Genomic DNA, 56,926 nt, shown 5'->3' with positions numbered 1-56,926 from the left:
ACTTTCCGGAACGTCTGTCTGCTCGCCAAAGGTCTGAGGTGATGAGGGTGGCAAGTCGCAGTACCAGTCGTAAAAGGACAGGCACGTGCCTCCGATCAGGCTGAGGTAGCGTGTGCCGGCCGCATAGCTGATCATCGACATGGCGGGAATCGGTGAAAACCCGACCACCCGATCAGGCCCCCAGGCCTTGATTGTGTGAATGTTGGCAGCGGCGATAAGTTCGTTGATCTCATCCCAATCCACTCGTACGAAGCCACCCAAGCCCCGCACTTCCTGGTAACTCCGCCGTTTGGCAGCATCGCTCTGGATGGATTCCCAGGCCTGAACAGGGGAAAGCGTCTTGCGTGCTTCGCGCCAAAGCGCAAGAAGGCGACCGCGTACCATCGGATATTTGATGCGGTTGCTGCTGTAGAGATACCAGGAATAACTGGCGCCACGGGGACAGCCACGCGGCTCATGGTTGGGAAGATCAGGACGGGTCCGCGGGTAGTCGGTCTGCTGAGTTTCCCAGGTCACCAATCCATTTTTGACATAGATCTTCCAGCTACAGCTGCCTGTGCAATTGACGCCATGGGTAGATCGTACGATCTTCTCGCTTTGCCAGCGGGACCGATAATTATCCTCCCAGGCGCGATTTTCGTCAGTGGTTACTCCATGACCTTCCGAGAAAGATCCCTTGTACTTTTTGAAGAACAGTAGTCGATCAACGAACTGGCTCAAAACGTCGGCTCCCTTGTCTCGGTCCTTTCGAGCCTAGCAACGACTATTTTGCTTCGCGAATAGGAGTGTTTAATTCCGATAAGCGGTATTGGTCGAGCGAAGCAAGTTGGCACGTTTTGTGGCGAGCATGTACTTGAGGACGTTGGAAGATAGATACGTCTAGGCTCTTGTAATTACACGCTTTTTTTGTGTGGTTATTTGCGCTTAGGGGTGTCTATTTACCGTTTAAAGAACTCATAGGGAGCCAAAGAACATTGAGTCGTACGAAAGGTACATGCGCTACTGTCAAGCCCGGACCAAGATCAAACATTGCCGTTTTAGGTTCAGCCTTTCGGTAAAGGGTAAGCATTCCGGCTGACGTCATCGCTTGTCAAAACGCCTCAATACGGCCGTCAAATGTTCCGAGAACAACTCTTCAGGTTGCTAATACAGAGGCCAGGGTAGTTTGATGTCCTGGAACGTATTATCATGTGCACAGGCGCATTTGGAGTGCGCGTTTCACCTGCTCATTAAAAGGACTTAGCCATGACCGATATCAATCAAACCGTCCAGCCTGCTCCATTGCAGCAGCCGATTGTCAGCAATTCGAATATGGCTGGCATCGTCTATGTTCTGTACATTGTAGGTTTCTTCAACGGCGTTACCGCGCTGATTGGACTTATCCTAGCCTATGTCAACAGAGATACGGCAGATCCGATTTCTCGTTCGCACCTGGATTATCAGATCCGTACATTCTGGTGGGGACTTCTGTGGCTTGTACTGGGGTTTGCTTCAACCCTGCTTATCATCGGATGGTTCGTGCTGCTTGGCTGGGCAATCTGGACGATTTATCGAATCGTGAAAGGGCTGACGGCAATCAATAATCGTCGTGGAATTTAAGTAAGCGTAATCTCGGCTTATATCTAACTGGCCGCCTGGGGTTTGAATGTTTACCGCCGATACCCCGGGCTGGCGTCCAATCCATAGAAACACACCACCAACAAGCCTGCCTATCAAGACGCACCCATCAGTGTAAGCGCTATCGTTTTCAACACTGCTGCTACTCGTGAATTAAATAACCTTGGAAGATAAGACTGTTCTTATCTGCACATGAGGGCCTGTTATTTAGCAGGGGATATTTTTGACGAGCAATCAAGAAAAGTAGATGGAGCATAATCGGACATGATCAATTCATGTCCGATCTGGTACGCAATGAGCGGTTTTCAAAACTTCAATTGCATAACCCTATATTAGGCTTAGACGTTTTTAGGGTTCTGCCCGAAGCGGTTATCGACAAGATCTCCTTCCAGGCACATAAGCACCAGGAAAATGATTCCGCCTACTGCTGGAACGCCACTGATAAGAGCCCACCAACCGCTTCGGTTGGTATCATGAAGGCGTCGGATAGTGACGGCCACATTTGGAAGAATCATAGCCAGGGTATAGACACCACATAACCAAGGGCCCCAGCCAATTACTCCATCTACAACGGCAAGTACAACAGTAATGATCGCGCTGAACAGGGCGAACATCCAATATTCTTTCCGTCGAGCACGGCCATCAAACTTGACGTAGTTACTGACTACCGAGAGATACCATTCCATTTATTACATCTTCCTTATACAAGCCAGGCATAAAACGCCAGCATCCTAAAAAACAATGAAGTTTAGGATAGGGAATCAGTAAAAGAACAGATGATTGCACAGAGCTGCTATTTGCCATGAGAGCAAGCAATGCAAGAGAAATCTTTCCCAGATCATCCATAATCTTTCACAGAAGCCAGTCCATAGCTTCAAGGTGGGCGGTAAGTTTACAGATGAAGTCAACTTGACGCTACAGTAAAAGCGCTATCATTCATTCCAGATAAGTGACCAGTGTGTAATAGTTGGAAAATTCAGCTTTTCAATCACTTAGATACGTCAAAGGTATTGAATCAGTGAAGTACCATGGTTGGCGTATCTTTTAAGGTTTGGCAACCTGAGCATTGAAATAGCCGCTATTGCTTGGTTAGGTATACCGGCAGGCATCGTGGATCTATCGTACATGCGGCTGACTCAACCAGACTAAAAAGTCAGACAGTTGTGTAATAGTTCTGACAAACCGTTCAGGATTATAACGTGTAAATGTTACCTTTAAAGGTTTACTAGCGTGTGGCTTCATAACCAGATCCTGGCTCTCAAAACTATCACTACATAGTTTGTGGTTGCATTTGATAAGTCAGCGTTTGCCTATGAAGTGGGCACGTATGCATTCCCTCGTGCAAACCCATTGTCTTAACGTTTAAATCCATTGATACATCGTCAGCATCGACTTCTATCGAACAAAATGTATGGCTGTTCGCTGGGGTGCGATGAGTCCTTAGACAGTCGTAGCATGCCAAGCTGCTACAAGTCACACAGTAGGGTTATATCATTGGGTGGGTATCAACACCGCTATAATCGTCGTAAAACTTGAGCGAGATCAAAAACGTTTATCCAGATTTCGATACGTTAGGGGTTCACCTCATACGTTCAGGAGTCTCGGATGGCCAAGAAATTTCCTTTGCAGCCTAAGCATCCGGAGCGCATCTGTTGGGGGTGCGATATGTATTGTCCTGCAAACTCGTTAGCTTGCGGTAATGGCGCCAGCCGTACCATGCATCCGGTTGAGCTGTTTGGTGAAGACTGGGATACGTTCAATGCAACCGGGGGTGAGCCGGCAGAAAGCGAGAGCCCCGAACACCAGCTGAAACAGTAGGTCCGAACGTCCAATTAACCTATCGTACGTTCGTTTGGCTTAAGCTGTAGTCTCTTCAAATCGGATGAGAGGCTATAAGACGTGCTTACCCTGCGGCATGCCTGGTCAGGTCCCGTTGAGCTGGTGGATGCCAGCGGTACGGGTCACCGATTCGCCAAGCACAGCCATGATGAGTGTGTAATTGGCGTTAATTTGGAAGGCGAGGAGCACATCTGGCTGGATGGCAGGATATTCAATGCCGGCAAGGGATCCATCACTCTGTATAACCCCGGCCAAATACAAGGCGGCGGGGCCCATGAGGGAGCCTTCTGGCGCTACGTAGGGCTTTATGTATCGGCGGACTGGCTGGCCCAAAGCCTTGGGGTCAATCAAGTTGAGTTCGAGCGTCCTTTGCTTTATCAGCCAGACATTGCAAACCGCTTTGCCTGCGTGGTGCAAATGGCGTTACGAGGCAGCTCCATGAGCAACCCACACGTTCATCAGGCGTTGGTCCTGTTACTCGCAGAGATCACGGAGCTGAGTGGTGTTGCACTGACCACGCATTCAGCCGAGCCAGAGGTGGTTCTTCGTATTCAGGAGTGTCTTGCCGACTCCTTGGCGCAAATGCCTACTTTGGACGAACTAGCCCTTTTGACCCAGCGATCCAAGTATCAATTGCTGAGGACATTTCAAAAGGAAACGGGGTTGAGCCCACATCAATGGGCCATGCAGCTGAGAACGCGGCGAGCACGGGGACTGCTGCGGCAGGGTATGCCCGCCACGGATGTTGCTTATACGCTTGGCTTTGCTGATCAGAGCCACTTGAGTCGCCACTTTCGTTCGGCTTATGGAATACCGCCTGGCCAATATCAACGCCTCTACAGGTCCTGCAATCCTGTTCAAGATTATTGAGCAGGGGCAACCCATACTGATCGCCCTTTCTTTCCGAGACGCCTGATATGCTGACAATCTTCTTATCGGCCTTTTTGTTTGGCGCTGCGTTCTGCCTTTCGCCTGGACCTGTCCTGGCTGAAACGTTGCGTCGTGGCTTGTCCAATGGTTTCAGGCCGGCCCTAATGGTTCAGGTAGGATCTTTGCTGGGCGACGCCGTGTGGGCTGTATTAGGGTTGGTAGGGCTGTCAGTCCTGCTGGGCCATGAGCCGATTCGCATACCCCTAACGCTACTCTGTGCGGTTTATCTGGCCTGGCTAGGCGTTCAGAGTCTCAAGGATGCGTGGCGCCTGCCGGTCGGTACAGGTGAATCAGGTCAACCGCAGCAGGGCGCCTTGATGGCGGGTGCTGCCATCTCGTTGACTAATCCAAAAAACATTGTGTATTGGGGCGCGTTGGGAAGCGCCTTGTCGGGTATAACAGGCGACACTCCCAGTATTGCAAACACAGCGATGTTCTTTAGCGGAGTCATGAGTGCCTCCATTTTGTGCTGCTTTCTGACGGCAGCGCTTGTTGAGGGGTTCCGGCGTGCCAGCTCGCCAAACTGGCATAGAGCCAGCCATGCCCTGTGCGGAATCCTGTTGCTCATCATGGCTGGGCTCGCTCTGCATGGTCTCTGAGTGCGATCTTATACATGCGCTATAAAAGACAGGTAACCGTTTTGATAAAGGTAACGGCCAATCATTACAAAGCAGATGGCTACGATGAGAGGCCTGATCAGTCGGGCACCGCCACCGATAACGGCCAGTGAGCCCAGATAGGCACCCGCAAGCTGTCCGACTGCCATGATGCCACCTACCAGCCAAAGTACCTTGCCGCCCACGATGAAGATTGCAAGGGATGCAAGGTTGCTCGCCAGGTTAAGGGACTTGGCAGTTGCCGTAGCGGTAATAAGGTCGCGGCCCCGTAAGGCTACCTCGCTGAGTGAAAAGAACGAGCCCGTGCCAGGGCCGAAAAAACCGTCGTAAAACCCGATAAGGGGGACAACCAGGAGACGGTGCAGCCGCTCCCCCATGCGCGGCTTGCGCTCAACAGTACCTGCGCTTGGCGCAAGCAGAAAGTACAACGCAATACCACCCAATATGAAAGGCACCAGGACTTCAAGAGCGGAGGCATCCACACGCTGAATAACCACGGCGCCCACGGCTGCACCAATAAAGGAGGTCAAGAAGGGCTTTTTGACATCTGCCCAGGCGATCTTGCGTTTACGAAGCAGGGTCAATGTGGCGATTAGCGCCCCAAAGGTGCTCTGGAGTTTATTGGTTGCAATGGCTTGTACCGGTGGGATCTGAGCCAGCATCAGGGTAGGCACGGTAATCAGCCCGCCGCCACCTGCCAGCGTATCGATAAAGCCTGCCGCAAAGGCAACCAGCCCGAGTAACAGCAGAAAGGTGGGATCTAATACTATATCCATTTCAACATCCTTTGATGACGCGAGACGGATACGATAGAGCAATGCCGGGTTTTGTGTTGCAATGTGGTATTGCAGAAATCGCAACAAGGAAGGCGGTATGTCACTGGCTCAGTTATGGGAGCTACAAGCCTTTTGCGCAGTAGTGGATCGCCATAGTTTCGTGAGTGCGGCGCGCCTGCTGGGACGCTCTCCCAGTACAGTGACGCGCGCCATACAGAGCCTTGAGGCGCAGCTGGGGCATGAGCTTTTGCAGCGCTCACAAAAGCAGGTCCGATTGACCGAGGCGGGGGAGGCGTATTATGGCTACGCCAGGCAGATGCTGTCGCTGCAGGCCGAGGCAGAGGAATCACTCTCGGTACAGGGTACGTTGGCGCAAGGGTGGATTCGCTGCTCCGCCCCTGAAAGCCTGATGATGGATTTCTTGCCCAGCGTCATGGCGGAGTTTGGGCGGCGGAACCCCCAGATCAGCATTGATATACAGGTAAGCGATGCGGCACATGATCCCATTGCAGACAAACTGGATTTTGCTATTCGTGGTGGCTTTGCCTATCCCAGCGAGCTGATCGGCGCGCCATTGTGGAGCTATCGGCGTCACCTTTATGCAAGTCCGACATATCTCGCCATACGTGGCGTGCCTGAAGCGCCCGAGGCGCTTGTCGAGCATGACCTGCTGATGCATACCTCCCCAAGAATTCTCAAGGATTGGTATTTCAGGCAGGGCGATGCTCAGGTCCGTTACAAGGCCCAGCCCCGTTACCGTCTCAGTTCAGGCGTAGCGTTATATAACGCTGCTGTCCAAGGTCTTGGTATCTGCCGGCTGGCAGACTGGCTTGCAGAACCGGCGGTGCAGGCGGGACGTTTAGTCCGGGTATGCAGCCATTATCGACTGACTTCCTCAACCGGGCATGACCCACAGATACATGCCGTTTATGCCAGTACCCAGCTGCCTCAGCGGGTACGCGCATTTCTGGAGGCGATCAAAAGCGCCGCGCGTAAACGTTACGCCTGAAGCGGTTGAGTCGTTGGTGCGACAGGCCCAATCACCCTGCAGAGGTACAGATGCTTGTAACCGTTTATGGTGTCGTCTTGTTCGCGGCGGCCTTGCATGCCACTTGGAATGCAATCGTCAAAAGTGGAAGCGACAAGATCCTTATCACTGCAGTGATTACCGCTGCAGCGGCATTGATAGCAGCCTTGATCCTGCTATTTGTCCCTCCGCCGGCAGCGCCCAGCTGGGGTTTCATTGGAGCATCTGCTGTACTGCAGGTAGTGTATTACAACCTGGTGGCACAGACTTATCGCGTCGCTGAAATGAACCTGGCATACCCGTTGATGCGGGGAACGGCGCCGCTGCTGGTAGCGGTCATCAGCACGGTGGGATTAGGCGAGCATCTGAGCACGACGGCCTGGGTGGGTATCGGCACGATTTGTCTGGGTATTTTGTTGATGGCGCGCAGACGTGTCTCCAGTCATAGGGCAGGGGTGGGTTTGGCGCTACTTAACGCTTTGGTTATTGCTACTTACACATTGGTAGACGGGGCGGGCGTCAGAATGTCGGGTGCACCGCTGGCGTATACCCTATGGATTTTTCTTCTGACAGGCGCGGTTATGACGGCCTGGATGCTTTGGCGCAATGCCCATGCCTTCGTATCATTTTTCCGCGTTCAATGGCTGGTGGGACTGGTAGGGGGAGCTGGAACATTGGCGTCTTATGGCCTGGCGCTTTGGGCGATGACCCTGGCGCCTGTGGCCGTTATCGCTGCCTTGCGAGAGACCTCGATTATATTTGCGGCGCTCATCTCCGTGCTTGTTCTGAAAGAGCGCATGAGTCGGGGTCGAATTGCGGCGGTATGTGTCATGGCTATAGGGGCAATGATTCTGCGTCTGGCTTGACTAGTCAGGTGGCAAGCCAGATGCCAGCAAGTCTCGCCGATATTTGACGAAGCCGCGCTTGCTGTCACCCTTGAAGCCTGCCCGCTCGAAGAAGGCGTGGGCCTGAATCCGGTGGGCTGAACTCAATAACATGATCTTGGAGCAGTCCTTGTCGATACAGCGTTGCTCGATGGTTCTGATCAGCTGCCTGCCGACGCCCGTTCCGCGTTGCGCCTCGTCAACGATTACATTCTCTACCACCGCAAACGGTTGAAAACCAAACATTGCATCCTTGCAGAAGATCAGCAACGCGCTGGCGATAACGGTGCCGCCATATTCGGCCACTAAAAGCTCATGGACAGGATCATGCTGAAGCTCCTCCAGACGAGCCGGAAGCACAGTAATGAACGCACTGTCCACAAGTTGGCTGTATAGCCGTTGGAGGTAGCCGGCATCGTCAGGTTGTGCACGTCGAACGGTTAACATGCGTGGACGATCTCTGTTGTGGTGCGTTGGCAGACTTTATCTGTGGCCTTACCGAGGGATATCTCCGGTTGGCCGAAGCATCTTGTACATCGGTATACAGTCCAGCGTAAGACCACGAGGCGAATGGTAAGTGGATACCTTTTCACCTACAAAACCACACTTTCGATAAAACGGCGCCGCGTTCAGGGTTGCGTCCAGGTGAAGGTAGTCCAGGTCTGCCTGAACGGCAAGCGTTTCGAGATGCTCCAGCATCTGGCGCGCAGCCCCTTGTCCCATGTAGTGGGGTAATACAAAGATTGCGTCGATCTTGCCGGATGTCAGGTCAACCATACCTGTTCCGATGATGCGCTCATCCGAGACCAGGACATGGAAATGGTCCTCGACATCATTTTCATAGCTTTGCGTAAAGGTGCCACTGGTCCAGATCCGGATTTGCTCGTCACTGTAGGACGATGGGCATTGATGACGAATGGCCTCACAGCGAACTGTCCAGGTGTCCGCCGTGTCTGCGCGGTTTGCCTTGCGAATGTGAAACACGTTATGACCCCTCTGATTGAGCAGCCGGACGGACTCATTCCCTGGCACCACGAGGCGCTATTTGCTGCGTGCAGAGAGGGTACATCCAGGAAGACGCACAGAGCCACAACAGCACACCTGCGCTGGCGACCAGCGCCAGTATTTTAAACGCTTCAGCATAGCCGTAACGGGCTGCGAAAAATCCGCCCAGGCTGGTACTCAAGGCAGCACCGATGCCCTGTACTGTCATGACGGCAGCAAGGCCGGTGTTGAATCGCCCGGAACCATCCAGAATGCGGGCTACCAACCCCGGTACGGCTACGCCCAGCAAGCCCGCACCAATACCGTCGAGCAACTGGACAGGGATCAGAACCCAGGGTGCCTGGATGAATGAGGCCAGCAGGCCGCGAAGAGGCAAGGCCAACAGTGCCAGTATAAACACGATGTAATAGCCCTTGGTCTGGGCCAATCTGGCCGCCAGCAGTGCCATGACGATCATGGTGGCCTGAGCCACGATTACGGTAGCAGCGGTATAGGCACTGGGGTCGCCAGCGGTGCCGCGCGCTACCATTGCCTGGCCCAGCAACGGGAGCATTGCCGCATTGCCAAGGTGAAAGAGCAGCACTGTAACTGCCACGGTTAGAAGGGGGCGGTTGCGGAAAAGGGCTGACCAGGAAAGCTTTTGCGCATGATCCGGCGAGCCAGCGCGGGCTGCCTCGTGATCAATCTGGTCAGCCCGTATCCTGGCTAGCATATACAAGGCGGCCAATGTCAGAACGCCCATCAGGACGAATACAGCGCCCAGGCCAAACCAGTAGCCGAATACGCCAGCGCCGATTGCAGCAAAGGCATTACCACCATGGTTGAACGCTTCATTTCGACCTAGCTGATGGTCGAACCCTCGTGTTCCTACAAGGCCCAGGGTAAGTCCTGCAATGGCGGGTGGAATAGCGGCACCGGCGATACCGGCAACCATCTGCGCGATGGTGGTAAAGAGAAAAGTAGGTAGAAAATAATTGAGGGCGCAGGCCACAAGAATGCACAAGGCAGCCCATGCAACAATACCGCGCTTGGCCTGTAGTGCGTCCACCAGCATTCCCAGCGGTGTGGTCAGGAGCAAGCCGGCTAACCCGCCTAGTGTCATGACCAGTCCTATTCGGTCCGCGGTCCAGCCCTGTTGCTGAAGAAAGATTCCAAGGAATGGGCCAAGCCCGTCACGAACATCCGCAAGAAAGAAGTTCAGGCCGTTCAAGAACGCAGTGGGCGCCATGTGGATGCATGCCTCTTATGTCCATTGGGCAACGACTACTCATCCTGATTTAAAACATTTTGCAACCTTTAAGGAAGAATTAAGCCAGCCCCGTTAGCGTGATCACATCAAAAGCCGCATTGAGGATGCATCACATGAGATCACCTATATCTATCTGGACAACCTGGGTCCTGGCTTTTGCTGACGACACGCGGAAGACCCGGCAGCAGCTGTGTTAACACCGATCTGAACGATATACAGCCACTGATCTCCAGACTGTCAACAAGGGAGTCGTTTCATGATTGCTCGGATTTCGAGAACGCTGACCTGGATGCACAAGGTTTTTTCCTACGTCGGCTGGCCGCTGTTCTGGTTGTTTATCTGGGATGTCATCGTTACGGCCGATTCGATGTTGCTGATGAACAATCGGCTAAACCTGCCTCTTATGCCGCTGACGCTGCTCTGTTCAGCACTGGTCGTCCTGATCAGCTTTCGCAATACAAGCGCCTATAACCGGTGGTGGGAAGCGCGTACCTTATGGGGTGCCATGGTAAACAGTTCACGGAGTTTTGGTCGCCAGGTACTGACCTTGATCGATGATCAAGACGACAGGCGAAATCCAATCAAAGCGCTGCTGTTTCGCCGACACGTGGCCTACCTCAAGGCGCTTTCCGCTCACCTCAAGGGCCAAGCTTGTCCAGCTGATGTCGCGACGCTACTACCTGCCGATGAGTTTGCCCGCCGACATGACACCAATAACTTTCCCAACGATATCCTGAACGCCTCCGCAGCGATTGTGGCGCAGGAGTACCAGGCGGGTAGGTTGGACAGCATACGTCTGGCCCGTATGGAATCTACCCTCGTGGAAGTTTCGAACCATCAGGGTGGAATGGAGCGTATTGCCAACACGCCATTGCCCTTTCCCTATGTGTATTTCCCGCGGCTGTTCATTTCGCTGTTCTGCCTGATCGTTCCGGTTGGCCTAGTGTCGTCTATGGGGTGGTATACGCCACTGGTTTCTACCGTCGTAGGCTTCATGCTGCTGGCGATCGAGCGGATCGGGACCGATCTGCAAACCCCGTTTGCCAATAGCCAGCACCAGATCCAGATGAACTCGCTGTGCAGCAATATCGAAAAGAACCTGGCCTCCATGTTCAAAGAGCCTTCGCGGCTGGAGTTCGGCTTTATGCCGCGGCGACTCAGCTATCAACCTAGCGCCACCGTTGCGTAGTCGCCAACAGCCCGCCGTGGTCCCTTGGGCGGCACAGTCACCTATCGAGATGCATGTTCTGCTTGAAAGCCTCAAATAGCCATGCATCTCAAAGGTTCGGTAACAGGAATTAATACCAGAAGGCTCAAAAGCGGTTCGTTTACATCCTTTGGATCGATTTTATATTTAGCCTTTTCCTTGAAGAATCGACCGGCGTCTTGGTGATGCATTCGCAGGTGGAAGCCATGCACAAGGTTCATCTACCGCAGGGCAATACCGCGTTACGGATAGCCAGGAACACACCATTCTTCAGCACGCCAACCGGTGCTGATCTGGTCGATTAACCGGGTCGCCAGGTAGCGACCCCTATGGATACAAGGAAAGGAAATCGTATGTCCCGCTTGAAACCACTCGCTGCTGCCATCCTGCTGGCCTTCGCCATGCCCTCATGGGCTGAAATGAATACTGCCGACGTTATGCAGGACGGAGAAAACAACACGGCAACCCTTGAACAGGCTGGTACCGCTATCAATAGCCAGGCCTCTATCAATCAGCTGGGAAGCAGTCATATTGGGGTTATCCAACAGCAACAGGTCAATAACGGTCAGGTATCAATTACTCAGGAGGGTTCTGCCAACGAAGGGCAGATCTACCAGGGGGGCGGCGGCCAAGATAACAGTGTGGCGCTTGAGCAGCGGGGCGATTCGAACCTGGCTACCCTGAATCAGGGTAGCGGAATAGCGCAAGTCGCTGATTTGCGAGCCACTCAGGAAGGAACAGGCAATACTATGCACGTAACCCAAAACGGGTTTGATACGGTGCTCGGTGTTACTTCTCGTGGCAATAACAACTGGGTCGAAGCTGTGCAGTACGGCGGCACCACATCAGGCAGTGTTACGCAGGAAGGCGATAACAATACGGCTTACTTCAGACAGTCAGGCGGTGGTGGTGCTGGCATTAGCCAATATGGCAATGGCAACAGCGCTTCGCTGGAACAGTCCACGCGTGAGTTCGCCAACGGTGGGATATCTCAGTCGGGTGATAACAATTTTGCCTCTGTCAGACAGAGCAATATGTTTGGCGGCCTGGGTGTCTCACAAGAAGGCTCGAATAACGAGCTTTATGTCGTGCAAGGGACACGAGGCTCCAACCTTTCTGGCTCCACTGTTGGCAATGATAACGACGTTGAAATCAACCAGTACAGTGACACCAGCACTATCAACTACAGCCAAACCGGGGATCTGAATATCGCCCAGATCGATCAAGTGGGATATCAGACACAAAACTCAGTGTCGCTTACCCAGAACGGCATCGCCAACCAGGCGCTGATTACTCAGGGTGGCGATACCTTCTATGGCAACACTGCAGGCATTACGCAAACAGGTACGGCGAACCGCGCAACAATTACCCAGCAGTAACGTTTAACCATGAAAATAAACGCCGCGCTGAACGTCTCTTGACGGCAGCGCGGTGTTTATCATGGACTTACTGCTTTTGAATGAAGCCCTGGATGATATCCAGTGACACGTCGTTCACACCTTGCATGCCCTTCACCTTGCTCAGGGCTGACTGAGCAGCGTCTACCGAACTGTAACGGATGACGCCCATGCCTGCCGCCGAAGAGGCTTGAACCATCGTACCGCCAGTAGCTTTTGCAACCTGATCAATAACAGACGCATCCTGTACAAATACCTTCAGGCGCGGAGGCACGAGCACGGCTTGCCCGGAGGTCAGGTTCACTGCGACGCCCATCTCGCTCGGACCTGAGGCAGTGCTGGCTGCCGCCGCGGATTGCGACTTGAGCTGAGCCTGATTACCCTGCGGCAGCCTGATCGCATACGGCCCTATCTGTCCCACCACATTGCTGTCTGCCTGTAGCGTCTGCTGGCGGCTCTGGCTTTGCGTGGTTGACGGCGTTTGAGCAGAGGCAGTGGAGTCGATACGCTGAACCGTTGCGTTGGGCACGAGGCGAAACGGGGAGTTTCCGACATTGAAGCTAGCCCCGGTCGCCGCCTGCTGAAGGCGCGCCGCGTCTGTGGTCTGCGCCTGTACCAGAGGTGTTGCAGCCAGGGTAACGGTTAAGAAGAATAAAGTGGCTATTTTCATGATCAGTGCCCCACCACGCGAAGTTTGAAGTCTTGCAGCTTGGCGGCATTACCCCCCGCATCAACCACATCCGTTAACGAAAGCGTCCAGTCACCCGTCGCCGGCTCATCCAGAAACGCATTGCTCGCCGCCAGTGAAACGGTGAACCCGGTCCCGGACGTAACATCCGATAGCGTCGAGAAAGGCGTCATGACATAGCTTTTGGTACCGCTTGGCGAGGTTAGAACGGCCTTCAGGTTTGACGGCTTCATATGGCTGGTCTGGAAACTGAGCTGTACCGCCTCGACCTTGATGCTCTGATTGATCCGCACGCGCAATGTTGCCGGAGCATTCACACCGCCAATCGGGCTGGCAGGATCACTGGAGGCTTTCCAATGCGTATCTTTCATCGCCGGCAGTAGCTTGAAGCTCATGGCTTTATTGACGGCCGCGGTTGCATCCACCAATCCAAACCCATACCAGTTGCTGAAGTGATGGCCTGCCGCGTTGGTGATCCATCCCGGCTCGATCACTGTTCCGCCGTAGCTCACTACCGGCTGATAAGGATCAAGCGGCCGCGCAGTGCTGGCCAGGATATATTTCACGTCGCGCTGAGTAAGCTTGGGATTGGCACCCAACATCAGGCTCACCACCCCTGACACTGTGGGCGCGGCAGAAGAGGTGCCGTTCATGCGTCCCCAGTAATTGCAGGAGTTATCGATAGGCGACTGACTGCCTTCCAAGGCATTGGAAACAGTATTCGCGGTATTGGCTCCGCGGGAACAGCCCATCAGATCAGTGGTTACGATGGCAGGGGAATAGTAGGTCGGCCTGATCGCTTCCCGTACATTGGTAAGGTCCGGGTTATAGGCCCTCTGATTGCCAAATTCGCCACCAAAGCCTGAGATCCACACCGACGATCCGGCTGTGGAGTAAGACGAGCGGAGCCCCCGAGCATTCACGGCGGCGGCGGTAATAATCGTGATCAGGTTGTTATTGGGATCAATCGTTGAAGACGCGCAAGTCACATTTAGCTCGGCTGCCTTTTCAGAACAGATATTGACTCGGCCAAACGCAGTATAGGTAAAGAACTCCTTGAAGGAGTTGCCTGCCGACTTGACATAAATTCCGCCCTTGCCATTACGCGTGGACTGCATCAAACGTTCCCAGGCGGCCTGCTCGCTGGTTGAGAATGCAGGATAGTAAGGTGTACTGCTGCCCCAACTGTTATTGAAAACGGCCACATCCTTGGATTCGTTGCCGCTGCCCCAGGCGTACAGAATGTTTGCATCCTGGCTCGCCGGGTCTGCGTCGCTGGCTAGGAAGTTAAAGCCCTTCAGCTTTGCCTCGGGTGCGATGCCTCGCCCTCCTTTTCCGTTCCATCCCATTTCGGCAACGATGCCTGCCACCGAGGTGCCGTGTTCATCGGTATCGACACTCGGCGTTGGATCGTTTGATCCGTTTACGAAGTTCTTCGAGCCATTTGGCACGACGTTACCTGACAGGTCTTCATGACGTATTTCCAAGCCATCGTCCACCACCCCGACAATGACGTTCTTCCCTCGTATACCCAGCTCATGCAATACACCCATCCGCAGATCCACGCCGGCAAGTGGCGTGACATCACCGATTACCTTTTGCCCTCTATTGCGTAAATGCCACTGGTAAATGAACAGTGGGTCGCTGCCATTCTGAACATTTTGTGCGGCTTGTGACGATGCAGTGTCTTCGGCAGCGTATGCAATACCGCAGACTCCCCCTGCAAAAAGCGAAACTAATAAAAAAACAGGTTGTTTGGATGAGAGCATTATTCCGGTCCTTCGCTTTATCTAGAGATTTAGCCAGGCAGGATTAACGATACGCCCAGATTCGTTTTTCCTGATACGAATATAGAATTAATGTCTCGTTTTTTAAATCAGGTGTATTGACTGTTTGTTTGAGGTGTTTCTTTAAATGCTATTCTTGTGATATTGAATTGAGATTCAAAATGAAAAGTTGTGATGGCATGAGTGCAGGTATGTTATTCATAAACTGTTGATAAATAATGAATTTATGATTTTATAACCTCTCTTGTATGAATGGATCAATATAACGTATGGCTAAAAAATCCGATAAACGGCATTAATTCCTTTAAATATTTTTTGACTTGGTTTGGATAATATCCAGATGACTGAGTGGTCACTTAATGGAAAAAATAAATTGAAAGGACGCCAAACAAGGCAGAGTGTAATGTTCGTTATGAAAGATAGGCTTGTAGGGATAGAAGAAATGAAGCGTTATGAATAGATAAGTTTATGCTGTCATAACTGATTTATGTTCTTGCTCAATTAAGTAGTAAACAGTAGGCGTATTAAAACTAATTTCTTTTAGCGCCTGTCTGCAGTGCAGAGGCCTTATGGCCAGAGTGCTTTTGGGTTATTCCCTCAAGGACTCGGCAGGCAAGTGATTGCTTGATACATGCTTCTGGCACCCGGTGTCGACCTAAAGGGCGTGCAGCTGAGCAGGCGACCGCCAATCAGCAGTGTCGAAATATCACTGCAGGCGTTGCCTCTGACGCATTCCGTCAGATTTTTTATGATATTTCCGTCTTCAGTTATCCCGGCATCTGCCGATAGCCCTTCCGCATAGATAGATAGGCTGGCCCAAAAAAGAACAAACACACCAGCTGAGTGACTCAAAACGACATTTGACGGAAGGACTTATGAATAGCTGGTTTGGGAATATCAGCGTTACGCGCAAGCTTACGCTGGGGTTCGGTGTGGTACTGGCATTGACGCTGTTTCTTGCCTGGAGCGGCTGGAGTGGTTTGGGAAGCGTCATTCAGCGAAGCCTCTGGATGACGGAGATTTCCAAGCTGAACAGAACGCTGACAGACCTGCGTATCGCACGCCTGCAGTTCATGCTGGCGAATGGGGATGAAACCAGCACCGAGCGGTTGCAGAAGAACTTGGGTATCTACCTTGAGCAGCAAAAGAAGCTCTTGGGTAGCTTTACCAACCCGGCCAATGTTGTGCTGCTGAAAAAGCAGGACGGCATCAACGGCGATTATCAGAAGTCCCTGGGCAACATGCGTGACGCATACAAGGTTGCGAATTCGGCTCGTGAGACCATCAAGAGCGAGTCGGCTGACGCGGCCAAGCTGATCGACAAGATGACCAATAGCGTCCTGCTGCTTCCCAGCTATGATGACCGTCGCTTCTCCCAGTTTCAGACTATCTCAAAGACCAAGGAAGACTTGCTGAAAACGCAGTTCCTGGTCAGTGTCTATGCCGCTAATTCAACGTCCGAGAATGAACAGGCACTGCTTGCCCAGATCGAGACAACGGGCAAGGGCATTGATCACATGATGTCCGTTTTCAAGGATGAGCTAAGTTATACGGCCCAGCAGGTAAAGGACTCGCTGAATCGCTATAGCACGGCTGTCGCCGGCTACAAGAAGGCCAATGCGGATATTGCTCAGGCTCGTAAGGAAATGACCGATCAGGGCAATGAGATCGTCAAGATCAGTGAGGAGTTGTATCAGTTCCAGCTGGATCGTCTGGCAATTGAAAGCAGCCATGCGCGTCAGCTGCAGATCGGCAGCACGATTCTGGCTCTGCTGTTGGGTGTACTGGCTGCCTGGGTGATTACCCGCCAGATTACCCAGCCGTTGAAAGAAACACTGGGTGAAGTTCAGCGTATTGCCTCGGGTGACCTGACGGCTTCTGCCCGTGTTACCCGCCGCGATGAGCTGGGTGTTCTTCAGCAGGGTATCCAGAGCATGGGCAATACACTGCGTGAGCTGATTACCGGTATCCGCGATGGTGTGACCCAGATCGCCAGTGCTGCCGAAGAGCTTTCCGCCGTGACCGAGCAGACCAGCGCAGGTGTAAACGGCCAGAAGAGCGAAACTGATCAGGTGGCTACCGCCATGCATGAAATGGCCGCGACCGTACAGGAAGTAGCCCGTAATGCCGGTGATGCGTCCACGGCTGCCAGCGAGGCGGACAAGCAGGCCCGCATGGGTGACAAGGTGGTCAACGAGGCGATTGTACAAATCGAGCGTCTGGCTTCTGAAGTAAACCGTTCTTCCGAGGCCATGACCAACCTGCAGAAGGAAAGTGACAAGATCGGCAGCGTGATGGATGTCATCAAGTCTGTTGCTGAGCAGACCAACCTGCTGGCGCTTAACGCTGCTATTGAGGCCGCGCGTGCTGGTGAGGCCGGTCGTGGATTTGCGGTGGTGGCGGATGAGGTTCGCGGTTTGGCTCAGCGTACTCAGAAGTCTACAGAGGAAATCGAAGGGCTGGTGGCTGGATTGCAGGTTGGTACGCAACAGGTCGCGTCTATGATGAACGATAGCCGCAAGCTGACTGACAGCAGCGTCGAGCTTGCCCGCAAGGCAGGCGGCTCGCTGGAAAACATCACTCAGATGGTGTCCAACATCCAGTCGATGAACCTGCAGATTGCGGCGGCGGCTGAACAGCAGAGCGCCGTGGCTGACGAGATCAATCGCAGCATCGTCAATGTTCGCGATGTGTCCGAGCAGACGGCGGCGGCAAGCGAAGAAACCGCGGCCTCCAGCGTTGAGCTGGCGCGCCTGGGTAATGAGCTGCAATCCATGGTCAGCCGCTTCCGCGTCTGATCCTCTCTTCAGTGCACGGTACTCGCCGTGCACTGACTCTCCAAGCGGACATATCCAGCTCAGCGCTGTTGGCTTTACAGCCAGGGTGACTATCCGATTGTGTGCGTCTGTCACGCCCTGGTTGATCCCTGTATCAAAGAGATGCCTGCGCGCAGTGGTCTCGCTACAATAGCCATTCATTTCAATACGCCCACTTATAGGGATAGTGTCTTGGGTCTTGTCTCCTGAGTGCCGACGCTTCGGCTACGCAAGGGAAAAGGCTTCTAGCAGGGAGCTCGCTTGGTATGATCGTTGGTATAGACCTGGGAACCACCAATAGTCTGGTCGCCGTCTGGCGTGAGGGTGCGCCGGAGCTGGTCAGGAATGCGTTGGGAGATACGCTGACGCCTAGTGTAGTCGGCCTCGACGATGAGGGGCAGATACTGGTGGGTAAGACAGCACGTGAGCGGCTGCATACCCACCCCACACGAACAGCCGCCCTGTTCAAACGGTACATGGGAAGCGCCCAGGAGGTTCGTTTGGGTGAGCGCACCTTCCGGCCGGAAGAGCTGTCCGCACTGGTGCTTAAAAGCCTGAAGGCTGACGTCGAGCGTCAATACGGCGAGCCGGTGACCGAAGCGGTCATCAGTGTTCCGGCCTATTTCAGCGATGCACAGCGCAAGGCTACCCGCATCGCGGGCGAGCTGGCAGGGCTCAAGGTCGAAAAGTTGATCAACGAGCCGACAGCCGCGGCCTTGGCGTATGGGCTTCACCAGAAAGATAGCGAAACCTCATTTCTGATCTTTGACCTCGGCGGCGGCACCTTTGATGTCTCCATTCTTGAGTTATACGACGGAGTCATGGAAGTACGCGCCAGTGCAGGCGATAACTTCCTGGGTGGAGAAGACTTCGATCTCATGCTCATGGAACGTTTCGTCGCGCTTCAAAGCCAGCAGAGCGGCTTTCCTACTCTGGAGCAGGTCCGCCAGCCGCTGCGCCGTGAGGCGGAGCGCGTACGTAAAGCCTTGGCGCAGGAATCCAATAGCGAATTTGTCCTGCGGTATAACGAGCAGGAGTGGCGCCAGACGTTTACTCAGGCACAGCTTGCCGAGCTCTTCGCTCCGCTGCTGGAGCGCCTGCGGGGCCCGATTGAGCGTGCACTGCGGGATGCGCGAATCCGTGTGGCTGATCTTGATGAAGTGCTGCTGGTCGGCGGTACGACCCGCATGCCCTTGGTACGCAAGCTGGCAGCAGGGCTGTTTGGCCGTTTCCCCTCCATCAGCCTCAACCCTGATGAGGTCGTTGCTCAGGGAGCAGCCGTTCAGGCGGCCCTCAAAAGTCGTGACGCAGCCCTTGAGGAGGTTGTCCTGACCGATGTCTGCCCCTATACGCTTGGCATCGAAACCTCAATCACGTTTGGTCAGCAGAGTGAAAGCGGGCATTACCTGCCGATTATCGAGCGCAACAGCGTAGTGCCTGTCAGCCGTGTCAGGTCGGTACAAACGCTCCATGACAACCAGAGCAAGGTCCTGTTCAGGATCTTTCAGGGCGAGAGCCGACTGGTGAAGGACAATATCAAGTTGGGCGAACTCGAGATTGATGTTCCTCCTCGCAAGGCAGGCGAGGTCAGCATTGACGTGCGTTTTACCTACGATAACAACGGTATTCTGGAAACCGATGTCACCATTCCGTTGACGGGTGCCAACCATCGGCTGGTCATTGAAAACAACCCCGGCGTTCTGAGCCCCGATGAGATTCAAGAGCGTCTCAAAGCCCTGGAAAAACTCAAGATTCACCCGCGCGACCAGCAGGTAAATACCCATATGGTGGCGCGTCTGGAACGTCTGTATCAAGAGTTGTTGGGCGACGAGCGCGAGACCGCGGGGTATCTGGCTACCCAGTTTCAACAGATCCTGGAAACGCAGGACGAGCGCAAGATCAGTGAAGTGCGCAAGCAGATTGCAGAGCAGCTCGACAGGCTTGAGCGGGGGACATGGTAAGCCCTATGGACTGCTGGGAAATTCTGGGTCTCGATGATGAGGCCGATGAGCGTACTATCAAGCGGCAGTACGCCAAGCTGCTCAAGGTGCATCGCCCCGATGATGATGCCGAGGCGTTTCAGCGGCTGCGCGAAGCTTATGAGGAAGCCCTGAGCTGGGCCAGAGAGCGAACCGTCGAGGAGGTCAAGGATGCCCCTTGGCCCTCCATACGCACGCCAGAAACCTTTTCCGATGCGGCCGTTGAGCCCGTGCTGCCTGAAGACAATAGTGTCTGGCTACAAGCAACCCAGGCTCATGGCTCGGACGAGGTTGAAGAGCCGGCATTCTTTCCAGGTGATGCACCTCGGCCTCGCCCAGCGCCTGATTATCTCGAACCGGCTCTGAATGCCGAGGCCTTGGCCGGACATCATGCCAGGCGTCTGCTGGAGGAAACCGTTGCCGAGAACCTACGTCAGCAATGGGCTCAGGCACAGGAGTTGAACTGCGTAGCTCCATTCCAGGCGGGACTGCTCGAACGCTGTCTTAGGCACGATGAAACCGCGCTTCTACTCGCTGCGGTTGAACTGCTGCAGTGGCTGACACCCTGGCAGAGTATCGTGCTCAGCGCCGGTCAGGAAGCCTATCTGACTGCAGAACTTCTGGGACATCAGCGTGAGCATCTCGATGACCTTGGCGAAGCAGGTAACGAGCTAGGCTTTCTAGCGCAGCTCAGGGTACTGAGCAAGCAACCTTGGGCGAATTCATTCGACAGACAGCAACAACTGCAGGGTTGGGTGCTGGAGATGCTGGACGAGGCCGACTATCTTACCCCTTCATTGTTCGAGGGCGTATGTTGCCTGTTTGGCTGGGATGACCGGAAGGGCATTGTACCTGCGCCGTACGAGACATGGTGTGCCCTGGTAGAGCGCTGTGAGCAGGAGGCTTATGCCCTCCGCCTGCAACAGCTCCTCAATGCAGAGCCGACAACCCCTGAAGGAAGGGCTGCTCATCTGTTGCTGGGGCCTATCTCTCATTCCGAGCAGATTCGTCTCGCCAAGGCTTTCAAGCCAGAAGACAGAGCGGCGCGTGAGACCCTAAGGGATAATCTGAATCATCGCTACCCTGGTTTGAAGCAGCGTTTTCCAGATGCGCGACTCGATGCGTTTGTCAAGATAGAACCTAAAGAAGGCAAGCCACTTTCGTATGGCTGGGTATGGGCAGGAGCTGCTCTATTTGCACTTCTTTATACCTTGCCACAGCGGTGGCAGGAAGGGCGTCTTGACATATTTACCTTGTTCTATTCCTTGACGCTTTGGCCGCTTGTTGCCGTATGGGTAACCAAACTACTCACGCGCTTGTGGCGACCGGTAGCCAAATGGCTAGAACCGCTCGATTTGATCCTCACTTATAAGGTGCTACCTGGGCGGTTATTCAACCCAGAAGCCTCGCGCTGGACGCTGCTACGCAACGGTATTCCCCTAGCCGTTATGGCCTTATTTATGGGGCAAAAGGCCGGGCTTATTGCACTTGGAATCATGGGGCTAGTAACTTGCGCCTGCTTTGTACGCCTGCCAGCCGGGAGTACCCCATTCGATGCGCTGGTTGCTTACTGGCGACGCAACGATTTTTCTAAAGTCATTCGACTGATCCTGATTACTGCTGCCTTTATTGTTATGGGCGGTCTGGTAGGCCTTGCTACACGCGGATCGTTCCCAAATCAAAAGGTACCTATTTCATCCAATGCGGTAGAACAGTGCGTCATGCATTCTGCACCTCAGGTAGCAAAGCTTTGTGACAACGCCCAGGATGCGCAGGTTTGTATGTTGAAGCTACAAAAACTGTTCAATGAACAATGCAACAGTCAGCAGCCCGAGCCAACTGTCAAAAATAGCGCATCAACATGAGGCTGGGCTCAAGAGGCTCAGCTTTAGGAAAGGTTTATGGACCACCCCGCGTTGTGTCATTGGCGCGGGGCTTTTCATCGTTAGCATAGTAAGCGGGTAAAGGCGCTAGGCTCTGTACGCAAAGGCTTCGAGCGAAGGTCAGGCGAGGCAAACATCGGTAAGGAAGCGGAGTTTACGTCTTGTAAATGAGCATTCCGAATCGGTTTTTTAACCAAGCATCACCGAGCGCAGGTACTTTTCGTATAGAGCCTAGAGTAGTTATTCAAGGAGTAAAGCCAGCGTACTAGACATCCTGATATTGAAATTTATAAATATGATGCGTAAAGTAGTTACTTCATTTGCTCATGGTTGACATTCTGTAGATTCACTTGGGCAGCCGTGAGCTTAGGCTTTTGACGAAGCGTCACATTTATTCGTTGATATTGAAGTATTTAAATGAGCAAATACATACTGCAAACTACCACGCTAGGCCCTTATACACTTAAGAGTCGCATTGTATTACCGCCATTGACTCGTTCGCGTAGCACCCAGCCAGGCAACATACCCAACACGCTAATGGCAACCTATTACCAGCAGCGGGCTAGCGCAGGGTTCATGGTCACTGAGGGAACACAGATCGAGCCTCGTGGCCAAGGTTATGCCTGGACGCCGGGCATATACTCACCTGAGCAGATCGATGGGTGGCGACTGGTAACCGACGCGGTGCATAAGGCAGGCGGTATTATCTTCGCTCAGCTCTGGCATGTAGGCCGTGTATCGCATACATCGTTGCAGCCAGCGGGGGCAGCGCCTGTTGCGCCCTCAGCCATAGCCGCTGAGAACGTCAGCGTATTCATCGAAACCGGTCCTGGGACTGGAGTCCTCAGTGCACCTTCAACGCCTCGTGAGCTCAGCACGACTGAGGTAAAAGAGCTAGTCCAGTTTTACGCGCAGGCAGCCCGTAATGCATTGGACGCTGGTTTCGACGGAGTTGAAATACACGCTGCCAATGGATATCTGATCAATCAGTTTATCTCGGCGCACAGTAACCAGCGTACCGATGAGTATGGCGGTTCGCTGCACAATCGTTTGCGTTTCCTGCGGGAAGTTACCGAAGTAGTTGCTGCAGTGGTTGGCAAGGATCGAATGGGCGTACGTTTTGCTCCGCTCTTTGAGACAACGGATGAGGCGCGGGTGTATCTGGGGCTGGTTGAGGAAAATCCTCAGGAAACCTACCTGGAAGCCATTAAAGTGCTTCAAGATGTAGGAATAGCCTATCTGTCAATTGCCGAGGCAGACTGGGATAACGCACCAGAGCTTCCCGATGATTTCCGCAAGGCGGTCCGCAACACGTTTAAGGGCCGTATCATCTATGCGGGACGCTATACGTTAGAGCGTGCGGAGCGAGTATTAAAGGCCGGGTGGGGCGATCTGATTGCGTTTGGCCGTCCTTTTATTGCCAACCCCGATCTGCCTGAACGGATTGCCAATGATTGGCCGTGGACTCCAGTGGATCCTGCCACGATGTATGGGGGCACAGAGGTCGGCTACATAGACTATTCTCGATACGAGTCCTGAGAAATTGTTCAAATACCCCTTGGTAAAAATGCCAAGGGGTTCCGCTGTGATAACATTGACTGGCTGTTTACTATAAAGGAACCGTTACCGGATACCAGCAATGAGTATCGATGTCAGCTTGGCGCTTAAAGCGCTCGATAATCCTACCCGTCTCAAGATCCTGAATTGGCTGAAAGAGCCTCGCCGGCACTTTCCAAGCCAGGAAGTTGATCCTGAAACCACTGGGGTATGTGTAAGTATTATCCAGGACAAAGCTGGGCTTTCCCAACCTACGGTTTCGCTGTACTTGAGCACCTTGCAGCGCGCCCAGCTGGTTACCTCTCAGCGTATAGGTCCCTGGACATACTACAAGCGTAACGAGGCGAGCATTGCCTTATTGAAGGAGGCGCTAGGCGAGTTGATCTGATCACGAAGGGCCTGTGTAATCAGTAAGGCCTCGCGCCTGATTGTAGCTATGCAAGCCTAGTAGACTGGCCTTTGCGTCTTTATTGATGTTGTCTTCGCGCTATTCAGAGCGCCTTCCTTAAATGCATGTTTGGCCTGCATGCGCTCCTGGTTATCCATAACGCCTTAAGTAGAATCCCTTCTTCCGTGGCATTGTCCTGGCGCTGCATTAGAAGCGCTTTGCTAACAGCTATCATATTTACCTGATACGTTTTGCTCTGCATTGCTGTCGCAGGCTAAAAAGATGGTTACCTATAGTACTGAGAAGCCCTTTACAGAAATGTTTCCTGATTGTGTATTCACATCGTTTTAAGAAGACCAGCCGGGCTGCACAATTACATTCCTCAGAGAATCGGTGTTGTCAAACAGTTATGGGACATGCTCAAGAATAAAAAAGGCAGCCCTAGGGCTGCCTTTTGTTAGCGTATGCCATTATTTCTTTTCGGCATATTTGCTCTGTAGCGTTTTGGCATGCTCAAGGTGCGCTTCCAGTTTAGGCAGTGCAGCCTGCGCCAGCGCCTTCAGCTCCGGATCCTTGCTGGTATTGGCTTCGTTACGGAAAATTTCGATAGTCTGCTCGTGGGCGACGACCTGGTTGTTGGCATAGGCAGCATCGAACGACTCATCGCGTACTTGAAGGATCATCTTCTTGGCCATGTCCATCAGCATCGCATTATCAGCAACTTCCAGCTTTTTTTGCTGGGCCAGTTGCTGAAGTTGCTCATTCATCTTGGTATGGTCATCGATCATTGACTGTGCAAAGGTCTTGACGTCTTGGGACTGGCTCTTTTCAAGCGCAAGCTTGGCCGTTTCTATCTCAGCAATGCCTTTTGCCGATGCATCGTTAATGAAGTCTTCAGGCGACATGGCTTCAGCTTGGTTAGCATTGGCCGACTGTGCATGGCCGGAAGTGCCGTGTGCGCTATCAGCATGGGTAGCGTTTTGGGCAAAGGCAGTCGCCGTGCCCATTGACAGCAAAAGGGCGCACGTGAAGGCAAATTTCTTAGGCAGTGCTGGGCTCATGGTGATTCTCCTGATCTAGCTTTAAAAAACACCGGATCGCTTGGCGTGCCTGGCGAGGCAGCACTAGCAATTAGTCTCATCTCCGATGATGCTGGGCTTATATAGCCTACTGGTTGTGACTGACATCCCAATCGAGTTGTTCCCAATCCTAAGCAGATCCATGAAAACACTTGTAAAAACGTGTCTCGATATTGACCGTATAAGGCCTCCATGATGAACCGTACCTGTCTGATGCCAGTCGCAAGAAGGTAAGACTGAAGAAGGCGTCGAGATGAAAAGCGAGATTTCAGCTCAGGAGCTGGGACTGGATCTATATAGTGGAGATGAGAAAGCGCTGTTTGGCTGGTTTCTGGCCAGTTACCTGTTTGGCAAGCGTATTTCGCAAACGATTGCCGCTCAGACATGGCGTTTAATGTTCAAGTCTCACGGCCATGATACGCCGCTAAAAGTATTGGCGTGTGGTTGGCACGGCTTGGTAAGGCTGTTACGGGAGGGGCGTTACACGCGCTATGACGAGTCTACCGCCACGCGGCTACTGGAGGTATGCCAGATACTTCAAGTTGAATACGGTGGCAGCATCATGGATATCAAGAATAAAAGCGAAGGCCGTTCGGATTTCGAAAAGCGCCTGTTAGCCTTCAAGGGCGTCGGGCCAAAGACGTTGGAAATCTTCATGCGAGACGCTGGACCTGTTCTGTTCCACTAACGAAAAGCGCAAAAAAACGTGTCTGATCGTCCTCTTGTGGTAACCAGGAGCGATCTTTTGAGCCGCGCCTGGTTGCATACAGTGAAATCTCTTATAGATGAATACAGCTGTGCACGGCTTCAACAGGCATGGCGACGTCATCTACGGCGTGGATCATGCCTGTAGCCAACGCTGCTTCGGGGTTAAGGATACGGGGAGAGGCCTTCAGATAATTACGAATGTCCATTCGCTCGCTCGCACCCGCAGTGCGCTCCATGACGATCTCGGCATAGAGGTCGAGGTCATAATCCAGACTCATGGCATATTCAGACATCCGCGCATGGTCAATTGCCCCATGCAAGCTCCAATGAAATGGATGAATCAGAAACTTGCTGTGGCGACAGGCTGTGCGGTGGCGTCCCGCCAGGAACAGAATGTTACCCATGGACTCGACGGTCCCGAGGTTGTGCGTATGGACCGGAATCGGAAGCGATACCAGGAAATTGTACATTGAGAAGCCGTAGCTGCAGTCGCCACCCATGGTCGCAATCTTTATGAGCAGGCTAGAGGCGTCCTGCTGCAAGGCATTGGAGCATTTCTCGATCAGCTGACCACACGTGGTTGAGTTGATGGGGCCAGTGAAATTGATAACGTGTGTGGTCATGATGGGTACGACTCAAGGATTGGGTCTGCGATATTGGCAGCGGCTACTGCCTAATAAGCAGATCGGCATTCTTGGGCAATCCTTGAGCGTTCATGACAGCAGGTAGGCTACCTGGAACGTTATTGGTTTCTTGAGGCCGACCATTTTGATTTCTAGCGATGGAATTTCTGATCAAGCTTCCATCCTCAACAAAAAAGGCGCCTGTGCGGCGCCTTTTTCCTGTTGCGGGATTAACTCAATACGCCTGTGAGGCATCGACCTGTACGGCCTTCTGCATCTTCGGCGGCAGCGGGTTGCTAGTATTGGTTGGCAGCGACTGTTGGTACAGGTTGGTCAGCATACCTTCCAGCGGCAGATTATCCGAAGAGTCGCCTACGGAAATCATGTAACGGCCAGCATCAGCAAGCCAGTTCCATGTGTTGACATCGAAGTAGGCCAGCGAACGCGCGTCCAGCTGAACGGTGACCTGCTTGGACTGGCCGGCTTTCAGGAACACTTTAGTAAAGCCTTTTAGCTCTTTCTTCGGACGGTCAATCATTGCCTTTTTGGGGCTGACATAAACCTGGGCTGTTTCATAGCCATCCTTATTGCCGGTGTTGGTGACGGTAAAGGTGACGTCGATGGTTGAACCAGGTGTCAGCGACTTTGGACCAATCTTCAGGTCAGAGAAGCTGAACGTGGTATATGACAGACCGAAACCAAACGGGAAGAGTGGCTTGGTACGCTGCTTATCCAACCCGCGATATCCCATATATACACCTTCCGAATATGTCATCTCGGTCTGGGCATTGTCACCCACGTACAGATCCGGATTCGGGTAACTGGCATAGGCAGGATTATCCTGGATACGTTTTTCGATCGAGATCGGCAGCTTGGCAGAGGGGTTGGTATCGCCAAACAAGATTTCCGCCAGGGCCTGACCGCCCAACTGACCAGGATACCAGGCATGTAATACGGCCTTGGACTTCTTCACCCAGGGCTCAAGGTTCATGCCGCCACCGCCATGCAGCACAACGATGGTGTTGCGGTTGGCCTTGATGACATTCTGGATAAGATCGCTCTGGTACTCAGGCAGATCGAATCCATGATCCGATGCTTCGCCTTCGTACTCGCTGTTGAAGCCTACGGCTACCATGACAGCGTCATATTGGCTCAGGTCTTTAGGCGCAGCCAGCGACGCCCAGCTCATCTGCAGACCATACAGGCTACCCGACGTTGGAATATAGTGATCGTTGACGCGGCTATATTCGAGCTTGATGTCATAGGTCTGGCCGGCTTTGAGGTTATATGCCTTGCCCGAATGGGAGATTGAGTCCGCCAGGTCGTTGGACAATGGTTTGCCATCGAAGTCGATGACCAGCTTGTTGTCTACCCATAGCTTGTAAGCGCCATCACCACGTACCTTGAATACCTGGTCGCCATTGACGGTCGGTTTGATTTTGCCGGTAAAGCGGGCCGAGAAATTATCCTGCTCCGGGCTGAAGCCATCAATGGTAGTGACGCCATTGGCCGTGACGTTCTGTGCCTTCAGGAAATCCCAGTTTATACCGGGTTCAATACGCTTGACGGCGGGCTCGCCCGAGAAGTTTGGATTGTTGAAGTATTCAGCTGTCAGACCTGCTACGGTCTCGGTGGAGCCGGTGCTATCACTGGAGGTATACCACTCCGACGTTTGCGGATCGAGAGACAGTGCCTGGATATAGGTGATCTGGCTTTGATCCTGCGCCAGTTGCTGCAGGCCTTGCAGCTCGGTGGTATAGGTATTGGCGGCAGACCAACCGGTACCGAAGGGGTAGGGTGGGCGCTGCTTGGCGATATCACCAATCACAGCAATGCGTGCGGTTTTAGGCAGCGGCAGCAGGTTATTGGAAGAGCCTTTTGCTTTCTCGTTCTGTAGCAGAACGATGCCCTGCCGGGCCATATCAAGGGACGTGCTCAGACTGCGCGGATCGTTACCTATGTGCGATGCGGTCGGCAGGCCTTTGTCAAAGCCAAAGCCAATCATGGCGCGCAGGTTACGACGGACCTTCTCGTCGATCACTGACACCGGCAACTGACCACTCCACACGTACGGCATCAGAACAGATTCGTTCATCTGTAGGCCGCTGGGCATGTCTAGATCAGCACCAGCCATCGCCGCCTTGTAGCCGTTCTGGATGGAGTTGAAGTCGCTGACAACGAAACCTTTGAAACCCCATTCGCCCTTGAGCATGTCGGCGATCATGCTGTGGCTTTCGCAGGCATAATCGCCGTTGATCTTGTTGAAACCGCACATGATCGACGCAGGGTTGGCATTCTTGACCAGAGACTCGAAGCCGGGCAGGTAGATTTCACGCAGGGTGCGATTGTCGACCTTCACATTCAGGTAATGGCGGTTGGCCTCCTGCTCGTTCGCGACAAAGTGCTTGGCACCTGTCCAGATACCTTGAGCTTCGATGCCATTGGCGACAGCTGGCGCCAGCACGGCACCCAGGAAGGGATCTTCGCCGGTCAGGTGCTCAGCAGAGCGGCCATTGTAAGGCGTACGGTACATGTTGAGGCCGGGAGAGAGCAGTTGCTGTCCGCCCGATGCGCGAGTGTCGTAGCCAATAGCCAGACCGTAGGTTTTGGCCAGGTCCACGTTCCAGGTTGCTGCCAGCGCGGACTGGGCAGGGTACTGCACCCCGAACATGGTGCCTTCAACGGTTACGCCAAGAGAGGAATCGCGGGCTAGAGTGCCCGGCAAGCCAAACTTGGGCATGGCACGCATCATGTAGCCGTTATCGATATTGATGTAGCTGATTTTGTCCGACAGGGACATCTGGGACAGGATCGACTCGACTCTGCTTTCGACTTCCGGACCTTGCTTGAGGGGGGCAGCCCAGGCGCAGCTGGCACTTGCCAAGGCTACGGCTAGCAAGGATCTGCTGGCCACAGGAAAAACACGAGTAGGTTTCTGCATGTTGGTGGGGGTCCATCCTAGGATTTACATAATCAGCGTGAGGCTGATCTCATTTGGAATATGAAGGGCGCTTAAAATAACCGTACTGTTCAGTTTAGTTATTGGACAAGTTCACACTTTTGAAAGCAAAGCGCTATTACTTTGCTTTTATCTGGTGGCCTATGAGTATTAAAACGCTATTAAGTTTCCTGGTGTGACGATCTGCCTTAGCATGGCAGGATTATGTTGGTGATCATGGACGCAGGATGAGAACGAAAAGCCCAAGCAAACGCCGCGAAATAGTGGACGTTGCCTCGACGGTTTTTATGGAGTTGGGCTTTGATCAGGCATCTATGTCTGAAATTGCCAGCCGCGTAGGCGGTTCAAAAGCGACGCTCTACAACTATTTCAGCTCCAAGGAAGAGCTGTTTGCCGAATGTATCCGCGCCAATGCTGCCAAGCATTTTGAGCCAATATTTGCGCACCTTCCGCTAGACGCCGATTTGCCCGAGATGCTGGAGCGATTTGGTAATGAATATGTCCAGACCATTATTCGACCCGAAATCATGCAGGGCCGACGCCTGGTGCAATCGAGTGCAGGAAACAGCCAGGTAGGGCTTATCTACTATGAGAACGGACCCAGGATTGGCTGGTCCCGAATGGCAGAGGTGCTCCGTAACGCCATGGATAACGGTGTATTGGAACCTTCTGATCCTTGGGTAGCGGCGCTACATCTCAAGGCTTTGCTGGAGGCCGAGTTCCATGAGCAGGCTATGCTGGCGTTAGAGCCCGCCATTGACCCGAGCCTGATCGGCCCCGCCGTGCAAAGGGCGGTAGCCTTCTTTCTAAAGGGGTATCGTCCGCAGACGTAACCTGTCGCTTTTTAGGGGGAGGGTTTGGGCTTGTTCTGGTGAAGTGCGGAGCATTTCGGCTGCTGCTTCGGTGGCCTGAGGTGTAGATTCACGGTGTAGGCCTTGAAGTACCCCTTTACGGTCTGCTTCGCTGCGGTTCTGGCTCATCTTCCATTTTCCTTCCAAGCGGGAAACGTGGATTTCTATACCGACAATTCGAGACAATTGCTCGTCAATGAAGTCGGCTGGCGCATCGGTCATTCTCCAGGGCGTGTCCTGAGTAGCCTCATGTGCACGGGTCAGGCGAGCCACAAGGCCTCTGACCCATTGGGCATCGTCTCTGACCTTGATCTGTCCGTAGGCATGTACGGTGGCATAGTTATAAGTCGGCACGACCCGGTGCGTTTCAAGTTTACTGGCATACCAAGAAGGTGAAATATAGGCGCTTGGCCCCTGGAAGATGACAAGCGTTTCGTCATGGCCATTAAGCGCTTCCTGCCAGAGCTGGCTGGCACGCGCCACATGAGCCTTGAGAATGCCTAGACCCGTCTCCTCGCTTTCCAGCAAAAACGGAAGATGTTCGGCAGACAAACCATGACTTCCCTGTATAACCAAGGCACCCAACGGGTGCTCCTTGACGAAGCGATGCAGAACGGCTAGGTCCGTTTCCTTGAAAGGGGTCGGAAGGTACATGCGCAAGGCTCCGTTAGAGAATCAACGTAACCTTAACGGTATGCCTCCAGAGACAACCATATACAGAATGCAGCAGATTAGACATTACAGTTATGAGGTCCGTGCTGTATTACGGAATGCCATTCCTACCATAGACCAGAAAACCGGAGCGCTCAGCCAGCCGATCATAATAAGTGTTCAAGGCGGGTAGGTAAGGATGTGTTACAGGCGTTTCGAACCATCGGTTCACAGAAAGACCGATCGGAATGTCCGCAAGCGAAAAGACTTCACCTGCTACATAACCCTTGGTTTTCTGAAGCTGGGCGTCAAGTATGGCCATACATGCTGACCATTGGCGATGACTCTGGCTGATTTGTTCTGGATCCTGATGGCTGGATAACCGCCTTACCAGCGCTTGGAAGGCATAGCTCCAGGAGGGGTTCAGCGTAGAGGCCTGCCAGTCGATCCACTGATCAATGATGGCGCAAGCCTTATTCTCCACCGGATATAGAGCCTCTCCATTATAGTGGTTCGCCAGATAGCGAATGATTGAATTCGATTCCCACAAGACGAACCCTTTGTCCTGGATAACCGGGACCATGGCGTTGGGATTCAGAGCTAGAAAGTTCAGATCATCCGTTGGCCTGAACCCTGTGCCCCACTCTTCAAGAGTGAAGGGAATGCCAAGCTCTTCGCACGTCCACATGACCTTGCGAACATTGATCGATGTCGCCTTTCCCAGAACCGTCAGCATAGTATTCCCCTTTAGAGGTTACTGCTGATTCTACCCATTGCCTGAGATGGTTGGGTATTTCTCAGGACGTCAATGTTTCAAACCAGCCTGCATAGGGCGTGTTGGCAACTTGTCGGCGGTTATAGTCGGGCGCTCCGTCTGTCCACCACACGGGCCCACGCTCACCTAAAGCGCGCTTGGCTTCATCGACCCGGTGGCGCGCCTGCTGTTCAGCCGCTTTGTCGTGGTTGCGCTTCGCTTGGCCCACCTCTCTGCGCGCCGTCATCAACTCGTGGGTAAGCACCTTGCGTTGCGCCTCTGGAAGTGCAGGATTGGTGCATCGCCAGAGTTGACCACGTACCACGAAATAGCGGCCATCAGGCGTAACGGGGTAGAGAGGCGTATCAATACTCATAGGTCCGCATATATGCCCGTGAAGATTGTTTAGAGCGTTGAGCGAACAGGCGTATTTGCCCGAAAGGCGCTAGGAAAACAGCAGCGCAAGCTGACCTGTGGCGAACACGGAGCATGCTTCATGGATAGTGGTTTAATCATATACCGCAGCGGGTTGATCAACTGGAGGTGTTGTTCAACCCGTTCAAGAAGGGTCAGGTGCTGGGAGTCGCAGAGTACGCAACACCCGTTACCATATCGATTAGCTGGCCGATCGACCACGGTTTGGGCAGAAACCTGACCTTGTACTTGATGCTGGCGGTGGCTGGCGTGTCATAACCGGACATTACGATGATCGGGATATGAGGCCATGTAGCGCCTACATGATTGGCAAGTTGGGCACCCTCCATCGAGCCTGGCATACGGATGTCGGTGATCAGCAGGTCGATATCTGCCGCCTTGTCCTGCAGAAGGGCATGAGCCACGTCGGCCGACTCTGCGGTCATGACGTTGAAGCCCTCGCCATCCAGAAGCTCACGGACGAATTCCCGAATCACTTCCTCATCTTCTACAACGAGAACAGTGGAGGGGGTGCGGTTGGTACCTTGTGTCGATTGTTGACTATACATATGTCAGTGCTTTTCCAGATATCTGCCAGAAGCCGTCGTCAAACGGATGTACTCGGAGGACTCGGCGTATTCCCTATGTGGTTCGAAGAAATGGACACAAAGAGAGTGATTAAGTGCCAGCCGGAGTCATGATATTGGCGAATTTGTTGTATCCGTACAGGCTTGGCCAAAGCGTTAGGCTTGGATCTGGACGAATAGCTTACAAGCAAGCAGATGTATAAAAGCCAGCAAGATGCTGGCTTTTCATGCAGGTACCGTTTATTTTCTGACCCACTTTCCATTGAGCTGGATGTATTGCCCCGCGGGTGTCTTCTCGATCGCCTTCTTGCCGGCGATGGCTTCTACATCACCCAGCTGGATGCCATTTTGCTGAGCCAGACGCTGGTACTCATCGCGGCGGGCCTGATTGATCAGATTGGCAATTTCGGTGCCTTGGTTGCTCCCGTCAACCGCGCCCAAGTAGCCATTGGGTTGTTCGCCCACCTGGCCACTTGCCTTGGCATGGCTCAGGGTGGCCATCGCCTCGTTGAGGCTCATGGCCCAGGCGGGACTGGTGAAAAGCAAGGCCAGCATCAAACTGGCAACACGGATTCGCATGGCTGGCTCCTTAGAATAGACCGCTGTTTTCGCTGAGAACGTTATCCAGTGCCTTGTCTACTTTGATGTAGATTTCATGCTGGATTTTTACGTTCAGGTTGATGTTGATCGGCTCGTTTGGAACCGCGACCTGTACGGTAGGTGTACAGGCTGCTGTCAGAAGGCATAAAAGCAATATGCCGAATAGTGGGCGCAACCCCATCAGGGCTTCTCCTCGGTTTTGGGGCCAGTTTGATCACGACGCAGGCGTTCCTGCACACGACGTTGAATGGTGTCGCTGACCCGGTCAGTCAGTTGCAGACTGGTCAGTAGTTGCGGAATGTTTTCTTCAAGGTTGATTCCAAAGTTGAACGCTCGTCCCTTTTCAATATCAGGGTTGCGGCCCTCCAGGCGGAGTGAAAGCATCAGTGTACCGTCTTCACGGTAATCAACGCCGCTACGCAGTACCTCGTAATGGAAATCGTCGAGCGCATCGGCTACCAGTTTCATCCCGGGGTTGCTCCGCCCCAGCGCTTTGATTCGATCCGAGCGGAAGCGTAGCACGCCTGCTCCACGTGCGCCGACAACGCCTTGCTCGACGCGAATACCCTGGCGCGTCCAGTGCAGGGGTAACTGCCCGTCAATTATACCTTCGCCGCTGAGCCCCTCGGTCGGGTAGGCTTCCAATAGTGAAGCGACTTGCAGACCTGAGAGATGCACCGGCAGCGCAAGTGTGAAGTCGCCCAGGTTGCCTTGGCCTGGCGGTATCCACAGGCGACCTCCCAATATGGCCGTTTGAGCCTGTTGCCAGGACAGCGTGCCGGCCAGTGGATCATCCAGCCGAGCGCGATAGGCGCCGCTCAATTCAAGAGGACCTAGAGTAAACCCTGGGTTAAGGCTATCGGCTTTGAACGCAGGCAATGCTACGCTCAGCTGATCGTTATTCAAATCAAGCGCAACCTTTGCAACAACGCCATTCATTTCCAGACGATCGTAAATGCCGCCCAGACCTTGAGCATCCAGATCAATATTCAGGTTCATGTCGCCTTGTTGAGGGATACGAAGGGCAAGCTGACCGTCAAGACGTCCCGTATTGAATTCCAGCAAGGCCGGCCAAGCGGTAAATGTGGCTGCAAAGGGATTTCCAGCCCGCATGAATAATGTGTCCAGTGTGCCTTCCAGGACGAATGACTGATCAGGAGACTGACGAAGCCGGGTCTTGAGGCTGAGGCCTGTATCGGTCTTAAGTGTACCATTTAGACCTAGCGCCCGATCCGTCAACTCAAGCTGTCCATTCCAGTTCCATTTGGCAGCCTTGAGCTGCGGGTGAGCAATGCGCTTGGTCTCGAGCTGAGTGTTGCCCTTCAATGTGAAATGCACGTCCTGCTGATCGTCCAGCCGCCCCATCAGGTTGAGCCCAGGCGAAGTTGCAGATACGTTGTCCAGGCGTGTCCCTGAAGTACCGCTACCGATGTCCAGCTGGCGCGCACCTAGCATGATATTGGAGAAGGTCAGCTCAGCACTGCGCTGATCCATCTTCCCTTGCGCCTTCAGTTTGACGTCGAGAGTGTGAACGGCAACGTCGGATTGCTTAAAGTTTGGAACGGTTCCATGCAAATCAAGCCCATCCACCCGGAGGCGCCAAGGGGCCTGAGTAGCAACCTTAAGGCGTCCTTTCAGGTCCAGAGCTGCTTCGCCACGGGAGGTTAGGGTAACGTCGAGGGGGAGCAGCACGTCCGGCTGATCAATAGATGCAGGTGTCTGCGCCCGGATATGGAGTTGGTCGGGTCGTATACCCTGCGGGAGTTGGAGCTGCCAAGGTTGGTTCCTTACTGCAAGTTGCAGATCGGCTTGCAGGGCTCGAGGCATTACATAGCCGTGATCCACTGTAGCATCCACGCTGGCATCGCCTTGAAGTGATCCCAGTCCTGGCACTGGCCAGGCTTGGGGTAAATGCGCATCAAGCCGAATACTGCCTTGTGCATTAAGCAGGGACTGGAGGTTGTCAATTGTGTTAGGTAGGGATAACTGCCAGTCACCCTGTAGTCGAAGAGCACCCGGCAGGGATTCAGCGTTCACGGCAGGCATTGGCCACCACTGGTTGATCCAGTCCAGAACCCAGGGGCCTTCATTAAAGGCAGGGATCAGGAGGTCACCGCTCCAAGCCACTCCGTCGCCGTGGGGCGTTAGCGCAGTCCGTAGCACAAGCCTTGGCTGATCATCAATGGCAAGGTTGGCTGTCAGGCGCGGTGCCTCCGGTGTGCCCTCAAGCAAGGCCAGGGTTTGTAGTGTGCGCCCATCATGACGAAGCGTGAGCTCCAGGCTGAGGGGCAAGGCCTGGTTGTTTGCCTGGCTTGCACTCAAGGAGCCCTCTAACCTGCATTGGCCTTGTGCGCAGGGCAGAGACAACGTGAAATCAGGTGCATCCAGACGATCGGGTAGCCATGTCGGTATGGCGAGAGGAGTGTCAAGGTGCAGAGGGCCAATAGGCTCACCGCTGGTACCGTTTGGAATAGCAGCCAGCGCGAGCTCAACGTGATCGATCCTGAGATGACGCCCGGTCCACTCAAACATCAGTGGCCCGGTGTTGAGTGACTGCTCTGTACCATCTTTATCGGCTTGGACAAGCGATAGGCTCTGTAACCCTATCGAGTGAGTATTCAGATACAGCCCTTGTAGATTCCAGTGTGTAATACCCAGCGAGCGAATCAACAACGCAAAGCCGAGCGAACCGGATGCCAGCAATAACAGGAAAACTACACTGGCCCAGCCTAAACGCCGAAACCAGCGTAGGGCGCGAGAAGAATTGACGTTAGACAGTGGACTCACCGCTCGAATACAGGCTCGACGTTAGGGTGAAGCGTCTAAACCACTGAATCAACCCTGGTGCCTTCGTTTTGCATTAAATGCTTATTTTTTCTTAGTAATACCAGCCCACTATAAAACAACTAAACTACCATAACACTTCTGTAATCAAGACGAAAAAGCCCCGGGTGTTTAACCCGGGGCTTGGCGAACACGCCAATGTTACAAGCAGAATGTTAAAACAAAGTTGAACACCAGGGCGGCGATGAAGCCGAGTGGCGCTGCCTTGAACAGGAGCTTGGGAAAGAGAGCAGAGCGGCTTTGTTCAGTGGGGCATGAGCCCAGCAGCAGGCTTCCACCGGAAGAGAAAGGCGAAATAGAGGTTGCCTGTGCCCCCGCCACGATGCAGATGAAAATGATCATCGGATCAATGGACAGGTTAGCGGCAATTGCGGGCACGATCGGGAAGAGCGCAGGTGTTACCACGCCCAATGTACTTGAGAACAAGGACATCAGCGCTGCGACCACACCAAAAGCAACAGGTACCAGGACGGCCGGTATATTGGCGCTGATCCAGGATGCCAGGAGATCAACCGTGCCGGCCTTGATCGCAACCGAGATCAGCATACCTACGCCACAGATCATGATGATGGTAGACCAGGGGAGCGTAGCCATGACCTTGCGCTCATCGCCCAGCTTGAGCAGCAGGGCAATCACGGAGAAAACACTGGCGATCAGACCAATATCCATCTTCGAGTTGATAAAGCTGATCGTGTCATTCTGCGGGAAGACAAGGTGGGCGATAGGAGCCAGCAAGACAAGCCCCATCATTAGAAGGGTCAACCACAGCGTGGTTTTCTGATCTTTCGTGAACGGCGTAGGTGCACTGATGTTGAACGCAGCCTCCCGCATGGATTGCTTGTGTCCGCTGAACAAGATAAACCCGGTGATGACCAGTAAAGGAATCACGATCGTACTGGCGAAAATACCAAAGCTGTTTATGAAGGCGGTTTCTTCCGGAATTCCCGCATTCACCATCAGGCTGCGGAAAATGATCCCGCTTTGGCTGGAAACAAAATTGGCCCCTCCGAGGGCTCCGTAGTTCACCGCCATCGCGCCCACGATGAGACTCATGCCCGTACGTTCACACAACAGCAACGTGATCGGCGCCATGAAGGCCAGTACGGTATAGTAACCCGCGCCTAAGGCAGCAATCAGGGCGGCAGTAACAAAGACGGCGTAGGGCAACAGGTAGGGTACTTTTCTGCAGCTGTACAGCAAATGCTCCGACAGTTTTTCCAGCGTGCCGTTAACGATGGCAAAACTGTAGAACAGGCATACCGAGAAAATGATAAAGAAGATTTTGAGCGGCCAGAGGTTGATGACTTCCGACGGACTCATACCCATCACAAACGAGCCGATCAGGTAAGCGAAGGCGATAGCAAACAGGCCTATATTGATCCGGGTCTTGTACCCGAGGACAATGGCAACGGCAATCGCCGTCACGACGAGCAGACTCATCATAATTGTCTTTCCTTGTTGTTATTGTCTGGTTTTCAGGGCTTGAACTTGAATAGTCTGGCCGGGTTGTCCACCAGCACTTTCCTTCTTTCCAGCGCATCCGGGAGGAGGGAGGTCATTATTGAAAACTGGGCATCATAATCGGTCTGGTCCTCGAAGCGGGTATGAGGCCAATCGCTACCCCATAACAGTTGATCAGAGTGCCCATAGGCGTTGCGCAATATATCAACCATCTGGGTGGCTTGCTCTAGACTGGCCTTGCTTCGATAGGTGGCGGACAGCTTGACCCATATAGCCGAGTCAGGCAGGAGCGACAGGAAGGCCTGATGTTCTGGCGTTTCAGGATCTATACAGCCGGCGGGCAAGCCGAAGTGGTCGATGACAACATTGACCCCTGCATCCAATAGCGTTGGAACGATAAGGCAGAGGTCTTCCATGGCACGCTGGATTTCGACCGACCAGTTTCGGTCGGCCATCTTCTTGAAAAAGGTTTGCCACCGTGGCTGTGAGTAATCTTCCAGCGGAAGCCCGACCAGGTTCAGTCTTACACCCACTACTCCTGCCTTTTCCAATTCATTGAGTTCGGCGTCACTGACTTCGGGATCGACTACCGCTGTCCCACGTAACCGTTCCGGATAGACCCGCAGCGCACCTACCATGAAGTTATTGTTGGTCCCCAGGAAGCTGGGCTGTACCAACACGCCATGGGAAAGCCCGCAATGCTCCAGATGAGCCAGATAGCTTTCCACAAGGGCATCGTAGTCAGGGCTGTAGCGGCGGTTTTCGGTCAGGGGAAGGTCACGGGAAAAAATATGTGCATGTGTATCGATACCCGTGATAGGCATATATGGCTGAGACATGGGCACTACCCTTGTTGTGTGTTTTTGGCAAAGGTAACCACCGCCCTTGCCTATAAAACATATATTCATCTATATGAATAGAGGACCGTATAGCGATGCGTGTTGGCTGTCAATGCATCACCCGATGGTGCTCGTGGTAAAGTAGGTCTACCAGTCGTTTGGATGACGATATGAACAACGAAAAGCTGGGACAGGATGAGCGTTTACCGCTCTATCAACGGTTGAGTGATGAAATACTGGCCAGGATTGCGTCAGGTGAATGGTTGCCAGGCCAGTCGATTCCCACCGAGGCTGAACTGACCAAGCTCTATGGCGTTGCCATCGGGACGGTAAGAAAGGCAGTGGATACGCTGGTGAGCGAGGGCTTGCTCGAACGAAGCCAGGGCAGGGGGACGTTTGTTCGTCGGCCAAGCTTCAATGCCTCATTCTTTCGTTTTTTTCGCCAGATAGATTCGTCCGGTAGCCAGGCTGTGCCGACCAGTCAGGTACTCAGCCGCACGCTCGAGCAGCCTCCTCAGGCCGTGATCCATGCACTAATTCTCAAGAAGCATGAGCAGGTAGTACATCTGGAGCGCGTCCGCGTTATCGAGGGACAGCGGAAATTCTATGAGGATATCTGGCTTCCCGGCTCGAAGTTTTCCAGGCTTCTAGACGTAGACCCGGGCAGGTTCGGCAATCTGCTTTATCCCTTTTACGAGCAGCAATGCGGCCAGCATGTCGCATCAGCGCAGGAAACGCTGACGGTGGAATCGGCTTCGGCTGAAACGGCTCGGATTCTGGAAATCGAGGAGGGCAAACCGGTTGTCGTGATCGAGCGTATCGCGCTGGGCTATGACCGGCTTCCCATCGAGTACAGAGTGTCTCGAGGTGCGGCAGAAGGCTTTCGTTACCAGGTCGAGATAACCTAAAGAGTCACTTTAAATCGGCCGTTTCCAATAATTATCCTGGACGTTCTCCACGGTATGTCTGATCAGACCACGCCCAATCTGCCTCTGAATGACAAGCGTTTTGCTGAGGTAGCCAGTCTTATTTCAACCGCTCGCCAGCGAGCGGTTCAGGCCGTCAACATCGAGTTGATCGATTTGTATTGGCGGGTAGGGGCGTATATCAGCGCCAAGCTTGAAACCGCGGAGTGGGGAGACGGGGTCGTCGATCAGTTGGCGCGCTATCTTGCACAGACTCAACCCGGCTTGCGTGGTTTCACTCGCGCCAATCTGTTCAGAATGCGCCAGTTCTATGAAGCGTACCGTAACGAACCATCACTAGCCGCTCTGGTACGGCAGTTACCATGGACCCACAACCTCATTATTCTCAGTCAGAGCAAGCGCCCCGAAGAACGTGAGTTCTATTTACGGCTGGCCATGCAGGAACGGTGGCCCAGCCGTGAGTTGGAGCGGCAGTTCAAGTCTGCACTTTTTGAGCGCTCCGTTACGCAGCCTGCAAAAGTCTCAGCAGCGCTGAGACAAAGTCATCCTGAGGCGCTGAGTGTGTTCAGGGATGCCTATATGGTCGAATTTCTTGGGCTTCCGGAGGGACATGCAGAGGCTGATTTGCACCACGGACTGCTGCAGCGACTCAGGAATTTTCTGATCGAACTCGGGCGGGATTTCTGCTTCGTCGGCTCCGAGTATCCCTTACAGGTGGGTGGACGGGATTTCGCGTTGGACCTGCTGTTCTTCCATCGGGGCCTGAACTGCTTGGTGGCCATCGAGCTCAAGGTAGGCCGATTCGAGCCGGAATATCTGGGTAAACTCGAGTTCTACCTTGAGGCGCTGGACCGCACCGTACGCAAGGCACATGAAAATCCGGCAATTGGTGTTCTGCTCTGTGCCAGCAAGGATGATGAAGTCGTTGAGTACGCGTTGAATCGATCTTTGTCGCCTGCGCTTGTAGCGGAATACCAGACCCATTTGCCCGACAAGAAACTACTGCAGGAAAAGCTGCATGAGTTTTATCGGTTGAATATTACTGGTGAATCAGAAAGCTGAGAGAAATCGATAGGCGGTCCGTTGCCCTGGCTAGACCTTATAAAACGCTTTTAGCGCGCTAGTTAGCCTAACCACCCGTCGAGCCTTGCCAAAGGTTATGAATCAGATGGCCGACACGTTCTGAATAGAACAGGTTGCTGATTCGAAAACTGTTTTACGGCAAGTCCGCGGCGAGCCAGTAGAGATAGGCAACCATTCATTGCGCTGCTAAAGGTGTTCCGATGTCCAGGTCGATCCATAAGAAAGTCGCCTTGTTACGCAAGACCTTCTTTTATGTAGGTTGGTCTTTGTTCTGGCTGCTTGTGTGGGACATAGCCGTCACAGCAGAGGCTATGCTGTACGTAAAAGACCCGATTGACTTGCCACTCACGCCCCTGACATTGCTTTGTTCAGCATTGGTAGTGCTGATCAGCTTTCGTAATAGCAGTGCCTATAACCGCTGGTGGGAAGCGCGTACCTTGTGGGGCGCAATGGTCAATAGCTCTCGCAGTTTCGGCCGGCAGGTGATGACACTTATTGATGATGTGGGCGTAGGGCGTAATCGAGTAAAGATGGTTCTTCTGCTACGTCATATGGCCTATATCAATGCACTGCGCGCACATCTGAAGGGTACCTCATGCGCAGAGGCTGCGGGACCCTACCTGGCCCGGCACGAGTTATCAATGGCTGAAGGCAGCAGCAATTTCCCCAACGACATACTCAACGGCACCGCACAACTATTGGTCAGAGAACTAAACCAGGGTCGCCTCGATAGTATCCGGTTGGCACGAATTGAATCGACTCTCGTGGATATGTCCAACTGCCAGGGCGGCATGGAACGCATTAACAACACGCCATTACCTTATCCCTATGTCTATTTTCCAAGACTTTTTACAACGCTCTTTTGCATCATCATGCCCATGGGGCTAGTCAGTACATTAGGCTGGTACACCCCTGTTGTTTCCTCTGTGGTAGGTTTCATGCTGCTCGCATTAGAGCGAATAGGAACCGAGCTTCAGGCACCTTTTGCCGACAGCCAGCACCAGATCGCCATGGATAGTCTGTGCACAACGATTGAAAAGAATCTGCGTTCTTTGCTCCAGGAAACGGCGGCGCATGTAGCGGAGGAGGATCTGGTAGAGGCTATCCGAACAGTGCGTGTAGAACCCGCTGCACCTGCAGAGACCAGTGTCGTGAAATCCATCGCTAACCTGTAGGCAAACCGCCTCCTAGACTATGTTGCAGATGCTCGATAAATGTCCTCACTTTGGCTGAAAGGAAGCGGCGGTGAGGGTAAACAGCATAGAGAATGGGGGTGTAGCTGGTCTTCCATGCTTGCAGTAGCGGTACCAGGCGGCCAGCTTTTATGTCATCGCCAATGATGAAGCTTGGCTGCAGAATAATTCCATGACCTGCCAAGGCTGCAGTTCGCAAAACATCGCCGTTATTGGCCCGAAACATCCCGGATACCTTGACTCGTACTTCTTCTTCGTCGCGTTGAAAGAGCCATTCATTACCCTGGCGCGCGTACGTATAGTTGAGGCAGCGGTGTTGTCTGAGTTCCAGTGGATGCGCTGGCGTTCCATGCTGTTTCAGGTAGAGCGGTGAGGCACACACCACTACGTCGAGTACGGCCAGTTGACGTGCGACTAAGCTGGAGTCGTCGAGCTGACCAATACGTACTGCCAGATCGAAACCTTCCTCTACAAGGTCAACGACTCGGTCATTCAGTTCAAGATCAACATATACCTCTGGGTATTGCTCCATGTATCGGGCAATTACCGGGGCCAGCTGCAGGATGCCAAAGGAGAACGGGGCATTGACCCGTAGCCGCCCCCGCGGATGCTGGACATCAGACTGCAGGGCTGTTTCCAGGTCATCAAACTCGGCCAGCAACGGAAGAATGCGCTCATAGAGTGCACGACCCGCATCGGTAAGGCTTAGCTTGCGTGTCGTCCGGTTAAGCAGTCTCGCATCGTATTTACGCTCAAGAAAGGCGATCAGTTTCGTAAGTCCCGAGCGGGACAGTTCAAGTCGATCAGCGGCCGCAGCGAATGATCCTAGTTCCACTACTTTGACGAAGGCAGATAGCGCAGAAAGCGTATCCATATCGATTTCCAAAATGTAAATAATTCATTTTTATTTACCCTATTTATCTCTAAAAGGGAAATACAAAGAATAGCGGTATCTGACCGATCGCACCTTTTTCTAAGGATTTAACGATGGATACTCGTACCGCTTCCTATGCCGCGCTTCTGTTGCGCTTAGCGCTAGGTATCATGTTTCTGGCCCACGGCCTTACAAAGCTGTTCGTCTTTACCTTGCCGGGTACCGCACAGTTCTTTGAATCGGTTGGTTTTCCAGGCGTGCTGGCCTATCCGGTTACGGTCTTCGAAATTCTGGCGGGTGCAATGCTGACACTGGGCATCCTGCCTCGCTGGGTTGCAGCCGTTGCCGCGGTACAATTACTGGCAGCCTCTTCCGTACACTTTGGAAATGGCTGGTCATTTACCGCAGCTGATGGCGGCTGGGAGTATCCTGTTTTTCTGGCAGTCACGGCCGCTGCGTTGGCACTCCTGGGGCCTGGTGCCTTGGCTCTGAAGCCATCACTTCGTAAGGATTAAGGTTCTAAACCGCGCTGCACTCTTGAGGAGAACACCATGAGCCGACTTCCCACGATTTTCATATCCCACGGTTCGCCAATGGAGGCATTGGATGCAGGGCGGGCAGGGCAGGCCTGGACGGAGCTTGCCGCGGCGTTACTACGTCCGCGAACCATTGTAATGGTCTCCGCTCATTTTTCGGCGCCATATCCAGTGCTCGGAACGACCGCGCAGCATGACACCATCCATGACTTTTATGGATTTCCTCAGGCGCTTTATGCGCTGCGCTACAACGCGGCGGGTGAACCTGACCTGGCTTTTCAGCTGGCAGAGGCGTTACAGGCTCAGGGGTTGCCGGTACGTATTGATCCTAATCGCGGGCTGGATCATGGCGCGTGGGTGCCACTGCGTTACATGTATCCTGATGCCGATGTTCCAGTCGTCAACCTGTCCATTGATGAAAACAAGGGCCCCGCCTATCACTACCAGCTCGGTCAGGCATTAGCGTCATCATTGGCTGACGACGTACTCCTTATCGCGTCAGGCAGTCTGACACATAACCTGGGCGATTTTCGCAGGCCGCACCGGTCCGTTCCCCGCTACGTCACAGCCTTTCAGGCGTGGATGCAAGACCGCCTGAAGGCTCGAGATATAGCCGCTCTGCTGGACTACCGTGAGCAGTCACTGGAGGGCGTTCAGGCTCACCCGAGTGATGAGCACTTGTTACCTCTTTTCGTTGCATTGGGTGCAGCAGGTGAGCAAAGCGAGGCACGCGTATGGTTCAGCGAGATAAACCATCAGATACTGGCGATGGATGTATACCGGTTTGAGCGATCCGCTTGAGACACAGGTAAAAGAGCCCTCCGGCTGCAGGCTTTGCCTGATCTCGTGCAGCCTTTTCATTTTCTCGCTAATACAGGTAGGAAAAGTCAAAACGACTCTTTGAGCGTTTAGGCAATTGCCAAACCTTATCATTCACTAACGTCCAGGTTAGTGAGGATCAGCTCGGCGCATTCGCTTAGATCAGCGCTTGAGTGCCTCTTGGTCGGATAACCCATGGCTTGATATTGAGTTCGAACAGTAAGACCGCCGGTATCGCAGAAGTTGAACAGCCCTAGGGTCATGGTCTCTAACCTTAGGCATAAACAATGAATAGTGGAGACAGGCATATGAATACCGACGGGCAAGACATTTCGGAAGCACAGGGTTCGGATCCGTTGGCACCTGGAGACGAGGTGGATCCAGACGGTGACGCTATTGCCAATGATGACTTCTCAGCACCACCTCATGAGGAAGGTACAAAACGCTGATGAGTTGTTGATGGGATACTAAATGGCCTAGCCGCAGCTGGGCCATTTAGCAATGGGTGCTGATGTTACTGCCGCAATGGTCTGAACAGCACCTCAAGCCAAGCCTTTCAACACATGAATCTGGAGACTTTCATGACCAGTGCCCCGCCGATACATGCTTCTACCCCTGAACCTCATCTAGCTGAAGACACTGTGCGTGATCAACGCTGACCCGTACTGCTGTCCCAAGACACTAATATTCAAAAAAAAGTGAGTCTGTGCCAGAGAGCCATGGGGGGATAGATGTCAAACGGAAACAACACTGCAAAATCGGGATGCCTGGAAGACGTAATCGATGGTGTTATTGAGCTGGGTAAAGAGAAAGATAAGGTATCGGTTGGTGATATCAAACGTGAGATAGGGCAGCGTAGTTATGGTCCTTTTTTATTCGTCCCGTCTATCATCGAAATCAGTCCGGTAGGCGGCGTACCGGGCGCATCCACTTTCTTTGCGCTGATCGTTGCGGTCTTCGCACTTCAGATGCTGTTTGGACGTAATCATTTCTGGATGCCTCAGTTCCTGGCTAAACGTTCTATTAAAAGTCAGAAGATCGAGTCAGGCCTGAACAAGGTTCGTAAAGTCATACGAGGGCTGGACAAGGTCATCCGGCCGCGCCTCGGCTGGGCTACGCAGAAAACCTTTGTTCGTCTTATTGCGGCAATATGCCTGATATTGACAACCTCTGTACCGCCTCTGGAGTTCATACCATTTGCTAGTCTGGCTCCATTCTCGGCTATTTGTCTTTTTGGTCTTGGGTTGACAGCAAAGGATGGCGTAGTCGTCCTGTTAGGTATGGCTGTTTCGCTGATAGCGTTCTATTTAGCGATTACAGGTGTAGCAGGAGGATAAGGGCCCATTTAGCGCCGCTGTAGAGGAACACGAGGTTCTTCAACGGATTCGTTAAGGACGTGTCAGCCCGCAAAATTTCCGGCTTTTTTGCAAACCACACTTTCTGGTGTACCAGACGTTAATTCTCAAACGTAACGAACGTCTACGCAGGTCTGAAATATATGTAATCAGGGAACGCCTCTGAAATCCTGGGAGTCGCAAGTTCTACAGTATCCACGGCATAGCTGCTGGCATATGAACCGGTTTCGATCATGATGGCGCCGTGTGCCTCGTGGATCGTTGGCCCTGGCATTCCATCCCCCTTAGATCAGGAGGCAAAATGAAAGCTGTCGTATTTCATGGTATCGGTGATATCCGGATTGATGATGTGCCCGAACCCAACATTCAGGAGCCGACGGATGCCATTGTCAGGCTGACGGCTTCAGCCATCTGTGGCACTGATTTGCACTTCATACGCGGCAGCTTTTCCGGCATGAAAGAGGGCACCATTCTTGGACATGAAGGCGTTGGCGTTGTTGAAGCGCTGGGCAGCGATGTACGAAACCTGAAGGTCGGTGATCGGGTGATCATTCCTTCCACCATAGCCTGTGGAAGCTGTTCCTATTGCAGGGCCGGCTATTTTGCTCAGTGTGATGTGGCCAATCCAAATGGCAACCAGGCAGGTACGTCATTTTTTGGCGGTCCGGCAGCTACTGGTCCTTTCAATGGACTGCAGGCAGAAAAGGCTCGTATTCCCTACGCCAACATTGGCTTGATCAAGATCCCTGACGAAATTAACGATGAGCAGGCGATTGCCATGTCGGATATCTTCCCGACCGGCTACTTTGGAGCCGAGATGGCTGAAATCAAGGATGGTGACACCGTGGCGGTGTACGGCTGTGGTCCCGTAGGCCTTTTTGCCGTTGCCAGCGCCAAGCTGCTGGGCGCCGGGCGTGTCTTTGCAATCGATTGTCTTGAGGACCGTTTGGAAAAAGCGCGCGAGTTGGGTGCTGAATGCATCAATTTCGACAAGGAAGATCCAGTACAGACCCTGGTGCGGCTAACCGGAGGGATCGGTGCCGATCGCGCAATTGATGCAGTTGGCATCGATGCCGTCCATGCACACAGTGGAAAAGCCGTCGAAAGTAGCGACATAAAAGGGCAGGAGCAGGAGGCTAAAGCTAATGCACCTGAGCAGAACCCGCAGAACGGTAATTGGGTTCCTGGTAATGCACCTAGCCAGGCACTGCAATGGGCTGTGGAAGGATTGGCCAAGGCCGGTACGCTTTCGATCATCGGAGTATATCCGCCCGAGTTTCGTGGATTCCCCATTGGCGCGGCGATGAACAAGAACCTGACGATCAACATGGGTAATTGCCATCACCGCAAATATATTCCTAAGCTGATTGATCTCACGTTGTCAGGCCGAATCGATCCGTCCAAGATCATTACCCAACACCAGCACCTGACGGATGCCTTGAGCGCTTTCAAAACTTTCGACAAGCGCAAAGAGGGGTGGATCAAGGTGGAGTTGTTGCCACAATAAGCTACTTTTCCCTTGGGCTGGTCATTGTTTTTGGACAGTGATCAGCCATCGCATTACCTAGTGTTTCTCTGTATTGACCTTGAAGCCAGGCCGAACGCGCAAGGACACCATCATGCTTGAGCTGGCCGCTATTTTTGTCAGTTTCACGGCACTGTTTGCCTATTTGAATTATCGCTTTGTAGGATTGCCGCCCACTATTGGCGTGATGGCTATTGCACTGGCCTGCTCGCTTCTGCTGCATGGCTTAAGCCTTGCTGGGATGCCTGGTCTGGAAGAACGGGTCGAGGACGTAATGTCCCGCGTCGACTTCAACCGATTGCTAATGGATGGCATGCTTTCCTTTATCCTGTTTGCCGGTGCCCTGCATGTTGACCTGGGTGAGTTGCGCCAGCGCCGATGGGCCATTGGTCTGCTGGCAACAATAGGCGTCATCATTTCTACATTGACGATCGGCTTGGCCTCCAGGTGGATACTCCAGGCCTTCGAGATGGACCTTTCGCTTATCTATTGCCTTGTCTTTGGTGCGTTGATCGCGCCTACGGACCCGATTGCCGTATTGGGCATCATGCGATCGGCAGGCGCGCCCAAAAGCCTGGAAATCACCATTGTCGGAGAGTCGCTCTTTAACGACGGCGTGGCGGTAGTTGTGTTTACCGTCTTGGTAGGCGTGCTGCAGGCAGATAAGGTGCCTGGGTTTGGTGAGGCACTATGGTTGTTCGCCGAAGAGGCCGGAGGAGGTATCCTCTTTGGCGGGATACTTGGGGGCCTGGTTTTCTGGATGCTAAAAAGCATCGATGAATATCAGGTTGAAGTATTGCTAACGCTGGCACTCGTCATCGGGGGCTACACACTGGCCACCCATCTCCAACTTTCGGGCCCTATCACAATGGTCATCGCTGGGCTGATTATCGGCAATCATGGCCGCGCCATGGCCATGTCAGACAAGACCCGACGCAACCTTGACACTTTCTGGACGCTGATAGATGAGAGTCTCAATGCTGTGCTGTTTGTACTGATTGGGCTGGAATTGATCCTGCGTCCGTTCGACTGGTTATATCTATTCATTGCCCTCTGTTTGATGCTAACCATCCTCGCGGTGCGCTTCATGACTGTGGCACCTCCGCTTCTGCTAGTCAGGTTTTGGCGTGAGGAAATGCCTAAAGGATCGGCTCAGGTACTGACATGGGGTGGCTTACGCGGCGGTATATCAGTGGCGTTGGCGTTGTCATTGCCAGCAGGCGACGAACGTAATCTGGTGCTGAATCTAACCTACCTGATTGTTCTGTTCTCAATCCTGATTCAAGGGCTCACCATTGGTCGGCTGGTAAGACATGTAACAGAAAAGAGCTCCGGGTAATGATCTGATGCCCATGATTCAACCGTATGGGGACGGTACCCTCACATGTCATCACCTTGGGTCTGATAAGCCAAAGTTGTTGGAACAATTCCTTAAACAAGGGCGTCTGTAAGAAACACTTACAACAATAGTGGCTTTTCAATTGCTAATACCCAGGCAGTTCCGTCTTTAGCGTATTAGCAACGTCGTGAGGGCTGCTAACCGTGATGCTTGCACCAAAAAGTGCGCTAACCCACCGAGCTTCAGCGACAGGGCAATCCTGATGAATAGCGATACAACCGAATGCACCATCACCTATGACGGGCAATTACTGACTGGAAAAGCAGACATCCCTCTGATTGATTTTCTGGCTGAGCACGATATTCATTTGTCTCATGTGTGCTATCACCGTGCGCTGGGGCCATTGAAGACCTGTGATGTATGCTGGGTGGAACAGGATGGCGAGCTGGTACGTGGTTGCACAATCCGCACCGCTGATGGAATGACGCTATCCAGCCAGGGTGAGGCACGTAAGGCGCAGCATGAGGGAATGGATCGCATTCTGGCCAAGCACGAACTCTACTGCACTGTCTGCGAACACAATACGGGCGATTGCACGTTGCATAACACTGTAGCGGACATGCATCTTCCAATTCAGCGCTACAAGTTTCAGCGTAAGCCTTACGACAAGGACCACTCCAATCCTTTCTACACTTATGATCCCGATCAATGCATTCTGTGTGGGCGCTGTGTGGAGGCTTGCCAGAATGTCGAAGTCAACGAGACGTTGAGCATAGATTTTTCCATGGAGCATCCCCGGGTGCTCTGGGATGGCGGTGAACAGATCGAGGGGTCAAGCTGTGTAAGCTGCGGCCACTGCGTCACGGTTTGCCCCTGCAATGCGCTGTTGGAAAAAACCATGCAGCCCAATGCCGGACCGTTTACTTCAATGCCGCAAGAGCTTAAGCGGCCCATGATCGATGCGATCAAGACACTTGAAAATACCATTGGCGCGCCGCCCATTACGGCCATTTCGGTCATGGACATGAAATGGCGGCAGCCGGAAATAAAGCGCACCAAAACGGTTTGCACCTACTGTGGCGTAGGGTGCTCCTTCGAGATGTGGACACGGGACCGTAATATTCTCAAGGTGCAGCCTGTAGTCGACGCACCGGCCAATGGTATTTCCACATGCGTCAAAGGTAAATTTGCCTGGGACTTCGTCAACGATCCCAAACGCCTCACGATGCCCCTCATCCGTGAAAATGGCCGTTTTCGTGAAGCCAGTTGGGACGAGGCACTGGATCTGGTTGCTCGTCGTCTATTGGAAATCCGTAATACTTATGGATCGGACAGCATAGGTTTTATTGGCTCCAGCAAGGCCAGTAATGAAGAGGCCTATCTAACCCAAAAGATTGCCCGTCTGATTATCGGCACCAACAGTGTAGACAACTCTTCACGCTACTGTCAGAACCCAGCCACTAAGGGATTATTCCGTACCGTTGGACATGGTGGTGACTCGGGCACCATTGAAGATTTGCAAAAGGCCGAGCTGGTCATCATTGTGGGCAGCAATATGTCGGAGAATCATCCGGTCATTGCCTCGAAGATCAAGGCCGCTCAAAAGCATCACGGTCAAAAACTGATCGTGGTTGATCCACGTCAGCATGAGATGGCTGAACGTGCAAACATTTTCCTGCGCATAAAGCCGAGCACCGACCTTATCTGGGCTTCGGCCATGTCTCGCTATATGTTCGAACATGGCTATGCCGATATGGCCTTTTTGACGAGTCAAGTCAATCAAGTGGATGAGTATCGTCATTCGCTGGAGCCCTTTACCCTGGAGTTTGCCGAGCGGATGACAGGCATTTCCCAGTCACAACTGATCGAGGCCGCTGAAATGATCGGTACGGCCAAGTCGGTCTGCATCTGTTGGGCAATGGGTATTACCCAGCACAGCCATGGTGCCGATACCAGTACAGCCCTATCCAACCTGCTGCTGGTGACTGGCAACTATGGGAAGCCAGGCACCGGTGGCTATCCGATGCGGGGGCATAATAATGTACAGGGTGCCAGTGACTTCGGTTGCCTGAAAAACATGTATCCCGGCTACGAGAAAGTGTCAGACGAGAAGGCACGTGCCAAATGGGCCAAGGCCTGGGGAGTGCCACCGGACAAACTGTCCAACAAGGTTGGTCAGGACAACTTCCTGATGGTACAGGATGCCGATGAGGGCAAGATCAAGGCGATGTATATCATTGGCGAGGAGACGGCGTTTTCCGATGCCGATTCCAAGAATGTCCACGAGGCCTTTACCAAGCTGGACTTTTTCGTCGTTCAGGATATTTTTCTGAGTCGCACAGCCGAGTTCGCCGACGTGGTACTGCCAGGCTGTCCGAGCATCGAAAAAGACGGCACCTTTGTGAATACCGAGCGACGTATTCAACGCTTCTATGAAGTCATGCCTCCGTTGGGTGATAGTCGCCCTGACTGGCGTATCTTGACTGATCTGGCTGCACGTATGGGACATGACTGGGGTTATACCCATCCCTCTCAGATCATGGATGAAGTGTCCGGCATTGCAACTATTTTCAACGGGATTAGTTATGAGCGGCTTGAAGGTTGGAAGTCGTTACTGTGGCCAATGAAGCCGGACGGGACCGACACGCCGCTTCTCTACACTGATGGCTTTCATACCGATGATGGTAAGGCGGTGTTATACCCGCTGCAATGGAAAGCACCTGAGGAAGACACTGACAGCGAGTACGACCTGATACTTGATAACGGGCGCATGCTTGAGCACTTTCAGAGCATGAACCAGACCGACAAGGGGAAGCGGGTCACTTCACTCTCTCCAAACTGGTTTGTAGAAGTCAGCCCTGAACTGGCTGCCGAACGCGGTCTTGAAGAGGGTTCCTGGGTACGTCTTATTTCACGTCGCGGATCGGTTGAAGTACCTGTTGTGGTAACGAATCGAGTAAAAGGGCACGTGCTTTTTATGCCGATTCACCAGGGTAAGCCTGGTCTCAACAAACTGACCGGTGAACATCATGATCCCGACGTTAATACACCGGCGTACAAGGAGACGGCAGTCAGGCTGGAGGTTCTCCCGAAAGAGAAATTCAACCAGCCGATTCCTCATGGAAATTTCCGTTACGGCAATCGTACTCCACTTGAGGGGGTACCCACACAGGTCGTTCAGGTTAAGTGGGCGCGAGATGACTATGTTTCGCCGCTCGAACAAGCCCCTCACCCGGAGAGATTCTAATGGCCGAACGTATCAGTCACGATGTTAAGCCACCCAAGATCGGCCCCGATGCCCACGAAGAGTTGGAACGTCTGCTTCAGACGATGCACGAGCATGGGGTCTTGCGTTTTGCCAACGACCTGATAGCAGCCAATACGCAGGTAGCCAAGGTGTTGGTGGATGGTCTTAACAAGGAGGGTACGCTTAATGCCATTCAAAACATGTCGATTCTGGCCATGGCATTGTCTCGCATCCCGCCCGAGCAGTTCTATAAGGTAACATTCGCTTTCAAAGATGCCTTCACCCATGTCAGTGGCTACAAGTCGGGGGAGGGCGAGACCGAAGCGCCTGGCGTCACGGGAGCCTACAAGATGCTGCATGATGACGCGTTGTGGCAGGCCATCACGCCTATTATCGAAGGGCTCAAGGTCTTTGCCGAGCGGCTGGACAAGGATGTAGACAAGCCCATCTCCGAGTTTACGGGAAAGCCTAGCAGTGCATAGCTTTCATTCATGGCAAGCCCGCCCGTGGCACTCCTGAGGCGGGCATTACCAAGCCTTCATGTCTGAATATAAGGTAGCTGATGGATCCTTCTGACCCAACATTGCTGGTCGCTAGAGCTCAGTTTGGCGTCACGATTGGATTTCATATCGTGCTGGCAGCATTCTCCATAGGTTTGGCGAACTTTCTCATGGCGCTCGAAGCGCTCTGGCTGTGGAAGAAAAATCCGGCTTACATGGATGTGTACAAGTTCTGGCTGAAAATCTTCGCACTGAACGTGGCAGTAGGAACTGCTTCAGGCCTGGTCATGGAGTTTGAGTTTGGAACTAACTGGAGCAGGCTTTCCAGCAAGGCCGGCTCAGTTATTGGGCCGCTCATGTTTTTTGAAGTCATGGTGGCTTTCTTTTTGGAAGCAGGCTTTCTCGGCATCATGCTGTTTGGCCTGAAAAAAGTTGGCCCAAAGCTGCATTTCTTTTCCACCTGTGCTGTGGCATTGGGCTCGCTGTTCAGCGCTTTCTGGATATTGTCGGCTAACTCCTGGCTACATACCCCGGTTGGCTACGTCATCGCCCCAGATGGTCGATTTCTGCCTGAGAACTGGTTTGAAATCATTTTCAATCCATCTTTTCCCTATCGTCTGGCTCACATGACCCTTGCTGCATTTTTAGGAACTGCGTTCTTGGTAGGCGCTGCCGGAGCCTGGCATTTGTTGAGGAATTCACGTAACGCTCGTGCCCGCATCATGTTTTCTATGGCGATGTGGGTTGCCGCTATCGTAGGACCCATGCAGCTCATCGCAGGCGATTTGCATGGCGAAAATACGCTTGAGCATCAGCCACAAAAGGTAGCGGCCATGGAGGGCTCATGGGACAGGCCTGTGACAGGAAAAGGTGAGCCTTTAAGGTTGTTTGCTATTCCTGATATGGATGAAAAGCGCAATCACTATGAGATAGCTATTCCTCATATCGGCTCGTTATACCTGCGTCATAACTGGACGGGCACGATCAAAAGTCTCAACGAATTTCCGCCTGCGGATATCCCCCCGGTTTCTATCGTGTTTTTTGCTTTTCGCATTATGGTTGGGCTGGGATTTTTAATGGCAGGTGTTGGTGTCGCCAGTCTTGTGGTACGCAAGCGCGGTCATTTATACAGTGCACGATGGCTGCATAAGCTTGTATTGATGATGGCTCCAGCAGGCTTTGTAGCCATGCTTTGTGGCTGGGTAGTTACCGAAGTAGGAAGGCAACCTTTTACGGTTTATGGGATGCTCCGTACCGTTGAAAGTAGCTCTCCCGTGTCTTTATCGTTTGTAACGACTTCGTTCATTAGCATCATCGCCGTCTACCTATTGGTATTTGGCATCGGACTCGTATACCTGATGCGCGCCATTGCAAGAGAGCCGAAACGGGACGAACCAGGACCGGAGCCTGAGTTGGCAAACGAGACGGGCAGTAATACAAGCAACTAAGCATATGCTTTCAAAGGGGCCTATATGCCGTTGTCTGATGAGCTTATACATCTGTTATCTGCAGGCGCCCTGGCGTTCTCCATACTGACGTACGTTATTCTGGATGGCACTGACCTGGGCGTTGGAATTTTATTTGCGGCCAATCGCAAGGCAAGGCATCGCCATGTCATGGCGTTCTCTATCCTGCCAATCTGGGACGGTAACGAAACCTGGTTGGTCTTGGGAGGTGGTGGGTTGCTCGCTATGTTTCCTGCGGCCTACAGCATATTTTTATCTGCGATGTATGCGCCCATTATCCTGATGCTGCTGGCGCTGATATTTAGAGGCGTTGCACTCGAGTTTCGTGACCGTGCCAAGACAGAGCGAAGGCAACGACTGCATGATATGGCGTTTATGGGCGGCTCTCTTGTAGCGTCCTTTTGCCAAGGCATTGTACTCGGCGGGCTAATTCAGGGCATTCCCCACGAAAAGGGACAATACAGTGGCAACGGTTGGGAATGGTGCAGTGGTTTCGCTTTCTTTTGCGGTTTCGTGCTTGTTGTGGGCTATGCATTGCTGGGGGCTTGCTGGTTGTACTGGCGCACCGCAGCTGATCTCCAGCTGAGGTCGCGTCGTCAGGCACGAATCCTTGCCCCGGCCACATTGGTTTTGCTTGCCGGTATTGTCACCTGGACGCTTGGCTTGAATACGGTAAATGAGGAGCGCTGGCTGGAGCCGTCAATTGGAGGACCAATTACGCTGTTGCTGGTAGGGCTGATGATCGTCTTTTGGCGCGCTTTCTCTTGGACGCATCATTTTCTACCCCTATTTGCTGTACTCGGTTGGTTCATAGTGGCTTATGGGGCAATGATCGTTGCGTTGTACCCTTTGGTTATACCGCCCACTCTCACAATTTCGCAGGCCTCCTCGGCCCCTTTGAGCCAAATGCTTGTGCTAGGAGGCTTTGCTATTCTGATACCCGTTACGCTGGTGTATAGCACCTTTGGCTTCTGGGTTTTTCGTGGAAAGATCAGGCCAAAGAACCAGGTGCATACAAGCGATAGCTAAGATATGCGCCTATCTATAAGGCTAACTGTTTTTTTCAGTCATGTCGCAGCCTCCTGGAATAGGCGCCGGCCCAACCCGATCATCATCGGTATCAGCCGTATCGCCAGCCGGTGTATCAGGCGTTCTGCGTGGGCTTTGGTGTACTGGCTGATTACGTTCATTGGTCATGACTACCTCACATGGCGAGTAGATAAGTTGTATTAATTGGAAAGGACTTCCGACCTTAATGCTCAGCCACACAGACGCCATTGGTCTGATTTCCCGAGGGCTGCGGGCACACCTTGAGGGTGAGCAGTACCTAATAGAAAGACTACATATAGCCTTGGAACACCTGTCGAAGACTCTTTTTTCCTTACTGGAAGTGCCCGTCGCGTGATCACGATATCCATATAAAAGCTCAGCAGTACGCTGAGCAACGCTTGATAACCAGTCTTTATGGCTGGTTGTTGAAACTAAATAGCGGTTTTATCAGCAGGAGCTTTTATGTCCGTACCGGACTGGTTGCATTGTGTTTCGGCAGTTTCGCTTATTGTGGCGGTGGTATGTGCCCTGTGGGTTGTGTTTGATATTTACCATCATCCACAGCATATGAGAATCATGAACGTCGTCTGGCCCATCACCATGTTGTGGGCTGGCCCATTGGGTTTGTGGGGCTATCTCACTGTAGGCCGGGTAAAGATGAATCACCAGCGAAACCATGAACAACGATCCTTCAGGCAACGCGTCGCCTTAGGAGCAAGTCATTGTGGAAGTGGTTGCACATTGGGGGATTTGATTGCCGAGACGTTTACTATCGCTATTCCTGTCACCGTTCTTGGTAGTCCTGTTTTCGCTACTTGGATTATCGATTTTATTCTGGCTTTTCTCATTGGCATTATTTTTCAATACTTCAGCATCAAGCCGATGCGCGAATTAAGCCCTAAGCAAGGATTGGTCGCTGCTGTTAAAGCTGACACACTTTCACTAATTGCCTGGCAAGTTGGGATGTATGGATGGATGGCGATCTGCCTGTTTGCCGTGTTCAGTCAAGAAGCGCTTCCCAAGCATGAGCCCGCGTTCTGGTTCATGATGCAGATCGCCATGCTGGTAGGGTTCTGTGTGAGTTATCCGGTTAATGCCTGGTTGATCAAGCGGGGGATCAAGGAAGCGATGTGAAAATTTTGTACCGCCCGTAGCCATGTCCTTCGGCTACCTGTGGTGCAAAGAGAGCCCCTATATCAAGCAGCTCTACCGTTGCTTGAAGCGGTTTGCCCACTGCAGGGCAAAATCTTGTCGGTGAAATGCATTGACTGTCGCAGCACCTAAGAGCATGACAATCGCTCCTACCGTCGCCATTGCCATGTCTTTTTGCGAGTCCCATGGGTCCTGCTGGGCGCCTACAAATGCCTTAGCAGCATCGCCACCCAGATAGGCACCTCCGATCCATTCGATAAGCTCGTACACGGCCGACGACGAGAGTATGAGATTGAGCGTCAGGAAGTAGCTTAGAAAACCACGCACCGGGACCAGTCGCAGTAAACCCTCGCGGATAGGGTAAGCCAGCAGCAAACCATAACTAAAGTGCACCAAGCGGTCGAACTGATTACGTTGAAACCCCATGGCCTCATCAAGCGTCTGGCTAGTTAATGCCTGCCACCAGGCATTGTATGGCACCTGAGCATATGTATAGTGAGCACCTACCTCATGAATGCAGAGAAACAGAAAAACCAGGCTGAATGAGGTACGTGAAAACATGAATTTCCGGTGGCTAATCGCTAGAACCAACACAAACAGCACGACAAGCAGATTTTCCATCAGCCAATCCCCCCGTTTAACGGGAGAAATCGCCAGTAAAACCCAGATCGCTCCAAATACAACCGTTAGCGTCAGGACGTACTGACGATACGAATCCTCTCTCATGAAAACTCCTGACAACGCCTAAATCAAAACAGTCGGAAACTGGATAATGCTGTCCACTCAGCGCTCCGGGTGCTTACCTACTTCTATACTGACGTACTTAGACGCGTGAAGATTCCTTGAGAGGCGCCTTTCCATAAGCGGCTGATAATCCGTCCCTAATGCTCATGCATGCAGGTCTTGGCAAGCCGGAAGCAGTAAGCCATCCCGCGGGGTTTATCACCTCAGGCAGGCTTTAAGCCCATAGGATTAGATATCGTCTGACTTGGTGGAGGGTTGGTCATTTAGCGGGAGTATCCGCGGTAGCAGGAAAAAAATGCTTAGTGCTAGGAGGGTACAAAAGATAGCTGCCATTTCCCGGCCCGAACCCGCCGCCATGCCGATCGCAGCGGTCAACCAGATCCCGGCAGCAGTCGTCAGGCCCTTCACATGATTCAAGTCGTGGCCTTTTATTATTGTGCCTGCGCCAAGGAAGCCTATTCCTGTAACCAGTCCCTGTATGACACGACTAAGGTCGGTACTACCAACTCCCATCATCGAAGGAATGAGGACAAAGAGGGCTGAACCCAAGGCAACTAGCATATGGGTACGAATACCTGCCGCCTTGCCAGATTGTTCACGCTCTAAACCCAGTAGCCCTCCTAAAAAGGCTGCCAGCGTTAGGCGAAGCACAAGACGTGTTGTCTGCGCAGGATCAAGAAAGTCGGCGAACTCCTCACATAGAGTGGCCTTGATAATTTCCCAAGTATCGCTCATTACACATTCCTATATAAGGGCTGTTCCGGCCCCAACAAGCGGCGCTAAGTCTGCAAAGGAAATTTATTTCGCTTTTAACCGCCGTTAACAATCGTCTGTCAAATATAGAATTTACTTTACTGTTTATTCACGGAGAGCAAGAAATCGCACACTACGGCTATTAGGGAAGGTCTGAAGTAGCCCTGTATTTCCGGTCGACTTCAGCCCTCGCTGCTTTTGAAAGCGGGCCGTCGATCAAAATCGACCAGGTAACCCGCTCAGTTCTCCGTTTTTGGCCGCCGCGAGCACCTCGCAGCAGCCATTTCCCGCATTACAGGCGTACCTCTCCTGCGGTAGTCAGCAAATGTCGGCGCGCCATCCATAGGT

General features: G+C 52.9%; 54 protein-coding genes and 1 pseudogene (1 of these 55 running past the window's edge). 30 read left to right on the top strand and 25 right to left on the bottom strand.

What is annotated here, in order from left to right; translation table 11 throughout:
- Window positions 1-720, bottom strand: the 5' end (the start) of a protein-coding gene (locus tag HMPREF1487_RS20205; protein ID WP_010798580.1) for a nitrate reductase subunit alpha. Its footprint begins 3,027 nt before the window's first position; the window shows 720 of its 3,747 coding nt (coding positions 1-720); it begins with the start codon at window positions 718-720; its stop codon lies beyond the left edge, outside the window.
- A gap of 525 nt (window positions 721-1,245) precedes the next feature.
- Here HMPREF1487_RS20205 and HMPREF1487_RS20200 point away from each other — a divergent pair.
- Complete coding sequence (locus HMPREF1487_RS20200) at window positions 1,246-1,599, top strand: DUF4870 family protein (protein WP_010798579.1); 354 nt, start codon at window positions 1,246-1,248, stop codon at window positions 1,597-1,599.
- Window positions 1,600-1,955: 356 nt separating this feature from the next.
- On the opposite strand, the gene HMPREF1487_RS20195 is transcribed toward HMPREF1487_RS20200, so the two are convergent.
- A complete protein-coding gene (locus HMPREF1487_RS20195; RefSeq protein ID WP_010798578.1) occupies window positions 1,956-2,303 on the bottom strand; it encodes a DUF805 domain-containing protein in 348 nt (115 codons plus the stop codon).
- Between the two features lie 919 nt (window positions 2,304-3,222).
- Here HMPREF1487_RS20195 and HMPREF1487_RS20190 point away from each other — a divergent pair.
- From HMPREF1487_RS20190 to HMPREF1487_RS20180, 3 genes are all read left to right on the top strand, one after another.
- Window positions 3,223-3,435, top strand: coding sequence for a DUF3079 domain-containing protein (locus HMPREF1487_RS20190; RefSeq protein ID WP_010798577.1), 213 nt, complete (start codon window positions 3,223-3,225; stop codon window positions 3,433-3,435).
- An 81-nt stretch (window positions 3,436-3,516) separates the two neighbouring features.
- A complete protein-coding gene (locus tag HMPREF1487_RS20185; protein WP_010798576.1) occupies window positions 3,517-4,326 on the top strand; it encodes an AraC family transcriptional regulator in 810 nt (269 codons plus the stop codon).
- Window positions 4,327-4,373: 47 nt separating this feature from the next.
- Window positions 4,374-4,985 (top strand): LysE family transporter, encoded by a 612-nt coding sequence (locus HMPREF1487_RS20180; protein ID WP_010798575.1) that lies wholly within the window; start codon window positions 4,374-4,376, stop codon window positions 4,983-4,985.
- Between the two features lie 8 nt (window positions 4,986-4,993).
- Here HMPREF1487_RS20180 and HMPREF1487_RS20175 read toward each other — a convergent pair whose 3' ends face one another.
- Window positions 4,994-5,779, bottom strand: a complete 786-nt coding sequence (locus HMPREF1487_RS20175) for a TSUP family transporter (protein WP_010798574.1) — start codon at window positions 5,777-5,779, stop codon at window positions 4,994-4,996.
- 97 nt (window positions 5,780-5,876) lie between these two features.
- Here HMPREF1487_RS20175 and HMPREF1487_RS20170 point away from each other — a divergent pair, with 97 nt between their 5' ends.
- A complete protein-coding gene (locus HMPREF1487_RS20170) occupies window positions 5,877-6,788 on the top strand; it encodes a LysR family transcriptional regulator (RefSeq protein ID WP_010798573.1) in 912 nt (303 codons plus the stop codon).
- Window positions 6,789-6,838: 50 nt separating this feature from the next.
- Entirely contained in the window at window positions 6,839-7,672 is an 834-nt protein-coding gene (locus HMPREF1487_RS20165; RefSeq protein WP_010798572.1) for a DMT family transporter, read from the top strand.
- Here HMPREF1487_RS20165 and HMPREF1487_RS20160 read toward each other — a convergent pair whose 3' ends face one another.
- From HMPREF1487_RS20160 to HMPREF1487_RS20150, 3 genes are read right to left on the bottom strand one after another with little or no spacing between them, the layout of a single operon-like run.
- Window positions 7,673-8,137, bottom strand: a complete 465-nt coding sequence (locus tag HMPREF1487_RS20160; protein WP_010798571.1) for a GNAT family N-acetyltransferase — start codon at window positions 8,135-8,137, stop codon at window positions 7,673-7,675. It abuts the gene before it with no gap.
- 48 nt (window positions 8,138-8,185) lie between these two features.
- The gene (locus tag HMPREF1487_RS20155; protein ID WP_010798570.1) at window positions 8,186-8,674 is read right to left on the bottom strand and encodes a GNAT family N-acetyltransferase; all 489 of its coding nucleotides are present in this window, start codon (window positions 8,672-8,674) and stop codon (window positions 8,186-8,188) included.
- Window positions 8,675-8,708: 34 nt separating this feature from the next.
- On the bottom strand, window positions 8,709-9,923 hold the full coding sequence (locus tag HMPREF1487_RS20150; protein ID WP_010798569.1) for an MFS transporter: 1,215 nt from the start codon (window positions 9,921-9,923) through the stop codon (window positions 8,709-8,711).
- A 277-nt stretch (window positions 9,924-10,200) separates the two neighbouring features.
- Between HMPREF1487_RS20150 and HMPREF1487_RS20145 the strand changes: the two genes are divergently transcribed.
- Together HMPREF1487_RS20145 and HMPREF1487_RS20140 are read left to right on the top strand one after the other, a co-directional pair.
- Entirely contained in the window at window positions 10,201-11,133 is a 933-nt protein-coding gene (locus tag HMPREF1487_RS20145) for a bestrophin family protein (protein ID WP_010798568.1), read from the top strand.
- Between the two features lie 371 nt (window positions 11,134-11,504).
- On the top strand, window positions 11,505-12,530 hold the full coding sequence (locus HMPREF1487_RS20140; RefSeq protein WP_010798567.1) for a hypothetical protein: 1,026 nt from the start codon (window positions 11,505-11,507) through the stop codon (window positions 12,528-12,530).
- Between the two features lie 67 nt (window positions 12,531-12,597).
- On the opposite strand, the gene HMPREF1487_RS20135 is transcribed toward HMPREF1487_RS20140, so the two are convergent.
- The gene (locus HMPREF1487_RS20135; RefSeq protein ID WP_010798566.1) at window positions 12,598-13,218 is read right to left on the bottom strand and encodes a hypothetical protein; all 621 of its coding nucleotides are present in this window, start codon (window positions 13,216-13,218) and stop codon (window positions 12,598-12,600) included.
- A 2-nt stretch (window positions 13,219-13,220) separates the two neighbouring features.
- Window positions 13,221-15,005, bottom strand: coding sequence for a S8 family serine peptidase (locus HMPREF1487_RS20130; protein ID WP_010798565.1), 1,785 nt, complete (start codon window positions 15,003-15,005; stop codon window positions 13,221-13,223).
- 893 nt (window positions 15,006-15,898) lie between these two features.
- On the opposite strand from HMPREF1487_RS20130, the pseudogene HMPREF1487_RS28460 reads away from it, so the two are divergent.
- From HMPREF1487_RS28460 to HMPREF1487_RS20105, 6 genes and pseudogenes are all read left to right on the top strand, one after another.
- Window positions 15,899-16,966, top strand: a pseudogene (locus tag HMPREF1487_RS28460) (methyl-accepting chemotaxis protein); the annotation flags it as partial.
- Window positions 16,958-17,821, top strand: coding sequence for a methyl-accepting chemotaxis protein (locus HMPREF1487_RS28455; RefSeq protein WP_371106396.1), 864 nt, complete (start codon window positions 16,958-16,960; stop codon window positions 17,819-17,821). The pseudogene HMPREF1487_RS28460 and the gene HMPREF1487_RS28455, both read left to right, overlap by 9 nt.
- A 284-nt stretch (window positions 17,822-18,105) precedes the next feature.
- The gene (locus tag HMPREF1487_RS20120; protein ID WP_010798563.1) at window positions 18,106-19,800 is read left to right on the top strand and encodes a molecular chaperone HscC; all 1,695 of its coding nucleotides are present in this window, start codon (window positions 18,106-18,108) and stop codon (window positions 19,798-19,800) included.
- A gap of 5 nt (window positions 19,801-19,805) precedes the next feature.
- The gene (locus HMPREF1487_RS20115; protein ID WP_167670423.1) at window positions 19,806-21,683 is read left to right on the top strand and encodes a J domain-containing protein; all 1,878 of its coding nucleotides are present in this window, start codon (window positions 19,806-19,808) and stop codon (window positions 21,681-21,683) included.
- Between the two features lie 435 nt (window positions 21,684-22,118).
- Window positions 22,119-23,240 carry an alkene reductase gene (locus HMPREF1487_RS20110; RefSeq protein WP_010798561.1) on the top strand — a complete coding sequence of 374 codons (1,122 nt, stop codon included), beginning with the start codon at window positions 22,119-22,121 and terminating at the stop codon, window positions 23,238-23,240.
- Window positions 23,241-23,340: 100 nt separating this feature from the next.
- A complete protein-coding gene (locus tag HMPREF1487_RS20105) occupies window positions 23,341-23,646 on the top strand; it encodes an ArsR/SmtB family transcription factor (protein WP_010798560.1) in 306 nt (101 codons plus the stop codon).
- Window positions 23,647-24,116: 470 nt separating this feature from the next.
- Here HMPREF1487_RS20105 and HMPREF1487_RS20100 read toward each other — a convergent pair whose 3' ends face one another.
- Window positions 24,117-24,707: a DUF4142 domain-containing protein gene (locus tag HMPREF1487_RS20100; RefSeq protein ID WP_010798559.1), complete on the bottom strand. Its 591-nt coding sequence runs from the start codon at window positions 24,705-24,707 to the stop codon at window positions 24,117-24,119.
- A gap of 271 nt (window positions 24,708-24,978) precedes the next feature.
- On the opposite strand from HMPREF1487_RS20100, the gene HMPREF1487_RS20095 reads away from it, so the two are divergent.
- Window positions 24,979-25,413: an HhH-GDP family DNA glycosylase gene (locus tag HMPREF1487_RS20095; protein WP_010798558.1), complete on the top strand. Its 435-nt coding sequence runs from the start codon at window positions 24,979-24,981 to the stop codon at window positions 25,411-25,413.
- A gap of 91 nt (window positions 25,414-25,504) precedes the next feature.
- On the opposite strand, the gene HMPREF1487_RS20090 is transcribed toward HMPREF1487_RS20095, so the two are convergent.
- Window positions 25,505-26,056, bottom strand: a complete 552-nt coding sequence (locus HMPREF1487_RS20090; RefSeq protein WP_010798557.1) for an ATP-dependent Clp protease proteolytic subunit — start codon at window positions 26,054-26,056, stop codon at window positions 25,505-25,507.
- Window positions 26,057-26,291: 235 nt separating this feature from the next.
- Window positions 26,292-28,997, bottom strand: coding sequence for a beta-glucosidase (locus tag HMPREF1487_RS20085; RefSeq protein WP_010798556.1), 2,706 nt, complete (start codon window positions 28,995-28,997; stop codon window positions 26,292-26,294).
- 245 nt (window positions 28,998-29,242) lie between these two features.
- On the opposite strand from HMPREF1487_RS20085, the gene HMPREF1487_RS20080 reads away from it, so the two are divergent.
- On the top strand, window positions 29,243-29,848 hold the full coding sequence (locus HMPREF1487_RS20080) for a TetR/AcrR family transcriptional regulator (protein ID WP_010798555.1): 606 nt from the start codon (window positions 29,243-29,245) through the stop codon (window positions 29,846-29,848).
- On the opposite strand, the gene HMPREF1487_RS20075 is transcribed toward HMPREF1487_RS20080, so the two are convergent.
- The 9 genes from HMPREF1487_RS20075 to HMPREF1487_RS20035 form a co-directional block, all read right to left on the bottom strand.
- Window positions 29,822-30,520: an FMN-binding negative transcriptional regulator gene (locus tag HMPREF1487_RS20075; protein WP_010798554.1), complete on the bottom strand. Its 699-nt coding sequence runs from the start codon at window positions 30,518-30,520 to the stop codon at window positions 29,822-29,824. The two genes, HMPREF1487_RS20080 and HMPREF1487_RS20075, sit on opposite strands and share 27 nt — an antisense overlap.
- A gap of 109 nt (window positions 30,521-30,629) precedes the next feature.
- A complete protein-coding gene (locus HMPREF1487_RS20070; RefSeq protein WP_010798553.1) occupies window positions 30,630-31,253 on the bottom strand; it encodes a glutathione S-transferase family protein in 624 nt (207 codons plus the stop codon).
- A gap of 61 nt (window positions 31,254-31,314) precedes the next feature.
- Window positions 31,315-31,647 (bottom strand): hypothetical protein, encoded by a 333-nt coding sequence (locus HMPREF1487_RS20065; RefSeq protein WP_010798552.1) that lies wholly within the window; start codon window positions 31,645-31,647, stop codon window positions 31,315-31,317.
- Between the two features lie 193 nt (window positions 31,648-31,840).
- Window positions 31,841-32,254 (bottom strand): response regulator, encoded by a 414-nt coding sequence (locus HMPREF1487_RS20060; protein ID WP_010798551.1) that lies wholly within the window; start codon window positions 32,252-32,254, stop codon window positions 31,841-31,843.
- 258 nt (window positions 32,255-32,512) lie between these two features.
- On the bottom strand, window positions 32,513-32,851 hold the full coding sequence (locus HMPREF1487_RS20055; RefSeq protein ID WP_010798550.1) for a YdbL family probable chaperone protein: 339 nt from the start codon (window positions 32,849-32,851) through the stop codon (window positions 32,513-32,515).
- Between the two features lie 10 nt (window positions 32,852-32,861).
- A complete protein-coding gene (locus HMPREF1487_RS20050) occupies window positions 32,862-33,053 on the bottom strand; it encodes a YnbE family lipoprotein (protein WP_010798549.1) in 192 nt (63 codons plus the stop codon).
- Entirely contained in the window at window positions 33,053-35,659 is a 2,607-nt protein-coding gene (locus tag HMPREF1487_RS20045) for an intermembrane phospholipid transport YdbH family protein (protein WP_010798548.1), read from the bottom strand. The genes HMPREF1487_RS20050 and HMPREF1487_RS20045 overlap by 1 nt, the downstream gene beginning before the upstream one ends.
- A gap of 198 nt (window positions 35,660-35,857) precedes the next feature.
- Window positions 35,858-37,159: an SLC13 family permease gene (locus tag HMPREF1487_RS20040; protein WP_010798547.1), complete on the bottom strand. Its 1,302-nt coding sequence runs from the start codon at window positions 37,157-37,159 to the stop codon at window positions 35,858-35,860.
- 32 nt (window positions 37,160-37,191) lie between these two features.
- Window positions 37,192-38,016, bottom strand: a complete 825-nt coding sequence (locus HMPREF1487_RS20035; protein WP_010798546.1) for an amidohydrolase family protein — start codon at window positions 38,014-38,016, stop codon at window positions 37,192-37,194.
- Between the two features lie 170 nt (window positions 38,017-38,186).
- On the opposite strand from HMPREF1487_RS20035, the gene HMPREF1487_RS20030 reads away from it, so the two are divergent.
- The 3 genes from HMPREF1487_RS20030 to HMPREF1487_RS20020 all read left to right on the top strand — a co-directional run bounded on the left by HMPREF1487_RS20030 (window position 38,187) and on the right by HMPREF1487_RS20020 (window position 41,200).
- Entirely contained in the window at window positions 38,187-38,924 is a 738-nt protein-coding gene (locus HMPREF1487_RS20030) for a GntR family transcriptional regulator (protein ID WP_010798545.1), read from the top strand.
- A 54-nt stretch (window positions 38,925-38,978) separates the two neighbouring features.
- On the top strand, window positions 38,979-40,004 hold the full coding sequence (locus tag HMPREF1487_RS20025) for a PDDEXK nuclease domain-containing protein (protein WP_010798544.1): 1,026 nt from the start codon (window positions 38,979-38,981) through the stop codon (window positions 40,002-40,004).
- 221 nt (window positions 40,005-40,225) lie between these two features.
- Window positions 40,226-41,200, top strand: a complete 975-nt coding sequence (locus HMPREF1487_RS20020) for a bestrophin family protein (RefSeq protein ID WP_010798543.1) — start codon at window positions 40,226-40,228, stop codon at window positions 41,198-41,200.
- Here HMPREF1487_RS20020 and HMPREF1487_RS20015 read toward each other — a convergent pair.
- Window positions 41,190-42,092 carry a LysR family transcriptional regulator gene (locus HMPREF1487_RS20015; protein WP_010798542.1) on the bottom strand — a complete coding sequence of 301 codons (903 nt, stop codon included), beginning with the start codon at window positions 42,090-42,092 and terminating at the stop codon, window positions 41,190-41,192. The two genes, HMPREF1487_RS20020 and HMPREF1487_RS20015, sit on opposite strands and share 11 nt — an antisense overlap.
- A 113-nt stretch (window positions 42,093-42,205) precedes the next feature.
- Between HMPREF1487_RS20015 and HMPREF1487_RS20010 the strand changes: the two genes are divergently transcribed.
- Window positions 42,206-42,607 carry a DoxX family protein gene (locus HMPREF1487_RS20010; RefSeq protein ID WP_010798541.1) on the top strand — a complete coding sequence of 134 codons (402 nt, stop codon included), beginning with the start codon at window positions 42,206-42,208 and terminating at the stop codon, window positions 42,605-42,607.
- 36 nt (window positions 42,608-42,643) lie between these two features.
- Complete coding sequence (locus tag HMPREF1487_RS20005; RefSeq protein ID WP_010798540.1) at window positions 42,644-43,429, top strand: dioxygenase family protein; 786 nt, start codon at window positions 42,644-42,646, stop codon at window positions 43,427-43,429.
- A gap of 128 nt (window positions 43,430-43,557) precedes the next feature.
- On the opposite strand, the gene HMPREF1487_RS27395 is transcribed toward HMPREF1487_RS20005, so the two are convergent.
- Window positions 43,558-43,710, bottom strand: coding sequence for a hypothetical protein (locus HMPREF1487_RS27395; RefSeq protein WP_010798539.1), 153 nt, complete (start codon window positions 43,708-43,710; stop codon window positions 43,558-43,560).
- A gap of 45 nt (window positions 43,711-43,755) precedes the next feature.
- Between HMPREF1487_RS27395 and HMPREF1487_RS27390 the strand changes: the two genes are divergently transcribed.
- From HMPREF1487_RS27390 to cydB, 8 genes are all read left to right on the top strand, one after another.
- Window positions 43,756-43,896, top strand: coding sequence for a hypothetical protein (locus tag HMPREF1487_RS27390; RefSeq protein WP_010798538.1), 141 nt, complete (start codon window positions 43,756-43,758; stop codon window positions 43,894-43,896).
- A gap of 282 nt (window positions 43,897-44,178) precedes the next feature.
- Window positions 44,179-44,784: an exopolysaccharide biosynthesis protein gene (locus tag HMPREF1487_RS20000; RefSeq protein ID WP_010798537.1), complete on the top strand. Its 606-nt coding sequence runs from the start codon at window positions 44,179-44,181 to the stop codon at window positions 44,782-44,784.
- Between the two features lie 319 nt (window positions 44,785-45,103).
- Window positions 45,104-46,309 (top strand): zinc-dependent alcohol dehydrogenase, encoded by a 1,206-nt coding sequence (locus HMPREF1487_RS19995; protein ID WP_010798536.1) that lies wholly within the window; start codon window positions 45,104-45,106, stop codon window positions 46,307-46,309.
- A gap of 112 nt (window positions 46,310-46,421) precedes the next feature.
- The gene (locus HMPREF1487_RS19990; protein WP_010798535.1) at window positions 46,422-47,666 is read left to right on the top strand and encodes a cation:proton antiporter; all 1,245 of its coding nucleotides are present in this window, start codon (window positions 46,422-46,424) and stop codon (window positions 47,664-47,666) included.
- 262 nt (window positions 47,667-47,928) lie between these two features.
- Window positions 47,929-50,913 (top strand): formate dehydrogenase subunit alpha, encoded by a 2,985-nt coding sequence (gene fdhF, locus HMPREF1487_RS19985; RefSeq protein ID WP_010798534.1) that lies wholly within the window; start codon window positions 47,929-47,931, stop codon window positions 50,911-50,913.
- Window positions 50,913-51,395 (top strand): DUF1641 domain-containing protein, encoded by a 483-nt coding sequence (locus HMPREF1487_RS19980; protein WP_010798533.1) that lies wholly within the window; start codon window positions 50,913-50,915, stop codon window positions 51,393-51,395. The genes fdhF and HMPREF1487_RS19980 overlap by 1 nt, the downstream gene beginning before the upstream one ends.
- Window positions 51,396-51,475: 80 nt before the next feature.
- Window positions 51,476-52,861, top strand: a complete 1,386-nt coding sequence (locus HMPREF1487_RS19975) for a cytochrome ubiquinol oxidase subunit I (RefSeq protein WP_010798532.1) — start codon at window positions 51,476-51,478, stop codon at window positions 52,859-52,861.
- 24 nt (window positions 52,862-52,885) lie between these two features.
- Window positions 52,886-53,908, top strand: a complete 1,023-nt coding sequence (gene cydB / locus HMPREF1487_RS19970; RefSeq protein ID WP_010798531.1) for a cytochrome d ubiquinol oxidase subunit II — start codon at window positions 52,886-52,888, stop codon at window positions 53,906-53,908.
- Window positions 53,909-53,929: 21 nt separating this feature from the next.
- Here the strand turns inward: cydB and HMPREF1487_RS27385 are convergent, their stop codons facing one another.
- On the bottom strand, window positions 53,930-54,076 hold the full coding sequence (locus tag HMPREF1487_RS27385; RefSeq protein WP_010798530.1) for a hypothetical protein: 147 nt from the start codon (window positions 54,074-54,076) through the stop codon (window positions 53,930-53,932).
- 315 nt (window positions 54,077-54,391) lie between these two features.
- Here HMPREF1487_RS27385 and HMPREF1487_RS19965 point away from each other — a divergent pair, with 315 nt between their 5' ends.
- The gene (locus HMPREF1487_RS19965) at window positions 54,392-55,063 is read left to right on the top strand and encodes a DUF4396 domain-containing protein (protein ID WP_010798528.1); all 672 of its coding nucleotides are present in this window, start codon (window positions 54,392-54,394) and stop codon (window positions 55,061-55,063) included.
- Between the two features lie 72 nt (window positions 55,064-55,135).
- On the opposite strand, the gene HMPREF1487_RS19960 is transcribed toward HMPREF1487_RS19965, so the two are convergent.
- Both HMPREF1487_RS19960 and HMPREF1487_RS19955 read right to left on the bottom strand, forming a co-directional pair.
- Window positions 55,136-55,807 carry a DUF2238 domain-containing protein gene (locus HMPREF1487_RS19960; protein WP_010798527.1) on the bottom strand — a complete coding sequence of 224 codons (672 nt, stop codon included), beginning with the start codon at window positions 55,805-55,807 and terminating at the stop codon, window positions 55,136-55,138.
- Window positions 55,808-56,053: 246 nt separating this feature from the next.
- Entirely contained in the window at window positions 56,054-56,560 is a 507-nt protein-coding gene (locus HMPREF1487_RS19955; RefSeq protein WP_010798526.1) for an MgtC/SapB family protein, read from the bottom strand.
- Window positions 56,561-56,926 lie beyond the last annotated feature (366 nt).

This window comes from Pseudomonas sp. HPB0071 (genome assembly GCF_000478505.2).
GTDB lineage: Bacteria > Pseudomonadota > Gammaproteobacteria > Pseudomonadales > Pseudomonadaceae > Chryseomonas > Chryseomonas luteola.
The sequence above is the reverse complement of the archived record's forward strand: the minus strand, read 5'-3'. Positions and strand labels throughout refer to the sequence as shown.

Coding starts and splice junctions, on each gene's coding strand:
- HMPREF1487_RS20140 (WP_010798567.1), top strand. CDS start 11,505: ATGTCCCGCTTGAAACCACTCGCTGCTGCCATCCTGCTGGCCTTCGCC.
- HMPREF1487_RS27390 (WP_010798538.1), top strand. CDS start 43,756: ATGAATACCGACGGGCAAGACATTTCGGAAGCACAGGGTTCGGATCCG.
- HMPREF1487_RS20025 (WP_010798544.1), top strand. CDS start 38,979: ATGTCTGATCAGACCACGCCCAATCTGCCTCTGAATGACAAGCGTTTT.
- HMPREF1487_RS20070 (WP_010798553.1), bottom strand. CDS start 31,253: ATGCTGACGGTTCTGGGAAAGGCGACATCGATCAATGTTCGCAAGGTC.
- HMPREF1487_RS20080 (WP_010798555.1), top strand. CDS start 29,243: ATGAGAACGAAAAGCCCAAGCAAACGCCGCGAAATAGTGGACGTTGCC.
- HMPREF1487_RS20105 (WP_010798560.1), top strand. CDS start 23,341: ATGAGTATCGATGTCAGCTTGGCGCTTAAAGCGCTCGATAATCCTACC.
- HMPREF1487_RS20150 (WP_010798569.1), bottom strand. CDS start 9,923: ATGGCGCCCACTGCGTTCTTGAACGGCCTGAACTTCTTTCTTGCGGAT.
- HMPREF1487_RS20075 (WP_010798554.1), bottom strand. CDS start 30,520: ATGTACCTTCCGACCCCTTTCAAGGAAACGGACCTAGCCGTTCTGCAT.
- HMPREF1487_RS27395 (WP_010798539.1), bottom strand. CDS start 43,710: ATGACCCTAGGGCTGTTCAACTTCTGCGATACCGGCGGTCTTACTGTT.
- HMPREF1487_RS20170 (WP_010798573.1), top strand. CDS start 5,877: ATGTCACTGGCTCAGTTATGGGAGCTACAAGCCTTTTGCGCAGTAGTG.
- HMPREF1487_RS20015 (WP_010798542.1), bottom strand. CDS start 42,092: ATGGATACGCTTTCTGCGCTATCTGCCTTCGTCAAAGTAGTGGAACTA.
- HMPREF1487_RS19995 (WP_010798536.1), top strand. CDS start 45,104: ATGAAAGCTGTCGTATTTCATGGTATCGGTGATATCCGGATTGATGAT.
- HMPREF1487_RS20095 (WP_010798558.1), top strand. CDS start 24,979: ATGAAAAGCGAGATTTCAGCTCAGGAGCTGGGACTGGATCTATATAGT.
- HMPREF1487_RS20010 (WP_010798541.1), top strand. CDS start 42,206: ATGGATACTCGTACCGCTTCCTATGCCGCGCTTCTGTTGCGCTTAGCG.
- HMPREF1487_RS27385 (WP_010798530.1), bottom strand. CDS start 54,076: ATGACCAATGAACGTAATCAGCCAGTACACCAAAGCCCACGCAGAACG.
- HMPREF1487_RS20130 (WP_010798565.1), bottom strand. CDS start 15,005: ATGCTCTCATCCAAACAACCTGTTTTTTTATTAGTTTCGCTTTTTGCA.
- HMPREF1487_RS20195 (WP_010798578.1), bottom strand. CDS start 2,303: ATGGAATGGTATCTCTCGGTAGTCAGTAACTACGTCAAGTTTGATGGC.
- HMPREF1487_RS20050 (WP_010798549.1), bottom strand. CDS start 33,053: ATGGGGTTGCGCCCACTATTCGGCATATTGCTTTTATGCCTTCTGACA.
- HMPREF1487_RS19960 (WP_010798527.1), bottom strand. CDS start 55,807: ATGAGAGAGGATTCGTATCGTCAGTACGTCCTGACGCTAACGGTTGTA.
- HMPREF1487_RS19965 (WP_010798528.1), top strand. CDS start 54,392: ATGTCCGTACCGGACTGGTTGCATTGTGTTTCGGCAGTTTCGCTTATT.
- HMPREF1487_RS20115 (WP_167670423.1), top strand. CDS start 19,806: ATGGACTGCTGGGAAATTCTGGGTCTCGATGATGAGGCCGATGAGCGT.
- HMPREF1487_RS20085 (WP_010798556.1), bottom strand. CDS start 28,997: ATGCAGAAACCTACTCGTGTTTTTCCTGTGGCCAGCAGATCCTTGCTA.
- HMPREF1487_RS19990 (WP_010798535.1), top strand. CDS start 46,422: ATGCTTGAGCTGGCCGCTATTTTTGTCAGTTTCACGGCACTGTTTGCC.
- HMPREF1487_RS20165 (WP_010798572.1), top strand. CDS start 6,839: ATGCTTGTAACCGTTTATGGTGTCGTCTTGTTCGCGGCGGCCTTGCAT.
- HMPREF1487_RS20175 (WP_010798574.1), bottom strand. CDS start 5,779: ATGGATATAGTATTAGATCCCACCTTTCTGCTGTTACTCGGGCTGGTT.
- fdhF (WP_010798534.1), top strand. CDS start 47,929: ATGAATAGCGATACAACCGAATGCACCATCACCTATGACGGGCAATTA.
- HMPREF1487_RS20065 (WP_010798552.1), bottom strand. CDS start 31,647: ATGAGTATTGATACGCCTCTCTACCCCGTTACGCCTGATGGCCGCTAT.
- HMPREF1487_RS20035 (WP_010798546.1), bottom strand. CDS start 38,016: ATGTCTCAGCCATATATGCCTATCACGGGTATCGATACACATGCACAT.
- HMPREF1487_RS19980 (WP_010798533.1), top strand. CDS start 50,913: ATGGCCGAACGTATCAGTCACGATGTTAAGCCACCCAAGATCGGCCCC.
- HMPREF1487_RS20055 (WP_010798550.1), bottom strand. CDS start 32,851: ATGCGAATCCGTGTTGCCAGTTTGATGCTGGCCTTGCTTTTCACCAGT.
- HMPREF1487_RS20100 (WP_010798559.1), bottom strand. CDS start 24,707: ATGAGCCCAGCACTGCCTAAGAAATTTGCCTTCACGTGCGCCCTTTTG.
- HMPREF1487_RS19955 (WP_010798526.1), bottom strand. CDS start 56,560: ATGAGCGATACTTGGGAAATTATCAAGGCCACTCTATGTGAGGAGTTC.
- HMPREF1487_RS20160 (WP_010798571.1), bottom strand. CDS start 8,137: ATGTTAACCGTTCGACGTGCACAACCTGACGATGCCGGCTACCTCCAA.
- HMPREF1487_RS20030 (WP_010798545.1), top strand. CDS start 38,187: ATGAACAACGAAAAGCTGGGACAGGATGAGCGTTTACCGCTCTATCAA.
- HMPREF1487_RS20110 (WP_010798561.1), top strand. CDS start 22,119: ATGAGCAAATACATACTGCAAACTACCACGCTAGGCCCTTATACACTT.
- HMPREF1487_RS19975 (WP_010798532.1), top strand. CDS start 51,476: ATGGATCCTTCTGACCCAACATTGCTGGTCGCTAGAGCTCAGTTTGGC.
- HMPREF1487_RS20000 (WP_010798537.1), top strand. CDS start 44,179: ATGTCAAACGGAAACAACACTGCAAAATCGGGATGCCTGGAAGACGTA.
- cydB (WP_010798531.1), top strand. CDS start 52,886: ATGCCGTTGTCTGATGAGCTTATACATCTGTTATCTGCAGGCGCCCTG.
- HMPREF1487_RS20120 (WP_010798563.1), top strand. CDS start 18,106: ATGATCGTTGGTATAGACCTGGGAACCACCAATAGTCTGGTCGCCGTC.
- HMPREF1487_RS20005 (WP_010798540.1), top strand. CDS start 42,644: ATGAGCCGACTTCCCACGATTTTCATATCCCACGGTTCGCCAATGGAG.
- HMPREF1487_RS20200 (WP_010798579.1), top strand. CDS start 1,246: ATGACCGATATCAATCAAACCGTCCAGCCTGCTCCATTGCAGCAGCCG.
- HMPREF1487_RS28455 (WP_371106396.1), top strand. CDS start 16,958: ATGGGCAATACACTGCGTGAGCTGATTACCGGTATCCGCGATGGTGTG.
- HMPREF1487_RS20180 (WP_010798575.1), top strand. CDS start 4,374: ATGCTGACAATCTTCTTATCGGCCTTTTTGTTTGGCGCTGCGTTCTGC.
- HMPREF1487_RS20190 (WP_010798577.1), top strand. CDS start 3,223: ATGGCCAAGAAATTTCCTTTGCAGCCTAAGCATCCGGAGCGCATCTGT.
- HMPREF1487_RS20020 (WP_010798543.1), top strand. CDS start 40,226: ATGTCCAGGTCGATCCATAAGAAAGTCGCCTTGTTACGCAAGACCTTC.
- HMPREF1487_RS20135 (WP_010798566.1), bottom strand. CDS start 13,218: ATGAAAATAGCCACTTTATTCTTCTTAACCGTTACCCTGGCTGCAACA.
- HMPREF1487_RS20040 (WP_010798547.1), bottom strand. CDS start 37,159: ATGATGAGTCTGCTCGTCGTGACGGCGATTGCCGTTGCCATTGTCCTC.
- HMPREF1487_RS20145 (WP_010798568.1), top strand. CDS start 10,201: ATGATTGCTCGGATTTCGAGAACGCTGACCTGGATGCACAAGGTTTTT.
- HMPREF1487_RS20090 (WP_010798557.1), bottom strand. CDS start 26,056: ATGACCACACACGTTATCAATTTCACTGGCCCCATCAACTCAACCACG.
- HMPREF1487_RS20060 (WP_010798551.1), bottom strand. CDS start 32,254: ATGTATAGTCAACAATCGACACAAGGTACCAACCGCACCCCCTCCACT.